At 63.2% G+C, this 55,972-nt stretch carries 56 protein-coding genes (2 of these 56 only partly in view); 30 read left to right on the top strand and 26 right to left on the bottom strand.

The features are described 5' to 3' along the window. Nucleotides 1-422: the 3' end of an APC family permease gene (locus ACIQC5_RS08275; protein ID WP_400280368.1), read on the top strand. 1,087 nt of this gene lie to the left of the window's left edge; 422 of the gene's 1,509 nt are visible here — the last part of the coding sequence; its start codon lies beyond the left edge, outside the window; its stop codon occupies nt 420-422. Between the two features lie 38 nt (nt 423-460). Here the strand turns inward: ACIQC5_RS08275 and ACIQC5_RS08270 are convergent, their stop codons facing one another. Next, on the bottom strand, nt 461-1,810 hold the full coding sequence (locus ACIQC5_RS08270) for an MFS transporter (protein ID WP_400280366.1): 1,350 nt from the start codon (nt 1,808-1,810) through the stop codon (nt 461-463). A gap of 170 nt (nt 1,811-1,980) precedes the next feature. On the opposite strand from ACIQC5_RS08270, the gene ACIQC5_RS08265 reads away from it, so the two are divergent. Continuing rightward, entirely contained in the window at nt 1,981-3,108 is a 1,128-nt protein-coding gene (locus ACIQC5_RS08265; protein ID WP_400280364.1) for an App1 family protein, read from the top strand. 107 nt (nt 3,109-3,215) lie between these two features. Here the strand turns inward: ACIQC5_RS08265 and ACIQC5_RS08260 are convergent, their stop codons facing one another. Beyond that, on the bottom strand, nt 3,216-4,256 hold the full coding sequence (locus tag ACIQC5_RS08260) for a metallophosphoesterase family protein (protein ID WP_400280362.1): 1,041 nt from the start codon (nt 4,254-4,256) through the stop codon (nt 3,216-3,218). Nucleotides 4,257-4,552: 296 nt separating this feature from the next. Continuing rightward, entirely contained in the window at nt 4,553-5,314 is a 762-nt protein-coding gene (locus ACIQC5_RS08255) for a DeoR/GlpR family DNA-binding transcription regulator (protein WP_400280360.1), read from the bottom strand. Between the two features lie 46 nt (nt 5,315-5,360). On the opposite strand from ACIQC5_RS08255, the gene ACIQC5_RS08250 reads away from it, so the two are divergent. Genes ACIQC5_RS08250 through ACIQC5_RS08240 form a run of 3 tightly spaced genes read left to right on the top strand, consistent with a single transcriptional unit; the run spans nt 5,361 to nt 7,800 of the window. Continuing rightward, the gene (locus ACIQC5_RS08250; RefSeq protein WP_400280358.1) at nt 5,361-6,038 is read left to right on the top strand and encodes an NUDIX domain-containing protein; all 678 of its coding nucleotides are present in this window, start codon (nt 5,361-5,363) and stop codon (nt 6,036-6,038) included. A 48-nt stretch (nt 6,039-6,086) separates the two neighbouring features. After that, nucleotides 6,087-7,292 carry a GGDEF domain-containing protein gene (locus ACIQC5_RS08245; protein WP_400280356.1) on the top strand — a complete coding sequence of 402 codons (1,206 nt, stop codon included), beginning with the start codon at nt 6,087-6,089 and terminating at the stop codon, nt 7,290-7,292. 43 nt (nt 7,293-7,335) lie between these two features. Beyond that, nucleotides 7,336-7,800, top strand: coding sequence for an iron chaperone (locus ACIQC5_RS08240; protein WP_400280354.1), 465 nt, complete (start codon nt 7,336-7,338; stop codon nt 7,798-7,800). Nucleotides 7,801-7,892: 92 nt separating this feature from the next. Here ACIQC5_RS08240 and ACIQC5_RS08235 read toward each other — a convergent pair whose 3' ends face one another. Together ACIQC5_RS08235 and ACIQC5_RS08230 are read right to left on the bottom strand one after the other, a co-directional pair. After that, a complete protein-coding gene (locus ACIQC5_RS08235; RefSeq protein ID WP_400280352.1) occupies nt 7,893-8,093 on the bottom strand; it encodes a hypothetical protein in 201 nt (66 codons plus the stop codon). A gap of 35 nt (nt 8,094-8,128) precedes the next feature. Beyond that, complete coding sequence (locus ACIQC5_RS08230; RefSeq protein ID WP_400280350.1) at nt 8,129-8,365, bottom strand: DUF6458 family protein; 237 nt, start codon at nt 8,363-8,365, stop codon at nt 8,129-8,131. A 187-nt stretch (nt 8,366-8,552) separates the two neighbouring features. On the opposite strand from ACIQC5_RS08230, the gene ACIQC5_RS08225 reads away from it, so the two are divergent. From ACIQC5_RS08225 to ACIQC5_RS08175, 11 genes are all read left to right on the top strand, one after another. After that, nucleotides 8,553-9,851 carry an alpha-L-fucosidase gene (locus ACIQC5_RS08225; protein WP_400280348.1) on the top strand — a complete coding sequence of 433 codons (1,299 nt, stop codon included), beginning with the start codon at nt 8,553-8,555 and terminating at the stop codon, nt 9,849-9,851. 62 nt (nt 9,852-9,913) lie between these two features. Continuing rightward, nucleotides 9,914-11,467: a DUF222 domain-containing protein gene (locus tag ACIQC5_RS08220; RefSeq protein WP_400280346.1), complete on the top strand. Its 1,554-nt coding sequence runs from the start codon at nt 9,914-9,916 to the stop codon at nt 11,465-11,467. Nucleotides 11,468-11,818: 351 nt separating this feature from the next. After that, nucleotides 11,819-12,373 (top strand): RNA polymerase sigma factor, encoded by a 555-nt coding sequence (locus ACIQC5_RS08215; RefSeq protein ID WP_400280344.1) that lies wholly within the window; start codon nt 11,819-11,821, stop codon nt 12,371-12,373. Next, complete coding sequence (locus ACIQC5_RS08210; RefSeq protein WP_400280342.1) at nt 12,370-13,161, top strand: hypothetical protein; 792 nt, start codon at nt 12,370-12,372, stop codon at nt 13,159-13,161. Before ACIQC5_RS08215 ends, ACIQC5_RS08210 begins: the two co-directional genes overlap by 4 nt. A gap of 76 nt (nt 13,162-13,237) precedes the next feature. After that, on the top strand, nt 13,238-13,663 hold the full coding sequence (locus tag ACIQC5_RS08205; RefSeq protein WP_400280340.1) for a CoA-binding protein: 426 nt from the start codon (nt 13,238-13,240) through the stop codon (nt 13,661-13,663). Nucleotides 13,664-13,735: 72 nt separating this feature from the next. Then, a complete protein-coding gene (locus ACIQC5_RS08200) occupies nt 13,736-14,611 on the top strand; it encodes a polysaccharide deacetylase family protein (protein ID WP_400280338.1) in 876 nt (291 codons plus the stop codon). 28 nt (nt 14,612-14,639) lie between these two features. After that, on the top strand, nt 14,640-15,050 hold the full coding sequence (locus ACIQC5_RS08195) for an MmcQ/YjbR family DNA-binding protein (protein ID WP_400280336.1): 411 nt from the start codon (nt 14,640-14,642) through the stop codon (nt 15,048-15,050). A 109-nt stretch (nt 15,051-15,159) separates the two neighbouring features. Beyond that, a complete protein-coding gene (locus ACIQC5_RS08190; protein ID WP_400280334.1) occupies nt 15,160-15,786 on the top strand; it encodes a hypothetical protein in 627 nt (208 codons plus the stop codon). A gap of 176 nt (nt 15,787-15,962) precedes the next feature. After that, entirely contained in the window at nt 15,963-17,372 is a 1,410-nt protein-coding gene (ngcE, locus tag ACIQC5_RS08185; RefSeq protein ID WP_400280332.1) for an N-acetylglucosamine/diacetylchitobiose ABC transporter substrate-binding protein, read from the top strand. A gap of 5 nt (nt 17,373-17,377) precedes the next feature. Beyond that, nucleotides 17,378-18,394: a carbohydrate ABC transporter permease gene (locus ACIQC5_RS08180; protein ID WP_400280330.1), complete on the top strand. Its 1,017-nt coding sequence runs from the start codon at nt 17,378-17,380 to the stop codon at nt 18,392-18,394. Further along, entirely contained in the window at nt 18,394-19,287 is an 894-nt protein-coding gene (locus ACIQC5_RS08175) for a carbohydrate ABC transporter permease (protein WP_400280328.1), read from the top strand. Before ACIQC5_RS08180 ends, ACIQC5_RS08175 begins: the two co-directional genes overlap by 1 nt. Before the next feature lie 80 nt (nt 19,288-19,367). On the opposite strand, the gene ACIQC5_RS08170 is transcribed toward ACIQC5_RS08175, so the two are convergent. From ACIQC5_RS08170 to ACIQC5_RS08145, 6 genes are read right to left on the bottom strand one after another with little or no spacing between them, the layout of a single operon-like run. Further along, nucleotides 19,368-19,892 carry a flavin reductase family protein gene (locus ACIQC5_RS08170; RefSeq protein WP_400280326.1) on the bottom strand — a complete coding sequence of 175 codons (525 nt, stop codon included), beginning with the start codon at nt 19,890-19,892 and terminating at the stop codon, nt 19,368-19,370. Between the two features lies 1 nt (nt 19,893). Further along, nucleotides 19,894-20,265: a cupin domain-containing protein gene (locus ACIQC5_RS08165; RefSeq protein ID WP_400280324.1), complete on the bottom strand. Its 372-nt coding sequence runs from the start codon at nt 20,263-20,265 to the stop codon at nt 19,894-19,896. 2 nt (nt 20,266-20,267) lie between these two features. Next, complete coding sequence (locus ACIQC5_RS08160) at nt 20,268-21,740, bottom strand: 4-hydroxyphenylacetate 3-hydroxylase family protein (RefSeq protein WP_400280322.1); 1,473 nt, start codon at nt 21,738-21,740, stop codon at nt 20,268-20,270. Beyond that, nucleotides 21,737-22,423 (bottom strand): DUF2848 family protein, encoded by a 687-nt coding sequence (locus tag ACIQC5_RS08155; RefSeq protein WP_400280320.1) that lies wholly within the window; start codon nt 22,421-22,423, stop codon nt 21,737-21,739. The genes ACIQC5_RS08160 and ACIQC5_RS08155 overlap by 4 nt, the downstream gene beginning before the upstream one ends. Before the next feature lie 54 nt (nt 22,424-22,477). Next, nucleotides 22,478-23,272, bottom strand: coding sequence for a carbon-nitrogen family hydrolase (locus tag ACIQC5_RS08150; RefSeq protein ID WP_400280318.1), 795 nt, complete (start codon nt 23,270-23,272; stop codon nt 22,478-22,480). Between the two features lie 31 nt (nt 23,273-23,303). Next, complete coding sequence (locus ACIQC5_RS08145; RefSeq protein ID WP_400280316.1) at nt 23,304-24,647, bottom strand: MFS transporter; 1,344 nt, start codon at nt 24,645-24,647, stop codon at nt 23,304-23,306. 215 nt (nt 24,648-24,862) lie between these two features. On the opposite strand from ACIQC5_RS08145, the gene ACIQC5_RS08140 reads away from it, so the two are divergent. Beyond that, the gene (locus ACIQC5_RS08140) at nt 24,863-25,501 is read left to right on the top strand and encodes a GntR family transcriptional regulator (RefSeq protein ID WP_400280314.1); all 639 of its coding nucleotides are present in this window, start codon (nt 24,863-24,865) and stop codon (nt 25,499-25,501) included. Nucleotides 25,502-25,510: 9 nt separating this feature from the next. Here the strand turns inward: ACIQC5_RS08140 and ACIQC5_RS08135 are convergent, their stop codons facing one another. After that, complete coding sequence (locus tag ACIQC5_RS08135) at nt 25,511-25,804, bottom strand: DUF503 domain-containing protein (protein WP_400280312.1); 294 nt, start codon at nt 25,802-25,804, stop codon at nt 25,511-25,513. 316 nt (nt 25,805-26,120) lie between these two features. On the opposite strand from ACIQC5_RS08135, the gene ACIQC5_RS08130 reads away from it, so the two are divergent. Genes ACIQC5_RS08130 through ACIQC5_RS08120 form a run of 3 tightly spaced genes read left to right on the top strand, consistent with a single transcriptional unit; the run spans nt 26,121 to nt 29,109 of the window. After that, nucleotides 26,121-27,299 (top strand): diguanylate cyclase, encoded by a 1,179-nt coding sequence (locus ACIQC5_RS08130; protein ID WP_400280310.1) that lies wholly within the window; start codon nt 26,121-26,123, stop codon nt 27,297-27,299. After that, nucleotides 27,296-27,829: a hypothetical protein gene (locus ACIQC5_RS08125; RefSeq protein WP_400280308.1), complete on the top strand. Its 534-nt coding sequence runs from the start codon at nt 27,296-27,298 to the stop codon at nt 27,827-27,829. The genes ACIQC5_RS08130 and ACIQC5_RS08125 overlap by 4 nt, the downstream gene beginning before the upstream one ends. Further along, the gene (locus ACIQC5_RS08120) at nt 27,826-29,109 is read left to right on the top strand and encodes a putative bifunctional diguanylate cyclase/phosphodiesterase (RefSeq protein ID WP_400280306.1); all 1,284 of its coding nucleotides are present in this window, start codon (nt 27,826-27,828) and stop codon (nt 29,107-29,109) included. The genes ACIQC5_RS08125 and ACIQC5_RS08120 overlap by 4 nt, the downstream gene beginning before the upstream one ends. Nucleotides 29,110-29,188: 79 nt before the next feature. Here the strand turns inward: ACIQC5_RS08120 and purL are convergent, their stop codons facing one another. From purL to purS, 3 genes are read right to left on the bottom strand one after another with little or no spacing between them, the layout of a single operon-like run. Then, nucleotides 29,189-31,498 (bottom strand): phosphoribosylformylglycinamidine synthase subunit PurL, encoded by a 2,310-nt coding sequence (gene purL, locus ACIQC5_RS08115; protein WP_400280304.1) that lies wholly within the window; start codon nt 31,496-31,498, stop codon nt 29,189-29,191. Next, complete coding sequence (purQ, locus tag ACIQC5_RS08110) at nt 31,495-32,268, bottom strand: phosphoribosylformylglycinamidine synthase subunit PurQ (protein WP_400280302.1); 774 nt, start codon at nt 32,266-32,268, stop codon at nt 31,495-31,497. Before purQ ends, purL begins: the two co-directional genes overlap by 4 nt. Before the next feature lies 1 nt (nt 32,269). Next, entirely contained in the window at nt 32,270-32,521 is a 252-nt protein-coding gene (gene purS, locus ACIQC5_RS08105; RefSeq protein WP_028265707.1) for a phosphoribosylformylglycinamidine synthase subunit PurS, read from the bottom strand. A gap of 317 nt (nt 32,522-32,838) precedes the next feature. On the opposite strand from purS, the gene ACIQC5_RS08100 reads away from it, so the two are divergent. Both ACIQC5_RS08100 and ACIQC5_RS08095 read left to right on the top strand, forming a co-directional pair. Then, the gene (locus ACIQC5_RS08100) at nt 32,839-33,024 is read left to right on the top strand and encodes a hypothetical protein (protein WP_400280299.1); all 186 of its coding nucleotides are present in this window, start codon (nt 32,839-32,841) and stop codon (nt 33,022-33,024) included. A 161-nt stretch (nt 33,025-33,185) separates the two neighbouring features. Continuing rightward, nucleotides 33,186-33,476, top strand: coding sequence for a DUF1540 domain-containing protein (locus ACIQC5_RS08095; RefSeq protein WP_400280297.1), 291 nt, complete (start codon nt 33,186-33,188; stop codon nt 33,474-33,476). 133 nt (nt 33,477-33,609) lie between these two features. Here ACIQC5_RS08095 and ACIQC5_RS08090 read toward each other — a convergent pair whose 3' ends face one another. Then, nucleotides 33,610-34,557: an NAD(P)-dependent oxidoreductase gene (locus ACIQC5_RS08090; protein WP_400280295.1), complete on the bottom strand. Its 948-nt coding sequence runs from the start codon at nt 34,555-34,557 to the stop codon at nt 33,610-33,612. Between the two features lie 257 nt (nt 34,558-34,814). On the opposite strand from ACIQC5_RS08090, the gene ACIQC5_RS08085 reads away from it, so the two are divergent. Both ACIQC5_RS08085 and ACIQC5_RS08080 read left to right on the top strand, forming a co-directional pair. Further along, nucleotides 34,815-37,778: an exo-alpha-sialidase gene (locus ACIQC5_RS08085; protein WP_400280293.1), complete on the top strand. Its 2,964-nt coding sequence runs from the start codon at nt 34,815-34,817 to the stop codon at nt 37,776-37,778. A 313-nt stretch (nt 37,779-38,091) separates the two neighbouring features. After that, nucleotides 38,092-41,199, top strand: a complete 3,108-nt coding sequence (locus tag ACIQC5_RS08080; RefSeq protein WP_400280883.1) for a S8 family serine peptidase — start codon at nt 38,092-38,094, stop codon at nt 41,197-41,199. 73 nt (nt 41,200-41,272) lie between these two features. On the opposite strand, the gene ACIQC5_RS08075 is transcribed toward ACIQC5_RS08080, so the two are convergent. The 4 genes from ACIQC5_RS08075 to ACIQC5_RS08060 form a co-directional block, all read right to left on the bottom strand. After that, nucleotides 41,273-41,662 (bottom strand): serine protease inhibitor, encoded by a 390-nt coding sequence (locus ACIQC5_RS08075; protein WP_400280291.1) that lies wholly within the window; start codon nt 41,660-41,662, stop codon nt 41,273-41,275. A gap of 2 nt (nt 41,663-41,664) precedes the next feature. Further along, nucleotides 41,665-42,630: a 3-methyladenine DNA glycosylase gene (locus ACIQC5_RS08070; protein ID WP_400280289.1), complete on the bottom strand. Its 966-nt coding sequence runs from the start codon at nt 42,628-42,630 to the stop codon at nt 41,665-41,667. After that, the gene (locus ACIQC5_RS08065; RefSeq protein ID WP_400280287.1) at nt 42,617-43,201 is read right to left on the bottom strand and encodes an SSI family serine proteinase inhibitor; all 585 of its coding nucleotides are present in this window, start codon (nt 43,199-43,201) and stop codon (nt 42,617-42,619) included. The genes ACIQC5_RS08070 and ACIQC5_RS08065 overlap by 14 nt, the downstream gene beginning before the upstream one ends. Nucleotides 43,202-43,283: 82 nt before the next feature. After that, nucleotides 43,284-43,760 carry a MarR family winged helix-turn-helix transcriptional regulator gene (locus tag ACIQC5_RS08060; RefSeq protein WP_400280285.1) on the bottom strand — a complete coding sequence of 159 codons (477 nt, stop codon included), beginning with the start codon at nt 43,758-43,760 and terminating at the stop codon, nt 43,284-43,286. A gap of 81 nt (nt 43,761-43,841) precedes the next feature. Between ACIQC5_RS08060 and ACIQC5_RS08055 the strand changes: the two genes are divergently transcribed. Then, nucleotides 43,842-44,066 carry a hypothetical protein gene (locus tag ACIQC5_RS08055; protein WP_400280283.1) on the top strand — a complete coding sequence of 75 codons (225 nt, stop codon included), beginning with the start codon at nt 43,842-43,844 and terminating at the stop codon, nt 44,064-44,066. A gap of 229 nt (nt 44,067-44,295) precedes the next feature. Next, entirely contained in the window at nt 44,296-44,529 is a 234-nt protein-coding gene (locus ACIQC5_RS08050; RefSeq protein WP_400280281.1) for a hypothetical protein, read from the top strand. A gap of 605 nt (nt 44,530-45,134) precedes the next feature. On the opposite strand, the gene ACIQC5_RS08045 is transcribed toward ACIQC5_RS08050, so the two are convergent. From ACIQC5_RS08045 to ACIQC5_RS08035, 3 genes are all read right to left on the bottom strand, one after another. Next, a complete protein-coding gene (locus ACIQC5_RS08045; RefSeq protein WP_400280279.1) occupies nt 45,135-45,434 on the bottom strand; it encodes a DUF4193 domain-containing protein in 300 nt (99 codons plus the stop codon). A 164-nt stretch (nt 45,435-45,598) separates the two neighbouring features. Further along, nucleotides 45,599-48,097: a beta-glucosidase gene (locus ACIQC5_RS08040; protein WP_400280277.1), complete on the bottom strand. Its 2,499-nt coding sequence runs from the start codon at nt 48,095-48,097 to the stop codon at nt 45,599-45,601. After that, nucleotides 48,098-49,369, bottom strand: a complete 1,272-nt coding sequence (locus ACIQC5_RS08035) for an MFS transporter (protein WP_400280275.1) — start codon at nt 49,367-49,369, stop codon at nt 48,098-48,100. It lies immediately after the preceding gene. Nucleotides 49,370-49,504: 135 nt separating this feature from the next. Here ACIQC5_RS08035 and ACIQC5_RS08030 point away from each other — a divergent pair, with 135 nt between their 5' ends. Beyond that, nucleotides 49,505-50,104 (top strand): TetR/AcrR family transcriptional regulator, encoded by a 600-nt coding sequence (locus ACIQC5_RS08030; protein ID WP_400280273.1) that lies wholly within the window; start codon nt 49,505-49,507, stop codon nt 50,102-50,104. 162 nt (nt 50,105-50,266) lie between these two features. Here ACIQC5_RS08030 and ACIQC5_RS08025 read toward each other — a convergent pair whose 3' ends face one another. Beyond that, nucleotides 50,267-51,613: an aspartate kinase gene (locus ACIQC5_RS08025; protein WP_400280271.1), complete on the bottom strand. Its 1,347-nt coding sequence runs from the start codon at nt 51,611-51,613 to the stop codon at nt 50,267-50,269. Nucleotides 51,614-51,869: 256 nt separating this feature from the next. Here ACIQC5_RS08025 and ACIQC5_RS08020 point away from each other — a divergent pair, with 256 nt between their 5' ends. The 3 genes from ACIQC5_RS08020 to ACIQC5_RS08010 are packed head-to-tail and all read left to right on the top strand — an operon-like array spanning nt 51,870 to nt 55,094. Further along, nucleotides 51,870-52,820 (top strand): ABC transporter ATP-binding protein, encoded by a 951-nt coding sequence (locus ACIQC5_RS08020; RefSeq protein WP_400280269.1) that lies wholly within the window; start codon nt 51,870-51,872, stop codon nt 52,818-52,820. After that, a complete protein-coding gene (locus ACIQC5_RS08015; RefSeq protein WP_400280267.1) occupies nt 52,817-53,989 on the top strand; it encodes an ABC transporter permease in 1,173 nt (390 codons plus the stop codon). The genes ACIQC5_RS08020 and ACIQC5_RS08015 overlap by 4 nt, the downstream gene beginning before the upstream one ends. A 4-nt stretch (nt 53,990-53,993) precedes the next feature. Then, the gene (locus ACIQC5_RS08010) at nt 53,994-55,094 is read left to right on the top strand and encodes a hypothetical protein (RefSeq protein WP_400280265.1); all 1,101 of its coding nucleotides are present in this window, start codon (nt 53,994-53,996) and stop codon (nt 55,092-55,094) included. A gap of 130 nt (nt 55,095-55,224) precedes the next feature. Here ACIQC5_RS08010 and recR read toward each other — a convergent pair whose 3' ends face one another. Together recR and ACIQC5_RS08000 are read right to left on the bottom strand one after the other, a co-directional pair. Further along, complete coding sequence (recR, locus tag ACIQC5_RS08005) at nt 55,225-55,824, bottom strand: recombination mediator RecR (protein ID WP_400280263.1); 600 nt, start codon at nt 55,822-55,824, stop codon at nt 55,225-55,227. A 43-nt stretch (nt 55,825-55,867) separates the two neighbouring features. Then, nucleotides 55,868-55,972: the 3' portion of a DNA polymerase III subunit gamma and tau gene (locus tag ACIQC5_RS08000; protein ID WP_400280261.1), read on the bottom strand. Its footprint extends 3,225 nt past the window's final position; the window shows 105 of its 3,330 coding nt (coding positions 3,226-3,330); its start codon lies beyond the right edge, outside the window; its stop codon occupies nt 55,868-55,870.

The following is a 55,972-nucleotide window of genomic DNA, read 5'->3' as shown; positions in this document are numbered from 1 at the left end:
TCAGCGGCACCAGCAGCGCACTGTTCGGGGTGGTCCTGGCAATCGCGATCTCGACGTTCCTGCTCAGCTACCTGCTCGCCATCCCGGCTGCGGTCAGGCTGCGGAGCAAATACCCGCTGACGGAACGCCCCTTCAAGGTTCCCGTGTCCGACCTCGGGTTCCGTGTCCTTGGCATTATCTGCTTCCTGTGGATACTGGTGGGTTCGTGGGTGGCCATCTTCCCGGGCACCCTGGAGGTCTTGTTCGGCCTCGAGTATGACTTCGAGGCAATCTGGGGCGTTTCCCAGTTCACCTTCGAGGCCTTCGCGCTGGGCACGCTCGGCTGCATCCTGGCCTTGGGCCTGGTGGGCTATGTCCGCGGCAAGAAGGTCCGCGATGCCGTGGCGCCGGTTGGTGCGACCCCTGAGTTGGTCAACGACTGACTCTCAGCTACCGGCGATCTCGCGCCGGCGTGACCGATTCACCGGCCCTCGAGATCCTCCAGCGTTTTGCCCTTGGTGTCGGAGGACAGGAGCGTGGCTATGGCCGAGACGACGCAGATGCCGAGCGTGGTCAGGCCGATGACCATGGGGATGTTCGTTGATCCAGGGGGAGCAATCGCGGTGAACAGGCTCGGGAAGAACGATGCGATCATGAGGCCGATGTTTTGTGAGACCGCGAAACCTGTTACCCGCATGCGCATGGGGAACTGCTCTTGGAAGAACGTGGCAAAGGTGGCGTTCCACATCTGGAAGAGGATGCCTTGCACGATCACAACGCAGATGAAGACGAGGGGGAGGCTTCGCTGTTCGATCGCCCACAGGTACCCCATGGTCAGCAATCCGCCGGCGATCCCGCCAGCGACCATCAGTGCCCGCCGGCCGACCCGGTCGGACAACGCACCGAAGACCGGTATGGTCACAACCGCGGCGACGTTGGCGGCCATGGTTACCCACAGGAACTCGCTGCTGGAGAAGCCGATGCCGTAGCCCTTCTGCGTCGCGAAGGACACGCCGAAGATGAGGGTGGCCATGCCGATAACGTTGGTGAACGTCATGACGATGCATCGGACCAGAACCCATGGGTGGGTGCGCAGGAGGTCCAGGAGAGGGAATCGGCGCTTGGCACTTACGTCCTCGGACTGGGCCAGGTAAGCCGGAGGCTCCTGAACGCGGCGCCGGATGACGTACCCCGCCACAATCACCACTGCGCTGAGCAGGAACGGCAGTCGCCAGCCCCATGAATGGAACTCTTCATCAGGAAGTAGCGCGGCGAGCGGAATCAGGACGGCTGTGGCGAGGATGGAGCCCACCTGCGTGCCTTGAAGGCTGAAGCTCGCGAAGAAGCCGCGCTTGGCATCGGGGGAGTGTTCGACGATCATCGCGCTCGCACCACCGAGTTCACCCGCGACGGCGAACCCTTGGATCAAACGGAGCACAACCAAAAGGACAGGAGCAAGAAGCCCGACCTGTCCGTAGGTGGGCAGTAGCCCGACGGCAAAGGTGGCGAAACCCATGAGCAGCATCGCGAAGACGAGCACCTTCTTGCGCCCGTGCCTGTCACCGTAGGCGCCCAGGACCACAGCGCCGAGCGGGCGGGAGACGTAGCCGACGGCGTAGGTGGCCAGCGAGGCGATGATGGCCACAGTGGGATTTTCGGTTGGGAAGAAGATGGTGGGAAAGAGAAGTGTTGCAGCCAGGGAGTACAGGGCGAAGTCGTAGTACTCCAGCGCACTTCCGATCCAGCCGCTCATCGCGGCCTTCTTCGGGTCCTTGCTGCGGATGGCCTCGTCGTGGGTGGAGGAAGTATGCCTCCGGTGCGTGACGGTCATGTCGCTGAAACTCCTTTGTCGTCGTTGGCAAGGAACAAACTCTTCCAATCCAAGACTGAAAATTCGGTGCTCATTCAGCGTGAGGAAGGTTACATCTTGAATCGATTCATTAAGAATAGAAGGTGTCCTGGAATACGTCAAAGCAGGACATGTCCTGCCAGACTGGACGAATGTTTCCCCGTTCAGAGAAAGCGCGCACCGCGTCCCACTACGAAGGCCCCCAGGCGTCGGGCGGCGCGGGACGACACCTCGCCATGAGGCTCGACGACGGGTGGCTGAGGCTCCAGACGCGAATCGCCATTCGGCGTGGACATGTAGAGACCGTCATCCCCTACACGGGATACGGCTCGACGTCCTGGGTACGGGTGCTGGCACGCGTTGTCCGCAGCGACCCGCGGGACAGTGGCGCCAAGACGGGTTCACGGAAGCCGTTGAAAGAGGGAATGCGCGGGTGGCGCAACTTCACAAGCGCACCTGTGGCACACGCTGCCGTGAAGGTGACCATCGCGGGCACCGTCCACGAGGTCGAAGCCGACCGAGGAGGTGTGGTGGACGCGCGTATTCCTGTTGCCCTCGACGCCGGCTGGCATACCGTAGCCCTTCAATCCGGGGAATCCCGGACGGTCGAGGCCCCCGTGGTGGTCGTCGCGGACGATGCCGGGTTCGGCGTCGTGTCCGACATTGACGACACCGTGATGGTGACGGCGCTGCCACGCCCGTTCCTGGCGGCCTGGAACACGTTCGTCCTGGACGAGCACGCAAGGACTCCCACGCCGGGCATGGCTGTGCTGTATGAACGGATCATCAGGACGGCGCCCGAGGCCCCTGTGCTGTACCTGTCGACTGGAGCATGGAACGTCGCCCCCACACTTTCACGGTTCCTGTCCCGGAATTTGTACCCCGCAGGTCCCAAGCTTCTGACCGACTGGGGCCCTACCCAGGACCGCTGGTTCCGCAGCGGCCGGGAGCACAAGAGCACGTCCCTGGAGCGCCTCGCGGATGAATTCCCCGGTATCAAGTGGCTGCTGGTGGGCGACGACGGACAGCACGACGAAGCCATCTACTCCGAGTTTGCCCAGCGCCATCCGGAAAATGTCAGGGCCATCGCCATTCGCCAACTCTCTGTCGGCGAAGCAGTACTCGCGGGCGGTCGGTCGAAGTCCGGCGTCGAGCCAACGCCGGGCATCCCCTGGATTTATGCCCCGGACGGCGCCGGAATGTCTGCCCAGCTGGAGCAGTTGGGCATCATCCAAGGCAGCGACATCCAAGGCAGCGACCCGGCCGGCGAAACGGACTGAGACGACCGCTGGGCCACGTCGATGAACGCGGGGTTCGCGTGGCGATGTGAGGCCCGTTTTGCGCCCCGGAGAACACTCGTGGAGCGCCAAGCGGGCCACACAAGTGGCTAGAACAGCGGGATCTGCACTTCCTTGATCCACTCGCCCCGGCGGAAGTCGCGAGCCTTTACTACCACGCAGTCGTAGTAGGCCTCCACCTGCAGGCCACTGGCTTCGCGGCCATCGAGAGCGCGCTCGCCGCCGGCACCGTTGTCCTCCCAAAGGGTTTGGACGGCCCCGGTGTTGATGACCTGGAAACCCTGCAGGTTGCCGGTACCGGGAACCGTCCGGCGGACTTCCCAATCGGCCAGTTGCAGGGCCCAGTGGGTGTGGGCCGTGAAGACGAAGACGTTCTTGTACTTGCCCAGGATGCCCAGCAGCCGGTCAACCTGCAGGTAGTCCTTCTTGTAGAGGTTGTTGCGGGTGCCGGAGACCGTGTCCGGGAACGGGTGGTGGGTAAACACCATGACAGGCTGGCCGCGATCAGCCCAGTAGGCCAGGCGCTGCTCGAACCACGTGATCTGCTCTTCGCTGAACCAGACCTCGTCCCACAAGGTGGTGTCGTGGTAGTGCATGTACTTCTCGGTACCAAGGATCAGCCCGGGCACGCCGCCGAGGTCGATTTCGGTGTAGACCTTGTCGCGGCCGGTGAAGGTGAAAAAGCTCTGGAACAGCGAGGCTTCCGTGGTGCCGTTGGGCCACGTGGCCTGGGCGAGCGTGCTGGGGCTGGAGTACTTGGGAACGTAAAACTCGTGATTGCCGATGCCCCAGTGGACGTTGCCGGCGTGGATGTTGGCGTCGAGGACCTTGCGCACAGCCTCATACTCAAAGTCGTAGCCGCGCGGGGTGATGTCGCCGTTGACCACCAGGCCGGCGCTCCGCGTGCTGGGGTTGGTCTCTTCTATGTCCTTGAGCGCCAGATCAAAATCACCGAGGTCGCCCTGGATGTCGCTGATGACAGTGAATACGGTGGCTGTGCCGGAGGGGCGGTTGCTGCCGTGCCCGTTTCCCGTTGCCTGCGCGGGCGTTGCGACGGCGGCTGTGGCGCCGATGGTGGCCAGGCCGGCGATGGAGGCTGCGATCGCAGAGCGGCGGTTGGGGGTAAACATGATGGAACCTTTCACTCAAAAGGGCGTGTTGACCCTCAGAATGTAGAGACATCAGATGAATGGCGTGCGAATGTCCGGTGACCAACTTGTCATGACAAGTTGGTCTTTTGGTGGCCTGACGCTGACAGAAAACGGCGCGCACGCCCGGTTTGGCCGCTGTAACGGCGGGCGATCGGAAGCCGGCGAACTGCCGGCCAACTGGTGGCGGACTGCCCCGCGCGCCAAACCTTCCGGGAAGCTGCTGCCCAGCTCCGCCGCGGTGGGCCGCCCAAGCAAAGTGCCGTCGTCGGACGTCTTTAGCCGTTTGCTGAGATGATGTGCGTGCCGTTCTGACGGAGATCGCTGAGAGTCTGATCGCTTTCGGGGGCATCCGTGATGATTCCCGCGATGTCGTCGATGGGCAAGACCTTATAGCGGGACGCAACACCGATCTTTTCGGTGCTGGCCAGGACGTAGGTGTCGGCTGCCCGGCCAGCCAGGGCGCGCTTCATGGCCGCCTCTTCTACGTCCCCTGTTGTGAGTCCCTCGGACGAGTGAACGCCTGTCACTCCCAAGAGAAAGAGGTCTGCCGAGATTGTCTGCGCCATTTCGACCGCCGCCGCGCCGCACGTAACGGCCGAATGTTTGAACAAGCGGCCTCCGAGAAGGAAAACGTCGATTCCCTCATGCGACACGAGCGCGGCCGCGATGGTGGGGCTGTGCGTGATGACCGTGCACTGCAGGTCAGGCGCAAGGGCGCCGACGACGGACAGCGTGGTGGTGCCGCCGTCGAGGATTACCGTGCTGCCAGGTTCGATCAAACGCGCAGCACGCTTGGCAACTCTATCCTTGCTTTCCGGCTGAAGGCTGCCGCGGGCGGCGTAATCGGCAATCGCCGGGGAGGCCGGCAGCGCTCCGCCATAAACGCGCTGGCAGAGGCCTGCGGCCGCGAGCTCCCTCAGATCGCGTCGAACGCTGTCGTTGGACAACCCCAGTTCGGTGGCTATTTCCTTCGCAACGAGTTTTCCGTCTTCGGCGAGACGAGTGAGGAGCAGTGCGTGGCGCTCTGCGGCAAGCATTCGCATTCCTTCCGGCTTGTGCACGTTTCTGCACTATTCTAGCGCTATGACTAGTTTTCAGAAGGCGTTGCCTGGCCGGCCTGGCATGGAGATCCCTGATAGCCGGGGACGTAGCGGACTGGACGCAGCTGGCAGGGGACTTCGCCGGAATCCGGATGTTGAGATTACCGGGGTTGAAGTCACCTCGGATGGGTGGCATGTCCTGCGCCGAACCACCTACACCTACCGTCGGCGCGATGGCCAACGCGTAGTGGAACAGCGGGAAACCTACGACCGTGGAAATGGTGCCACGGTCCTGGTCTACGATCCTCTTCGCAGGACCGTCCTGCTGACGCGCCAGTTTCGATTCCCGGCATACGTCAATGGGCACGTTGACGGCATGCTCGTGGAAGCAGCTGCCGGCCTCCTCGACGACGATGCGCCCGATGATGCGATCCGCAGGGAAGCCATGGAAGAACTTGGTGTCACGGTGGGGGAACTGCGGCACGTATTCGATCTCTACATGAGTCCCGGATCCGTCACCGAGCGGGTCCATTTCTACGTCGCCGCCTTCGCTGCGACGGACAAGATCGGCCCCGGTGGCGGACTTGTCGATGACGGGGAAGATATCGAAGTTCTCGAGGTCCCCTTTGAAGAAGCGCTTGCCATGATCTCCGACGGCAGGATCGTCGATGGTAAAACGGTCATTCTTCTTCAGTGGGCGGCTATTGCGCAGCTGATGTGAGTACCTCCCCGCATGTCTTAGGCTGGTGTGGCATTTGAAGGGGGAACAATGCTTGATACGTACAGCTTGAAGTTGGCACTGGGTGTGGTCACCTTGACCCTGTGTTGCCTGTTTTTCGGGTCGTTCAGGCGTTCACAGTCCGCCTACACCGGTTGGTGGTGCCTGGCCTTGGCGTTCTGGCTCTTTGGAAACGGCGCGTTCATGCTGGCCGGTACTCCGCACCAGATGTGGGCAAACCCTTTGGGCAACGCACTGCTGGTCGGCGGCGCCTTTTGCGTCTGGGCAGGGACACGCTCCTTGCGGTTGCTGACGACGCCGTGGTGGCAGTTGGCAGCCGCCCCGACGCTGACCGCCTGTGCGGCCATACTGGGAGACCCGGCAGAGAATGCCTGGTCCGGCGGCCTGGTCTATTTGGCCATGATGGGGGCGGGCATGGCGCTGGCGGCACGCGAGCTGGCATTGCTGAAGCGCACCGAATCCACAGCACACCGGCCCCTGCAACTCGCTGCAATCGTGCTGGTGGGATACTTCCTTGCCCGGGGTGCTGTCTACGTGGTGGATGGTCCCCATGGGCAGGGTTTCCGCACCTATTTCAGCCCCTCGGTGACGTGCATTTTGCTGATCGTCTTGTTGATCATTGTGTCCTTCAGCATGACCGAACTCAGCAACAAACAGCTGATCAGCTCGCTCACCGAACGCGCCACCCAAGACGGGTTGACCGGTCTCCTGAACCGTGAGGGTTTCACCGAGCTCGCAAATCGTGAACTTCGCAGGCTGCGGGGTGCCGGCTCGGTGACCGCCTTGATTCTGGCCGATCTGGACCACTTTAAGACCATCAACGATACGTACGGTCACGCGGCCGGTGACGCCGCCATCCGTGCTTTCGCGAAAGCGAGCGTCGCCTCGGTCCGCAGCACGGACTTAGTGGGCCGCTACGGCGGTGAGGAATTCATCATCCTCCTTACCGGCGTCGACCATTTCCGGGCTCAGAGCATCACCACCGAAATCAGCCGCCGGCTGTCGGAAATGACTCCCGTCCATGGAACGGCTTTCCCGACCGTAAGCTACGGCATCGCCTGCGGTGCGGGAATGCATGACGAACTCGCGCCAATGATCGCCGAGGCCGACGCCGCCCTCTATAAGGCGAAGGCCGCTGGACGGAACCGCGCCGTCAGTACCACCCCGGACCTGGAAGTACTCCACGCGCCGCAATCGAGCAGTTATGGAGAAGTCGCCGAGACGCGCACGTCGTAGCGTTGGGACTATCACTTAGATACTCAAGGGGAGAGGCATTGCCATGACGGACACCGAAAACACGGCCACCAAGGAAAAGTCCTACGACGGATTCACGGATGACGAACGCGCCGCAATGAAGGAACGCGCGCAGGAACTCAAGAAGAGTGCGCGCAAGAAGTCCACAGGTTCCAAGGTGGACGGAGAAGCTGACGTGCTCGCCAAGATCGATGAGATGCCGGAAGCTGACAAAGCCTTGGCCACACGCCTCCACGCGATCGTCAAGGAGCACGCGCCCGAACTCACGCCCAAGACCTGGTACGGAATGCCTGCCTACGCCAAGGACGGCAAGAACATCGTCTTCTTCCAGAGCTCGCACAAGTTCAAGGCGCGGTACGCCACCATCGGCTTCGAAGAAAACGCCAAGCTCGACGACGGAGAGATGTGGCCCACCGCTTTCGCCCTGACCGAACTCACCCCGGACGTGGAAGCCAGGATCATCGAACTCATCAAGAGGGCAATCGGCTAGGAACTGGAGCACGACGGCGGCGGGTCACGCGGGGTTCCTCTGAAACCCTGGCGTGGCCCGCCGTCGAACGTCACAATGCTCACCCAAGTGCCTCAGCTGGGCGGCTGGCTCGGATCATGGGTGGGGTCCGGGTGCGGGGGCATGGGCCCTGGATCGGGGACCGGCAACGGACCGGGCATCGGATTCGGATCGGGCGTGGGCGGTGGGAACGGCGTTGTGGGGTCCGGCGGCGGCGGCACGGGCCCCGGGTCCGGCGGGAACGGTTCAGGTTCGGGACGTGGAGGAAGAGTCATGATCTGTCCTTCAATGTTTCGGTCTCTGCCGCAGCTTAGACTTCGGGGCGCCGTTCAACGATGGTGTCGGGAGCGGTCCGACGTTCGATGACGGTGTCGGTGCGCCGCGTCCGCGACGACATGATGATGGAGACCACCAAGCCCAGCAGGCCGACGACCATCAGGATGTAACCGATCAGGACTTGATCGACGAACGGGATGATTCCCGGCGCCAGTGCAAAGGCCAGAATTGCTCCGATTGCTATCAGTGCGATGGATGAACCAATTCTCATTACGTGCTCCTCACGTGGGGTCGGGCGGTTGTGGCGGTAGCCGATCGCCCGGATATTCCTCAGCATACTTATGAGTTTGTCGTGACGTCCAGAGGGTGTGCGGGGAACTGAGCCGGGTATAGCATCGAACGAATAGCCAATACATCCGATGTTTCCGCTTCGGGCGAAGAATCCAAGGAGCTCCCTCGTGACCACCACACCGGACCATTCTGCGCCGAAAATCCTGGCTCCGACCCCTGCCCAACTCCGGTGGCAGCAGCTCGAATTTGGCGTGTTCATACACTTCGGCATCAATACCTTCGCCGGCAAGGAATGGAGCGACGGCACTCTCCCGGCAGCGGACTTCAACCCCACAGCGCTCGACGCCGGCAGCTGGGTCCGCGTGGCAAGGGAGGCCGGTGCGAAGTACTTGATACTCACTGCCAAACACCACGACGGCTTCTGCCTCTGGCCTTCGGCGACCACCGACTATTCAGTAGCGTCTTCGCCGTGGCGCGGCGGACAAGGCGACGTTGTACGTGAAGTCGCCGAGGCATGTAGTGAACAGGGGATCGGCTTGGGCCTCTACCTTTCGCCGTGGGACCGCAACGCCGACTGCTACAGCGACCCGGCCGCTTACGACGACTTCTACATCCAGCAACTCACGGAGTTGTGCACCCAATACGGGCCGCTCATGGAGCTGTGGTTTGACGGCGCGGGTTCGGTAGGGCGCGAGTACAACTGGGACCGAATCATCGCCGTTGTTAACGAACACCAGCCTGATGCCATGATCTTCAACATGGGCCGGCCCACCATCCGCTGGGTGGGCAACGAGAACGGCCTCGCTACGGATCCCGTCAACTACGTCGTGGATCGCACGTCAGATACCCAGTACACCGACTCCAGCTCCGGGCTCGGAACCGCCCATTACTTGCCGCCGGAATGCGATGTCTCCATCCGCCGGGGCTGGTTCTGGCATCCGGACGACGAACCCAAGACCACCGAACACCTGCTTGCCATCTACTACCAATCGGTCGGAATGGGCGCGAACCTCCTCCTGAACCTCCCTCCTGACAACCGCGGGCTCATCCCGGAGGCAGACCAAAAGACACTCCTGGGATGGAAAGCGGAGTTGGATCGTCGCCTTTCCGGGCGGGTTGAGGCGACGCTGGAAAATCACGACGGCGGAGCCACCTTGAGCTTCCCCGCCCAAGTCACGTTCAACCAGATTGAGCTCGTGGAGGACCTGGCGAGCGGGCAACGGATCACGCGACACAGCATCGCCTTGCACGGTATCGCCAGTGCGGGCAACGAACTCGTGGAAGCGTTGACTGTCGGTAACCGTCGGATCCACCAGATTCCTGTTGTCACCTCAAATCGGTTGCACGTGAAACATTCCGGCGCTGGGGCCAGACTGGCATCGGCCTCGGTTTACACGGGTGCTCTGGACGCAGGAATTCCGCAGATTCCAGAGGGCTACGAGGCACCCACGGACGCGCCGGATTAGCTGTTTGGTTCGCGAGGACGGCCCGACGTTATTTTGTCGGTGCCTGCTGGGAGAGTGTGGGAATGGAGCAGAAACAGGAAAGGCAAGCGGGTGGTGCGGCAGCGTCTGTGGCTTCCCGCGCGCAGGTCGCTGCTCCCGACGCTCCCAGGACTCCTGAGACCTCCGGGTTTCCTGAGACTCCCGAGGCTCCTGGGTGTGGTTTCTCCTTGCACGATCCTGCCGGCGCGGGTTCTGCCTTGCTTGGCGCTGACGCCGGCGCCAGTGTCTCCACCGGCACGGTGTGTGCTGATCTGATCGATCAGTTGCGGGTGTTGGAGGACATGAAGTCGGCCATTTCCGGGCTGCAAGCCAAAATCGCTGTCGCGTTCGATCTTGCACGCCGCCAGGAACAGGCCGAACGGGGTGTCCCGGCCGCGGAACGAGGCAACGGGGCCGCCGCCGAGGTGGCGTTGGCCCGGCGGGAATCGCCCACCAAGGGCTCCCGGCTCCTGGGGCTGGCCAAGGCCCTGGTCACCGAGATGCCGCGCACCATGGCCGCCCTGGACACCGGCCAGCTCAACGAATGGCGGGCCACCTTGCTCGTGAAGGAAACAGCCTGCCTCTCCGCTGAGGACCGGGCCGCGGTGGATGAAGAACTGGCCCCGGACACTGGGACCTTCACCGGCTCCGGGGACCGGGCCATCATCGCCGCAGCCAAAGCCGCCGCGTACCGGCGTGATCCACGCTCGGTCACCCAGCGCGCCAGCCACGCCGCGAGCGAGCGGCGGGTGAGCCTCCGTCCGGCACCGGACACCATGACCCTCCTGACCGCCCTGCTCCCGGTCGCCCAAGGCGTCGCCGCGTACGCCGCGCTCACCCGTGCCGCCGATACCGCCCGCTCCACCGGGGACCCCCGCGCCCGGGGACAGGTCATGGCCGATACCCTGGTCCAACGCGTCACCGGCACGGCCGCCGGGATCTCCGGGGTCGAAGTCCAACTCGTGATGACCGACCGGACCCTCTTCCAAGGCGACAGCGAACCAGCCCGCCTCAAGGGCTACGGCACCGTCCCGGCCCAATGGGCCAGAACCCTCATCGGCGCCCAAGACACAGCAACAGCAACAGGGTATGAACCCGCGGCAACCCAGGGGTCCTCGCCAGGCCAGGGGTCCGCGGCAACCCACAAGTCCGCGCCAGACCAGGAGCCCTCGCCAGCCCAGGGGTCCTCGCCAACCCACGAACCGTCGCCGCCCCAGCCTGACTTCGGGGTCTGGGTCAGACGGCTCTACACCGCCCCGGACAGCGGCGAGCTGCTGGCCATGGACTCCAAGGCCCGGATCTTCCCTCCGCGGATGAGGCGCTTCATCGAAGCCCGCGACGACACCTGCCGCACCCCCTACTGCGACGCGCCCATCCGGCACATCGACCACATCGTCCCCTGGCGCTCCGGCGGACCCACCACCCTGGCCAACGGCGCCGGACTCTGCGAAGCGTGCAACCACACCAAAGAAAACCACGGCTGGAGCACCACAACCACGCCCGCGAGCCGGCACACCCTGGAAGTCCGCACCCCCACCGGACACACCTACCACTCCAAAGCCCCACCCCTGCCAGGGCATCGACCCTCCAGAACGTAGTCGCCCGCGGCCCTAAAACCCGCGGTCCTGAAGCCTAAAACCCGCGGTCCTGAAAGTAGTCGCCTGGCGACGCGGATCGGGCCTGCAAAAAAACTTTCAAAAAATTCCGTACCTCGCGTAACCCTTTGGCGTACCCCAACGATTACCTCTTTGAAAGGGCCGAGCTGGAATTTGTCCCCCATCATGTTCCAGCTCGGTTCTTCTTTCTTTTCGGAGACTTTTCGCAGGGTGGTCGCGGTCTCTTGGGGTGGGCTATGAGAGCAGATACCCTAGGTGGGGTTGTCCGTCGAGCAAAGGCGGATGCCCGGCTCACTCGGGCCGCGGACCTGCTGCCGATCGAAAGTCTCTTCTGTGACCGACGCATTGACCGATGAAGCGCTGCATGCGCTCCGGGGCAATAACGCGCAGTTGTTCAGCGCCGTCTACCAGGCCTACGCGGGCGCGGTTCTTGGCTATCTGACGGCGAAGGGTGTCACAGATCCCGAGGCGGTCACGCAGGATGTCTTTCTTGCCGTGTTGCCCCGGCTGGATGGCATCAGCGGAGGTGCAGCCGGACTCCGGACCTTCGTGTTTTCGGTAGCCCATGCGCGCATGGTGGATGAGCACAGGAAACAAAGCCGGACGCCTGAACACCACGAGTTCGAGCCTGAGCGCGACACCCGCGAGTCGAGCTCAGCGGAAGCGGAAGCCATGGGATTGTTGGCGCCGCGCGAGGTCCGGAAGCTTCTGGACTTGGTGGGTGAGGACCAGCGCGAGGTCCTGACACTCCGGATCGTGGCCGGCCTGACGGTTGAGCAAGTTGCCAGCATCATGGGGAAAAGCGCCGGCGCGGTGAAGCAGCTGCAACGGCGGGCATTATTAACGCTCCGTGAGGACTCGGCAGTAAAGGAATATGTGTCGTCATGACATCCAGGGACTGTGAACGCGAGACGATCGTTGACGAGCTGCTGCTCGACGCCGATCTCGCTGACGCGACCGACGTCCGGCACGCGCTCCTCTCGCTGGGTTCGTTCGCCACGCTTCCGGCACCCGCTCCCGGCGCGGAGTTGGCTGCCATGCTGACCGGCCCGCACGATGAGCTCACCAAGCGCCGCTGGCAGCGCAAGCACCGTACCGCCGTCGTGGGTTTTGCTGTTGTTGCTGCCATGGGACTGGGCGTGAGTGGCGTTGCTGCGGCGAGTTCCGGTTTTACCCGGAACCCCGACTTCATAGACCAACTGCTGGGGAACTGGGCTCCGCAGTGGAAAACGGCACCATCGGTACTGCCGTCCCCGGACGCACCGAAAGTCAGCACCGAGCCGGCACCCGCCGTTGACCCTGCGGCGGTTCCGCAGGACGCCCAGCTGTCGGTCAGCGCCGAGGCTGCAGTGCCGGCCCAGCCAGATATGCCGGCTGAGCCAGCGACGCCCGCCCAGCCAGGGATGCCGGCCCAGCCAGGGGCACCTGCCCAGGAAGCAGCAGCCAAGCCGTCGCCGAATACGGCTGACCAAGTCACTCCATCCAAGCCCGTTGACGTCAAACCGGAACACGCAACAAAGGTCAAGCCCACGCCTTCGCCGACCGTACCTGCTGCTGCCAAGCCGGGCACGGAGCATAAGAAGCCTCCCCGCACGCTGCCGTCACTGACTGACAAGAAGACTGACAAGGAATCGCAGGCTCTCCTGGACAAGCTCAAGCAGTGGCTAAAGCACTGACGCACGCGTGCCTGCGCCGATTGGTGCAGAAAATTCGGCTAGTAGGCTGCGAAGGCAGTGGGAGTAGGCTTGGGGCATGAAGCATGCCAACGATCCGGCCCTTGTTGAGCGATTGATGCGAACAAAAGGTGCTTGGGCCATTGTGGGTCTCAGCACCAACGAATGGCGTTCCGCCTACGAGGTCGCGCTGTATGTCCGGGACAAGATGGGCATGGAAATCATCCCCATCAACCTCAAGGGCGAGGACGTTCACGGAGAGAAGGGCTACAAGTCCTTGGCCGATATTCCCGCGGAAAAGCACCCGATCGACGTCGTGGAATGCTTCGTCAACTCGCATCGCGTGGGCGCGGTGATCGACCAAGCAATCGCCGTCGGAGCCAAGGCCGTGTGGCTGCAACTGGGCGTGTTTGACGACGCCGCCGTGAAGCGCGCCAAGGACGCAGGACTCGATGTCATAGAAAACGCGTGCCCGGCGCGCGAAGGGTGGCACTACGGACTGTGATTCCTCTGCTAGCCTGCAGCTGAATCATTGTTTGAGTCTTGGGGGACAGCCATGTGCGGCGACCATCCTGCGGTGCCCGTTTCCACACCCAGCAGGCGCACTGCTTTTGGCGTCCTGGGGGCCTCGGTTTTGGCCGGTCTCAGCGCCTGCGCGGCTCCTTCCAGCGTCCGTCCGGACGGTACGACGTCGGAGCTGCCGCCCGCTTCGGCGTCTGCGTCGCCCGGGGTGCCCGGAGCGAACGGTGCGCTGTCGGTCGGGGGAGAGGTACCGCCGTCGTCCGCTGCTCCGGCTCCAACGCCCACAGCCACCAAGCGGATCCGCCGCACTTTCATCCCTGACTACCAACTGCCGCCCATCGTCGGCGGCCTGGCTCCGGTGATCACCAAGATCGAAACGAAGCATCCGGTGGTGTTCCTGACCATCGACGATGGGAATATCAAAACGCCGGAGTCGGTCAAGCTCATGGCCGAGTACGATTACCCGGCGAGCCTCTTCCTGACCAGGGACACGATCGCCGACAACCCCGCGTTCTTCGACGCATTCAAAGCCCAGGGCAGCTTGGTGGAAAACCACACGGTCACGCACAACATCAACATGGTGCGGCAGTGGGGATACCAGCAGCAGCTCAACGACATGGTGGGCATGCAAGAGTACGCGTTCCAGCACTACGGGCGGCGGCCCACGCTGTTCCGTCCGCCGGGAGGCGCCTATTCCAACGCCATGCGCCAGGCTGTCGCGGCCGCCGGCATGAAGGCGATCGTCACGTGGGAGGCCAAGGCGAACGCCGGGAAGATGGACTACCAGGTGGGCAACTCCCTGCGCCCGGGCGACATCGTGCTGATGCATTTCCGGGCCGAGTTCGCCGCGGACCTCGCAGCATTCCGAGCAGCCCAACTTGCTGCCGGACTTGAAGTGGTGCTGCTGGAGGATTTCTTGGGCGTGGCCTAGGCGCTTGGCCCCCCAGTAGGCTCGCTGCATGGACGTTTCCCAACTCCGCGAGATCTGCCTGGGCTTTCCCGGTGCCTTCGAGGACTTCCCGTTCGGCCCGGAAACCTCCGTGTTCAAGGTTCGCGCGGCCGTCGCCGGTGGGACCAAACACGAGGCCAAGCTGTTTGCGCTCTCCGCGATGGATCCTGACAACTGGTCGGTGAGCCTGAAGTGTGAGCCCGCCCTGGCAGAGCAGCTCAGGGCGGCCCACCCGGAGATCACGGGCGCTTGGCACATGAACAAGACCCACTGGAACGGCGTCCGCCTTGATGGTGCCCTGCCCGACGACATGGTCCGGGACATGGTGGAGGATTCCTATGACCTGGTGGTGGCCACGCTCAGCCGCAAGCAACAGGAACAGCTTGGCTGGGCCCGCCTCACGCAAGAACCCAAGGCCTGAAACGCCGTTCTGACACGCCCTCGCACCCTCTCCCGTGGCCGCTTCCATGGGACTAGATTGAGAGTGCATGCCAACGGGCCACAGCTGCGAGCTGATCAGGAGCGGGTAGATGCTGGAGCAGGACACACTGGATCACTTGTGGAACTTCGGCGACCCGGCGGGGTCCGAGGCCGTGTTCCGCGCAGCCATGACCGAGGAAACCTACGACGCCGATGAGCGGGCCGAGCTTGCAACGCAGCTTGGGCGGGCCATCGGTTTGCAGGGTCGCTTCGAAGAAGCCGACGCCCTCCTGGACAACATCGACGACGACGAGCCAACCGTTGGCGTCCGCATCCTCCTGGAGCGCGGCAGGGTTTTGAACGCGGACGGACGAGCGGCAATGGCAGTTCCGCTGCTCGAGCAGGCGGCCGAGCTCGCGGACCATCTTGGTGAGGAATTCCTGGCCGTGGACGCGCTCCAGATGCTCGCGCTCGCGGATGCTGAACATGCGGAGACGTGGACTCGAAGTGCCCTCGAATACGCCTCCACGGCGCATCATGAGCGAACCAAGCAGTGGATGATTGCTTTGCACGCAAATCTTGGCTGGTTACTGCACGGTAAAAACCGCTTCACCGAGGCCCTCGTGGAGTTCCAATTGGCCGAACAATGGGCGGAACGACTGGGAACTGAGCGGGATAGGGTCCTTGCCCGGGAAGCGATTACCGAGTGTGGGAAGGCCCTTGCCGAGGGTCCTTAGAAAGATCACGCTTTGACAAATGTTGATCGAAAGTACCGAGAAATATTGATTTTCGATCATTCGTGGTGAAGTATGTCACACGAAGGTTGGTGCTGCCAGAGCGCCGGCCCAGACTGTCTGACTGAACGGCCACCTGCCGCAACAGTCGACACTACGAGTCACTGGAGGGTTTAGAAATGAACGTTCAGCACCAGTCCCTTGGCCGCCGCGGATTCCTGCGCGGAGCACTCGCAGCAGCGGTGCTTGTCCCCATGGGCGGAACCATCGCTTCCTGTGCTGCGGGCGGTGGCACCACTACCACCGGTCCCACGGGAACCGTCTCCGATACCAACCCGTTCGGCATGGCTGACAAGTCAACCGTTGACGCGGTGATCTTCAAGGGCGGCTACGGCATCGACTACGTCGATTTCGCGGGCAAGGCTTTCGAAAAGGCCCACTCGGGTTCCACCGCCAAGATTGCTCCGTCCACGGATATCGCGCAGGAGCTCCAGCCGCGCTTCGTCGGTGGCAACCCGCCGGACCTGATCGACAACTCCGGTGCCAAGTCCATTGGCTTCAGTACCATCCTGGCCCAGCTTGAGGACCTCACCAGTGTTGTCGAGGCCAAGAACCTCGAGGGCAAGGTCATCAAGGACACCCTCTACACGGGCGTGCTCGCTCCCGGGACCTTCGAGGGCAAGCTGGCCGCGCTGAACTATGTCCTCACGGTCTACGCCATGTGGTACTCAGACTCCCTGCTCAAGGAAAACGGCTGGACCGTTCCCAAGACCTGGGACGAACTGTACGCGCTGGGTGAGCAGGCCAAGGCCAAGGGCAAGTACCTGTTCCTCTGGGGCAAGGAAGCCGCCACGTACTACCAGGAGATGGCGATCGCCTCTGCCATCAAGGAGGGCGGCGACGAAGTCCGTCTGTCCTTGGAGAACCTCAAGGCAGATTGCTGGTCGCACCCGGCCATCCAGTCGGTCTTCACCGCCCTGGACAAGATCGTCAAGGCCGGCTTCTTCAAGCCAGGCGGTTCCGGCACCCAGTTCACGGCCGCACAGGCGCAGTGGAGCAACGCCCAGGAGGCAGTGTTCTACCCGTCCGGATCGTGGATCGAAAACGAGATGAAGGACCAGACCAAGGCCGGCTTCAACATGACCGGCGCTCCGGTCCCTTCGGTCAGCGCCAGCCCCAAGATGCCGTATGCGTCGCTGCACAGTGCGGCCGGCGAGCCGTTCATCGTCCCGTCCCAAGGCAAGAACGTTGCCGGCGGCAAGGAACTGCTCCGCGTGATGCTCTCCAAGGAAGCCGCAACGAACTTCGCCAAGACCAAGTTGGCTCCCACCATCGTCAAGGACACTGTTCCGGCCGATGGCTTCGGCTCCACCGCGCTGGTGTCCCAGACCAAGCTGCTGGGCGATGCCGGCGAGAACATCTACACCTGGAACTTCATTGACCTTTACGGCACCAACAAGGACCAGCTGGTCGTCTGGAACACCTTCCTGGACGGCAAGTCGGACGTCGCAACCCTGACGTCCGCCCTTCAGAACATCACCGACAAGGTCCGCAACGACAGCTCGGTCAAGAAGATTGAAGTGAAGTGACCGTAGTGAAAACAAAGCAGAGCCGGAACGACGACGGCCTGGCCGCCGTCGTTCCGGCCATGGCTCCACCGCTGGTGGTCAGGCGACGGCGCAAGCCGCTGACATGGGACAAGGTCAGCTTCTTCGCCGTGTTCCTTGGACTTCCCCTGGCGATCTACCTCTTGTTCGTGATCTGGCCGTTCATCCAAGCGTTCCAGTACTCCCTGACCGACTGGTCCGGGTTCTCGCCCAATCCGAATTTCATTGGCTTTGAGAACTACACACGGATCTTTACGGACGACATCTTCATGAAGGCCATGGGGAACAACATCCTCCTGGTGATCTTCCTGCCCATCATCACCATCATCCTGAGCCTGGTGCTCGCCACCTTGGTGACTGTTGGCGGAAGCAGCAAAGGCCAGATCAAGGGCCTGCGGAACTCCAGCTTCTACCGCGTGGTCTCGTTCTTCCCGTACACCATTCCCGCAATCGCCATCGGCATCATGTGGGGCCAGATCTACGATCCCTCCGGCGGCCTGCTGAACGGCATCCTGACTGGCCTGGGCTTTGACCAATTCAAGGACTTTGCCTGGCTGGGTGACAAGAACACGGCCATGATCGCCACCATGTTCGTGATCGTTTGGGGCTTCGTTGGCTTCTACATGGTGCTCTTCGTCGCCGGCATCAAGGGCATTCCCGCCGAGTTGTTCGAAGCCGCAAGGATCGACGGCGCCGGACGCTTCCGTACCGCGGTGTCCATCACCATCCCGCTGATCCGGGACAACATCCAGACCGCCTACATTTACATGGGCATCCTGGCCCTGGACGCCTTCGTCTACATGGCGGCACTGAACTCCGGTGGCGGCCCGGACAACTCCACGCTGGTTATGGCACAACAGTTGTTCTTCACGGCCTTCAGCAAGGGCCAGTTCGGACTGGCAAGCGCCATGGGCGTTGTGCTGGCCATTACTACCCTGATCTTCTCCGGCCTGGTGTTCGTGGTTAACCGGCTCACTGGCGGCGACAAGGATGTGAGCAACTGATGACTGCAAGAGTCGTAACCCCGGAACGGAAGTCCTTGCACTTCCAACCGCGCACCCCGGCCACCACACCCGGTGACAAAGTGGTGGGCGCAATCTCGCACACAGCGCTGACCATATGGTCACTGATCGTGATCCTGCCGCTGCTGTGGACGTTCATGTCGTCCTTCAAGACGTCCAGCGAGATTTTTGCCTCGCCGTTCGCCCTGCCATCGGTGTGGCGCTTCGACAACTATGTCAAGGCGTGGACCGAGGCCGGCATTGGAAGCTACTTCCTGAACTCGGTGATCGTTGTCGGTTCGGCGCTGGTGATCGTCATGGTCCTTGGTGCCATGTGTGCCTACGTCCTGGCGCGCTACACCTTCCCGGGCAGCAAAGCCATCTACTACCTGATGCTCGCAGGGCTGACCTTCCCGATCTTCCTCGCCATGGTGCCGTTGTTCTTCGTCCTGAAGAACATCGGACTGCTGAACACCCTGCCGGGTTTGATCCTGGTGTACGTGGGCTTTGCGCTCCCGTTCACGGTGTTCTTCCTGTTCTCCTTCTTCAAGACGTTGCCGCACGAAATCACTGAAGCAGCGGCTCTCGATGGAGCCGGGGAGTGGCGGACCTTCTTCCAGGTCATGTTGCCGATGGCCAAGCCGGGCCTCGCTTCGGTTGCCATCTTCAACTTCCTGGGCCTGTGGAACCAGTTCCTCATTCCGGTGTCCATCAACGCCGCCGGCCCACGCGTCTTGTCCCAAGGCCTGGCAGCCTTCGCCGGCCAGATGGGTTACGCCGTGGACTTCGGTGCGCTGTTCGCAGCAGTGACCGTCACCGTCATCCCGGTGCTGATCGTCTACGTGATCTTCCAGCGCCAGCTGCAGGGTTCGGTGTCACAGGGAACCTCCAAGTAGCAAGCAACGCGGGGTCACTTACAGCCCATCCCAAGAGGATTTATGGGCCGTAAGTGACCCCGCGTTGCTTTAAGAGGGGGTTAGAACCGCCAAGGAATCTCCGCGTGGCCGAAATCGGAGAACGAGCCGAAGCGGCCAGCCTTGAACGCGAGCACTTCGCCGTCCCGGTCCCGGCACGTGGTGACCTGGCCGAAGAAGACCTGGTGATCTCCGACGTCGTACTGCTGCACCACTGTGCAGTCCGCCTGGGCGAGCGCGCCTTTAATGACCGGGAGGCCGTTCTCCGTCATGTCGAATTCGGCGTCGCCGAAGCGGTCCCCGCCGCGCACCGCGAACCGCCGCGCCAACGACTCCTGCTTGGCGCCGAGGATGGACACCGCGAACTTGCCGCTCTCGATCAGTGCCTCGCCTGTACGGGTACCGAAGTTCAGCGAGATCATGAGGATGGGCGGCTCCAGGCTGATGGAGGTCAGCGAGCTGATGGTCATCCCGTAGAGCTCATCCTCGTGCTTGGTGGTGACCACGGCGACGCCTGTGAGGAAGCGGCCCATGGCGCGGCGCATTCCCATGGCGTCGGGGACGGTGAAGAGCGGTGCGAGGCTCATGTCAGTTGCTCCGCTCGGCTGGTACGGAATCGGTGTAGTACCGGACCTCAAACATCTTGGCTCCATTCTCGGAAACCCATGGGCCGTGCTCCATTCCCGGGGGACGGGTTGCCCAGTCGCCGGCCTTGAAGGTCCTGCCGAGGCGCTGGTCCACAAACGAGCCCTCGAAAATGAAGACCTCTTCCCAGAAATCGTGCGTCAGGACGCCATTGGGGGAGGTGTCCGTCCCGGGCTCGAACTTGAGGATTCGGGTGACACTGTCGTTGTCCGAATCCCGGGCGAGGATGGCCTCGGACAGGCCCTCGATGTGCGGGTTGCAGGGTGCGAAGTCCACCGAAGATACGGGGGTGAACTCGAATTCCGGCTTTGCCATGGTCAGATCCCCTCCGATTCGGTGCTGCCGTCGATGCTGTAGGAACCCAGGAACGTGTCCAGCTCAGCCACCAAGGCGTCGTAGCCGTAGTTCCGGTAGGTATAGGCGCCGCGGACCACAAACGGAGCGCCGGCGTAGAACATCTCGTACTGCTGGTGGCGTCCCGCGAACTCGGAACCGATGATGTCCCAAGCAAGTTTGAAGAGCTTCACGCGCTCCTCGCTGGCGACACCGGGAGACTGGACGTAGCGTTCCATGTCCGGACGGGTCACGCTGCTGGTCATATCGGCGATGCTGGACGGCAACTGCAGGACGCCGCCACCCACGAGGTCGCGAAGGATCGAAATCACGCGCGGGTACGTCTCCGACTGCAGACCCATGGCCCCGTAAAGTGCGCTCTTCCCCGGAACCACCATGCCGGCGTCGTCGGTGGTTGCCGTGTACTCCGCAGCGAGGACTGCGGACTCAACGGACTGCACGATTGCGGCGAGTTCGCCGAGCTTTTCCTGCACACCGGGGATCTTGTCGGTGCCGTTCACCTGAGTGACCTTGCGGGCCACGGACGCGATGAACTTCAGCTTGGTGGAGAACCGGATCTGGGCCTGCCAGTTGCCCAGGGCGTGGGCGCCGGTGTCGAAGAACTGGCGGCGGAGGGTGTCGATGTTCCGGTTGATGAAGACTCGATCCCACGGGATGAGCACGTCGTCAAAGACCACCAGCGCGTCGGGCTCGTCGTAGTGGCTGGTGAGCGGGTAATCGAAATCGCTGGTCGCGGCCGGTGCAAACGGGCGGCGGCAGTAGAGCTTCAGGCCGTCGGTAGCCACCGGGATGGCGAAGCTGACGGCAAAGTCGACGTCGTCCGGGCCCAGTGGCTTGATGCAGGTGACGAAGACTTCGTCGGCGATCGCGGCACCTGTGGCGAGCATCTGCGAACCGCGGACAATGATGCCCTCCTCGGTTTCACGCACGACGCCGACCTGCAGGTATTCGCCCTCCCACCCGGACGCTGTGGTTGCGCGGGAAACCTGCGGGGGAATGATCGCGTAGGACAGGTACAGGTTTTCCGACAGGATTTTCTTGTAGTACCGCTCCACGTTGCCGGCGAAGTCCCTCTCGTCGTTCTTGAAGACATCCGCGTGGGATCCGAAGGCTGCAAAGAAGGTACCGACGTGGTCAGGGCTGCGGCCCACCCAGCCGTGCGTGTGCTTGGCCCACTTCTCGATTGCGTGGCGACGCAGGACGAGTTCTTCCTGGGTGCGGGGAGCGGCGAACGTGCGGTTGGCTGGTCCGTCGATCTCCTCCGAGTGGAACTGCATGCCGTTCGCGGGATCGGCTGCGATGTCGAACAGCTCGGACATGGTCTGGGCAACCTTGGCGAAAGCCGGGTGTTCCAGGACGTTGCCGACTACCTCGCCGTCGAGGATCACCGTCCGGCCGTCGTTCAGGGACTTCAAATACTGCTTACCGGTTCTCATCGAAGTGAGCCTTTCTTGATTTTGTAGTTATGTTCGATTGTCGTCCCATCCGGGAATGAGAGCTCCATCTTCCAGGTACTTCCGTCCACGAACTTTCCCTTCAGCAGCGGAAGCGTGCCCCCGAGGCACATGAAGTCAGCGTCACCGATGCCGGTCCGAGCCAAAAGACGCTCGACGACGTCTGCCGGCTTGCGCAGGCCGCTCAGCGAGCCTTCCTGGTACAGCTCGCCGTCCACCCACGAGCGTGCGGTGCACTCATCGAGGTCGAGGTTCTCCAAGGATTCGACGGCGATCACCTCACTGGAGACGGGTTTGGGGCAAGCCCGCTTGGAATCGCCAATGTCCTGCGCTTCAATGTCGCGGTCCGTGTGGTCCGAGCCGATGCCGAGGTAGTACTTGCCGTCGTGGCGGATGTACAAAGGCTCGATTTCGCCTGAGGTCAGGTTGTAACCCGTGTCGTGTTCGCCGGAGGTCTCGAACAGGTCCGAGTCCATCCGGTAGAACATGGGAACCTCCGGTGGCGGAGCTACGCCAATGGCGGCGAGCTCATCGATGTGGTGCTGCACTGCCTTCGGATCCCGGCCCGTGTAGCCGGCCACGACGCCGTGGAAATCCGAGACCACGATGGTCTTGTGGGTGCCCACCACCGTGAAGGTCAGTGGGACTTGTCTTGTTGTTTCCATTCCGTCTCCTGGTCTGGGTTTCAGTTGGCCTGGGTGTTCAAACAGTCAGCGTTTTCAAACGGTGAGGGTGTCGTAGGCCGCGAGGCGGTCACCGATCACCGGGAACTCTTCGCGGACGGCCTCCACCTGCTGCGGATCGATATCCACCATCAGTACGGCTTCTCCGGAGTCCGCTTCGGCCAGGACCTTGCCGGTGGGGTCCACTACCCGGCTGTGGCCACCGAGTTCCACGCCTTCCTGACTGCCGGCGGCGTTGCAGGCGATCACGAAAATCTGGTGCTCCAGGGCGCGGGCGGTGGTGAGCAGGCGCCAGTGTTCCCTGCGGGCTGCGGGCCACGCTGCTGGAACGATCACGATCCCGGCGCCGCGGGTACTCAGTTCCATCCACAGCCCGGGGAAGCGGAGGTCGTAGCAGGTGATGCCGGCAACGGCCCCGAACGGCAGGCGGACCACGGGCAATGACGAACCTGCCGTGAGCAGGCTGGCCTCCTTGGATTTGTAGCCGAACACGTGGATCTTGCGGTATGTGTGGACCACGTTGCCGTCCGGTCCCAACAGGATGGAGGTGTTGCTGAGCTGGCCGTCCTGGCCGGCCTCAATGATGCTGCCCACGTGCAGGTAGACACCCAGGTCTGCTGCCACCCGGGAGCACATGGACACCGTGGGACCACTGAGAGTCTCCGCCAGTGCTTCGTACTCATCGAAGTGGAAGTAGCCGGCGCTCCACAGTTCGGGGAGGACGATCAATTCGGCGCCGTTGATTCCGCGGAGGATGGCTTCGACCCGATTAATCCGGTCTTCGCGGGATTCGGAGTCCGGGCTGGCCACCTGGACGAGTGCGATTTTCATGCGTGTTCCTTACTTTCAGTGATGCGGCAATTTACGGTGTGGGTTCGTCCAGGTCGCTGAGCCGCAGGCCCTTGGTTTCCTTGGCGAACATCACCGAGACCATGGAGATCAGGCCCATGCCCGCCAGGTAGATGCCGATCGCATAGCCGGTGCCAAAAGCGCTGTAGAGGGCCAAAGCGATGATCGGGGACAGCGAGCCTGCAATGAGGGAGGCCAGGTTGTAGGCAACGGAGGTTCCCGTGTAGCGGACATCCGTGGGGAACAACTCTGAGAAGAAAGCGCCGATCACTGAGCTGTACGCTGCGAAGATCAGCAGGCCTCCCACAGCGGCGGCGATGATGCCCCAGGTCTGGCCGGTGTTCAGGAGTGCGAAGAACGCGAAGGCCCAGATGACGGTGGCTATGGAGGCGCCGATCATGATCGGCTTCCGGCCAACGCGGTCCGCGTAGAGGGCCAGGATGGGAATGGCGACAACGGCGACGCCTTGGCCGATCATGACGGCGGTAAGCCCGGTCTGCCGTTGCAGGCCCATGATCTGGGTGACGTAGGTGATGATGAACAGCGAGTAGATGTAGAAGCCTGCGTTTTCACCCATGCGGCTGCCCGTGGCAATGAGGATTTCGCGCCAGTTGCGACGGAACAAGATGGTGAGGGGCATCTTCCGTTCGTGGGAGGAGTCAGCCTCGCGCTTACGCTGTGCTTCCTTGAACAGCGGGGTTTCCTGCACGTAGAGGCGCAGGACCAGACCAATGATCACCAGCAATGCGGACAGGCCAAACGCAATGCGCCAGCCCCAGGCGAGGAACTCGCTTTCGGGCATGGTGGCGGCCAGGATTGCCAGAACGCCGGCGGCCATCAGGTTGCCCAGTGGTGGGCCCATGTTGGGCCACGACGCCCAGAAAGCCCGCCGTGCACTGTCGTTGCTGTGTTCGGATACGAGAAGGACGGCTCCGCCCCATTCGCCGCCCAAGGCAAATCCCTGGACCAACCGCAGGAACAGGAGCAGCAACGGTGCTGCGACGCCGATCGCTGCGTAAGCGGGAATGAAGGCGATCAGGGCCGTAGCTACGCCCATGAGCATGAGGCTTGCCACCAGCGTGGCGCGTCGGCCGTGCTTGTCGCCGAGGTGCCCCAGCACGATCGCGCCGAGAGGGCGGGCCAGGAACCCTGCGGCGAACGTGCCCAGGGCCAGCATGGTGCCAACCAGGGGATCGTCGGTGGGGAAGTAGAGCTTGTTGAAAACCAATGCTGCGGCAGTGCCGTAGAGAAAGAAGTCGTACCATTCGACGGCCGTGCCGGCCAGGCTCGAAGCAGCCACCACGGGCAGGCTGGAGTGCTTCTGCTGCCTCAGTTCTGCTTTCTTCAAATCGGTCATTGTGGGGATCCTTTGCGGTTGGGAGATGCTTTCCGGCGAATCGGGCGGCGGGGTCTCCCAAGAAATTGAGGGGTTCCAATGCGTGAGCGGAGTCACTGAACAACACTGTAGACGGGTTGTATACAACCTGTCTATATTTAACGAAAGATTCTTGAAATGGTCCGCGACATCCTGAATGCAACTCGTATACTGGGCTAGCGCGAGAAAGGCTCTCCATGATCCAGATGAATCCCACTGCCCAGTCGCAGCCTGAAGTGGCCTACCAGTGGATGAAAAGCTACATCGCCGCTTTGCCGCGGGAAGAGGAAACCTTTCTCAACGAGGCCGTTCTCGCCAAGACCACGGGCACATCCCGTACTCCCGTCCGTGAAGCCCTCCTCCGGCTGGAAGCGGAAGGATTCGTCAAGCGGATTCCCCACAAAGGGGCCTACGTTCCGCCCATTTCAGACCCCGATGTCCGGGCCATCCTCCAGGCCCGCGCTGTGGTGGAGAAGTGGGCAGTATCGTCAACGGAACCGCTGGACAGCCGGATCGACGCGTTCCAGGCGATCATTGACCAGCAGCACCAAGCCAAGGACGATCCCGCACGGTTCATCGAGTTGGACACCGAATTCCATACCCTGATGGTGCGCGCCGGCGGCAACCCCGTCCTTGCCGATTTCTACGCCTCACTCCGGCAAAAGCAACTCCGAATCGGTGTCAAAGCCGTCAGCCAGGGAACCGACCGCGCAGGCGACGTGCTCCGCGAACACCAACTGATTGTTGACGCCCTCCGCAGCCGCAGTGTCGAGGCTGCCCACCAGGCCATCGACGCCCATCTGGAATCGACCCGCCAAGCAGTCATCGGTTATTAGCCGACTCCGCTAGTCCTCGCTGTGCAGCTCCCGCTGCCGGGCACTCAGCAGCTCAAGCTCCGGCCTGGCAGCCACGAACCGTTCAACGGCGTCGAGCACGTCAATCAGGTGCGCGCGGTCAGGCGCCACGAGCGCAGCACCCAGCAAGGCGCGTCGGTGCTGGTCCTGAAGGCCAGTCTCGGCGGCCGAGACATCGAATCGCCGTTTGAGCTCAGCCACGAGGGGCCGCACGATGGAGCGCTTCTCCTTGAGGCTATGGACATCGCCCAGGAGGACGTCGAATTCGATCCAGCCGATCCACATGACCCCATTCTGTGTCTTGAGCCAATCTTGAGCCAATGCCGCACGCAGGTTGAGCACCGCTGGGCAAACTGGGAGAACAACCCGGATGTGCAGCAGCCAGGGAGGAGCAGCGGCATGATACGAATCCGTTCCAGTCGCTTCCTTGAGCGCGATGGCTCACCGCAGCGCGATGGCTCACCACAAGGTGTCGCGCGCCGCCCGTCTCCACTGCGCGCTCTACAATCTCTCCGGGATGTCCTGCAAAAGAACCGGAAAACCTCCGATCAGGACCCTGACATGCTGACATTCAGCTTGGGCCTTTGGTGAGGAGCGAACAATGGTGCTCGATTCGTTTTCGGTGAGAGTGGCCCTCGGCGTGGTCACCCTGACACTCCTCTTCCTCTTTTGGGCATCGTTCCAGCGGACGCGCTCACCCTACGCAGGGTGGTGGAGCGTCGCGTTGATGCTGTTCTTCACGGGCAACTGCGCTTTTCTTCTCAATGGCACCGAAGCACAGGTCTGGGCAAACCCGCTGGGCAACGTGCTGGTAGTTTCCGGGGCATTCAGTGTGTGGGCGGGCGCCAGAACCCTGCGCGACCTGAAGGCAACCCCCTTGCAGTTGGCAGCAGCACCCCTGGTTACCGCCGTGGCGTCCGCGGTTGAGGCGCCGGCAGTCAACGTCTGGTCCGGCGGCTTCGTCTACTTGGGCATGATGACCTTGGGCATCGCCTTGGCCGCATGGGAACTCTGGTTCATCAAGTCAGCCCACTCGCAAATGCACAAGGCGCTGGCCGCTGCAGCCGGCCTTCTGGCGGCCTATTACCTTTGCCGTTGGGGTGTCTACTTCATGGAGGGACCCTCCAGCCCGGCATTCAGGACGTACTTCGGTCCAGCCCCGGCGGGCCTGGTGTCCTTGGTGCTGCTGGTGACCGTGTCCTTCAGTATGACTGCACTGACCAGCGACCAACTGATCAAGGGGCTCAAGGAACGGGCCACCAGCGACCATCTGACTGGACTGCTGAACCGTGGCACTTTCCTGGAGCTCGCAGGCAGCGAAGTGAAGCGGCTCCGCAGCTCGGAGACCGTTGTGGCGCTGATGCTGGCGGACCTGGACCACTTCAAAGCGATCAATGACAAGTACGGCCACCCGGCAGGCGACGCCGCATTGAAGGCCTTCGCGGACTCCTGCACAGCCTCCGTCCGGTCAACGGACCTCATCGGAAGGTATGGCGGGGAAGAGTTCATCCTTTTCCTCCCCGGGGCCACACAGGAAAGGGCCGAGAGTATCGCGGCCGAAATCAGTCGTCGCATGGCCTCGCTTGAGGGCCCAGGGGGCTTCCCTTTCCCCACCATCAGCTACGGCGTTACGTCCAGCAACCCGGACGTCACGGACCTGGCAGCCATGATCGAAGTGGCGGACGCAGCTCTTTACAGCGCCAAAGCCCAAGGCAGAAACCGAATTGTTGGAGCAAACCGCCTCGCGGCGGAACCTATCCCGGATGAGGCAGGAAAATGAATGTCAACGAGCTCACGTCGAGGATCCAGGTCCAGCACAACGTGGAACTTACAGAGTTCCGCCGGAATCTGACCGGTCCCCAGCGCCACGCCAGTCCCTTCCGGGAAACCGGGCACCATTCCGCAAGTGCCCATGTGCCCAATGCCGACCGTCGCTCGGTTCGGCTGGGTCCGGTCCAGTCCCTCGAAGACGGTAATGCCAACCTGACGATCGTCGCAGACGTCGAAGGACTTGCGTGGTTCACAGCGGACAGCGGGCTGCTTGGCAGTTGCATCACGGTCTCCATAGCCGGTCACCGCCGGAACACCGGCACCCGTGCTCCGCTGCCGCTGGATGAGTGCGATGCCTGGGTCCGGGCCATTCTCGGCGGTTCGTGGATACCCCACGTGTACCGGGCGGGGAACACCGGCGCCGGGGAGGGAAAGACGGACATCGCCTCCTACAGGCTCTTCCTCGACGAACGGCGCAACCCAACGGCCAAGCCCAGCGCAGTGAACGATCAGGGCCTGCGCCGCCTAGGGGAGTCTTGACCGGTTTGGGCGACCTCGCAGCCTTGCTGGATGCTGTCACCGAAGCCCAGGCCGCCACTACTGAAGGCTCCATGCCCGCCACGCTGCTGCTGTTGAGCCTTGAGGGATTCAAAGACATCAAGAATTCGGTCGGCCATGCAGCCGCGGACCGCGTCCTGGTCACCGTCGGTGACCGCATCAAGTCAGCCGTCCGGACCCACGACGTCGTAGCTCGCCTCGGCGGCGACGAATTCGCTGTCCTGTTGCCCGCCACGCCTCTCTCCCGGGCCACCGCCGTCGGGCACCAGATCCTGGCGGCACTCGAACCGACCGTCGACGTCGGGACGGGGGGCGTTCGGTGTGGGGTCAGCATGGGGTTGCGGGCTGCCGAACCGCACCACAGCGCGGAGGACCTTCTGCTGGAGGCCGATATGGCCATGGAAGCGTCCAGGAATGAAGGCCGGAACAAGCTCAAGACGTTCGATCCGGCCACGCTCCACGAGCGTCAGCTGCATCGCCAGATGGTGGCTGAGCTTCGTGAGGCCATCGCGGGCGATCAGCTGGTTCTGTATTACCAGCCGATCATCGAGTTGGCCACGGGACGGCTCGAAGGAACCGAAGCTTTGGTTCGGTGGAAGCACCCCGAGCACGGCCTGATCATGCCGGACCGGTTCATTCCCATCGCCGAAGAAAGCGGTCTGATTGCGGAGCTTGGCCGATGGGTTCTGCGTGAGTCAGTGGAACAACTGCGTCGATGGCGGCAGGATCCCGCTACCGTGCATCACGATTTCACCATGCAAATCAATGTCTCCGCCGCGGACCTGCAAAGTCTGGCGTTCGTTGACGATGTCCGGGAGGCACTTGCCGCGTCCGGATTGGCCCCCGAGTCCCTGATCCTCGAGCTCACTGAGAGTGCCATCATTCAGAACGATGAGCTGGACCGCTACACGCTGATGAGCCTGAGACGGTTGGGCGTGGGCCTGGAGATCGACGACTTCGGCACCGGATATTCGTCCATGGGGTACCTCAGGAAACTGCCCGTGGACCGGGTGAAGGTGGATCGGCAGTTCGTCCGCGAGCTTGGCGAGGACCCGTCCCAGCTTGCAGTGGTCGCAGCCATTCTTCAGCTCATCCGGGCATGCGGCCTGGACGGAATTTGGGAGGGCGTCGAAACCGCGGAGCAGGCCGCGGCGCTCAGGAGCATCGGGTGTACCACCGGGCAGGGCTACTACTTTGGCAGGCCTGTTCCCGCGCAGGAATTCACGGCGACTTTGGCACGGCAGCGGTTCTGGCTGGTTTAACAGGCAACGCGGGGTCACCTACGGCCCATCCCGAGGGGATTTATGGGCCGCAAGTGACCCCGCGTTGCTTGAGGAACGACTAGCCGAAGTACTTCGGCAGGGTACCTTCGTGTGCTTCGCGGAGCGCGTCCAAGGACAACTCGTCCACGCCGTTGATCTCCAGCTTTCCACCGGCAGCGTCAACCACGCCGATCCGGAGGTGGGCGAAGCCGCGGGCGGTGCACATGTCCTTGAAGCGGACTTCCTCGGACCGGGGAACGGACACAATGGCACGTGCCTGGGTCTCGGAGAACAGTGCGGTGAACAGGTCAACGCCGTCGCGCTCCAGCAGCTCTTCCAGCGCGATGCGGGCACCGACGCCGTAACGCAGCGAGGACTCAACCAGTGCAGCTGCGAGGCCACCTTCGGAGAGGTCGTGTGCGGCGTCGATCATGCCGTCGCGCGAAGCGTTGATGAGGATCTCGCCCAGTGCACGCTCGGCTGCGAGGTCAACGTTCGGCGGCAAGCCACCCAGGTGTCCGCGCAGGTTGGACCACTCCGAGCCGTCCAGCTCTGCTGCGGTGGTGCCCAGCAGGTAGATGGCCTGGCCGTCTTCGCGCCAACCCGACGGCGTGCGGCGTGCGACGTCGTCGAGCTTGCCCAGGACTGCCACCACGGGGGAGGGGTGGATCGGCGTGGTGCCGGTCTGGTTGTACAGGGAGACGTTGCCGCCTGTCACCGGGATGCCGAGCTCCATGCAGGCGTCTGACAAACCACGGATGGCTTCGGCGAGCTGCCACATGACGTCCGGGTCCTCGGGGGAGCCGAAGTTCAGGCAGTCACTGACGGCCATCGGAACAGCGCCGGAGGTGGCGACGTTGCGGTAGGCCTCAGCCAGAGCCAGTTGTGCACCCTGGTACGGCTCAAGGTAGGTGTAGCGGCCGTTGGCATCGGTGGCCAGGGCAACGCCCAAACCGGATTCCTCGTCAACGCGGACCACGCCGGCGTCGTCGGGGAAAGCCATGGCGGTGTTGCCGCCCACGTAGCGGTCGTACTGGTTGGTGATCCAGGACTTGCTGCACATGTTCGGCGACGCGACCAGTTCGGTGACAGCTGCAGCCAGCTCCGAGGGAGCGGACGGGCGGCCGGCATCTTCAACAGATCCGGTGAACGTGTTGGCCTGGACCGAGTCCTGCCATTCCGGGCGGGCGAACGGACGGTCGTAGACCGGGCCGTCGTGCGCTACGGTGCGGGGATCGACGTCGACAATTACGTCGCCTTCCCAGGTGATGATGAGGCGACCGGTGTCGGTGACTTCACCCAACCAGGAGTACTCCACAGCCCACTTGTCCATCACAGCTTCGAAAGCTTCGATGTTCTCCGGGGTGACCACGGCCATCATGCGTTCCTGCGACTCGGACATGAGGATCTCGCCCGGAGTCAGCGTGGGGTCGCGCAGCAGGACGGAGGTCAGTTCGACCTCCATGCCGCCGTCGCCGTTGGAAGCGAGCTCGGACGTGGCACAGGAAATACCTGCGGCGCCGAGGTCCTGGATGCCTTCAACCAGCGAACCCTTGAAGAGTTCGAGGCAGCACTCGATGAGCACCTTCTCAGCGAACGGGTCGCCCACCTGGACGGCCGGGCGCTTGGACGGCTTGGTGTCATCGAAGGACTCAGAGGCCAGAACCGAGGCGCCGCCGATGCCATCGCCACCGGTGCGGGCACCGAAGAGGACAACCTTGTTGCCCTTGCCGGATGCGTTGGCCAGGCGGATGTCCTCGTGGCGCATGACGCCCACGGCCAGGGCGTTCACCAGCGGGTTGCCCTGGTAGACGGAGTCGAAGACCATTTCGCCGCCGATGTTCGGCAGGCCGAGGCAGTTGCCGTAGCCGCCGATGCCGGCAACAGCACCGTGCATGACGCGGGCTGTGTCCGGGTGGTCGATCGCGCCGAAGCGCAACGGGTCCATCACGGCAACCGGGCGGGCGCCCATGGAGATGATGTCGCGGACAATACCGCCGATGCCGGTAGCGGCACCCTGGTACGGCTCAACGAACGACGGCGAGTTATGGGACTCGATCTTGAACGTCACGGCCCAGCCGTCGCCAAGGTTGGTGACGCCGGCGTTCTCGCCGATGCCCACCAGCATGTCCTTCTTCATTTCCTCGGTGACCTTCTCGCCGAACTGGCGGAGGTGGTTCTTGGAGGACTTGTAGGAGCAGTGCTCGCTCCACATGACGGAGTACATGGCCAGCTCGGCGCCGGTGGGGCGGCGGCCCAGGACCTTGACGATCTCGTCGAACTCGTTCTGCTTCAGGCCCAGCTCGGCCCACGGGAGTTCCGTGTCCGGGGTCTTGGCAGCGTGCTCAACGGTGTCGATGTTGAACTTCTTGGTAGTTTCCGTGGTCACTTGTCGCCTCCCACAATCTTGTTCAATACGGAGGTGAAGAAGCCCAGGCCGTCGGTGTCCGTGCCGCCGATGCCGTCCAGCGACTCGGGGCCGAAACCGACCTCAACCGCGTGCTCGGGGTGCGGCATGAGGCCAACCACGTTACCGGCGGCGTTGGAGATGCCGGCGATGTCGCGGCGGGAGCCGTTCGGGTTGAAGCCCACGTAGCGGAACACCACGCGGCCTTCAGCCTCAAGGGCATCCAGCGTTTTCTCGTCCGCGATGTACTGGCCGTCCTGGTTCTTCAGCGGCACAGTGATTTCCTGGCCGTTCTGGTAGTCCAAGGTCCACGCAGTGTTGGCGTTCTCCACGCGCAGGACCTGGTCCCGGCAGATGAACTTCAGGTGATCGTTCTTGATCATGGAACCGGGCAGCAAGTGCGACTCGGTCAGGATCTGGAAGCCGTTGCAAATACCCAGGACCGGGAGCTTTGCCTCGGAGTTGGCGGCGTCGATGATCTTGGACATCAACGGAGCGAAACGCGAAATGGCGCCGGCGCGGAGGTAGTCACCGTAGGAGAATCCGCCGGGGATGATGACTGCGTCAACATCTCCCAGTTCGGAGTCTGCGTGCCAGAGCGGCACCGCCGTGGCGCCTGCAAGCCGCACTGCACGGGCGGCGTCGCGGTCGTCAAGGGTACCGGGGAAGGTCACGACGCCGATCTTGGCGCCGGCTAAGCGGGGCTCGGTGGCGACGGCGACGGCCTCGCCAATCAGGGGGAGTGAAGTCATGTCAGGCCTCGACGACCTCGACGTTGACGACGTCCTCGATCACGGGGTTGGACAGCAGGGTTTCGGCGGCTTCGCGGGCCTGGGCCAGGATGGCGTCGGTCACCTCGCCGTCAACGGTCAGTTCGAAGCGCTTGCCCTGGCGGACTGCGCTGAAGCTGGTGAAGCCGAGGCGGGGCAGTGCACCCACGATTGCTTTCCCCTGGGGGTCCAGAATCTCGGGCTTGGGCATGACGTCGACGACGATCCGGGGCATCCGGTAACTCCTGTGCGTGAGTTGGGTGAACCTTAAATAAGGCTGCCGCGGAGGATGCCGTCTCACGCCGTTCGACCGCGCTCAAACAGTGTTCAGTACAGAGTTTTCTAACACGGTTTCAATCGGCATGGGGGCGCTCCGCGAGCTTGCAACCCCATTCTACCGATTGCGGCGCGCATACCCTATTCAGCGCCGTTCCGCGAGGAGCCCCCGCCGATTCGCGCCAAAATGGCGCGTTTTGAACGCACGACGGCGGCATTGGGCATTGCTCGACGCCGACACTGGCCGGGCGTGGCGGGCGTCACTAGGATGGCCGCATGGCTGAGAAACCGAAATCGATGGTGCTGGGCGTTGTGGTCGCAGCCGTCTTTGCGGGATTGGGACAGATGGTCATCCGGAAAATCAAAGCTGACAGGGCTGCGAGGGACAATCGTGTGACCGTTCCGCTTGATGCCGAAACGCGCGCCAAGATCAGTGATGCGCTGCGCACCCCAAGCAAGTAAGGCCTAACTTCCAAAGTGCCGTTTTTCCGCGAATCGGCGCGGATTAGGGCATATACAAATGCGCTATTCAATCGGGTTAAACGGCCCGGTTACGGCGTAGCTTGGAAGGACAAGCGGGGCTCAGCCCAGCGGCCCATTCAGGATCCAAACCAGGAGGAACAATGACCGAACACGTTGCCGAAGTATCCGCCTGTAGCGTTGGCACTTGCGGATTCAACCACAACGGTTGCACCGCCTTCGGGATCACCATTGGCGGAACCACGGATCACGCATCCTGCGCTACCTTCATCGATACCACTGCAATGGGCGGCCTTCCCAAGGTCTTGGCACACGTTGGTGCTTGCCAGCGCTCCGAGTGCGTCCACAACAACAACCTCATGTGCGAGGCCCATGACGTCAAGGTTGGTCCCGGCGCAGAAGCAGCCGACTGCCTGACCTACGAGCACGCCTGACCTACGAGCACGCCGACTTAGACCAAGCGGGCACTCCCTCACACCAGGGGGTGCCCGCTTTTTCGTGCCCACCCCTCCCAACTGAGTCGCAGTTAAGCGCGTTTTGAGCGCTCAAAACGCGCACTGCTGCTACTTAGTTGGGTCGGCGCGCCACGAGATTCGTCAGGGGGCGTCCCTCGTTCAGCGCGGCCAGGTTGGCGAGCACCAATGCCGCAGATCCCTTGGGCCTGTTGCCTGCAACGTGCGGTGTGATGATCAGGTTCGGCGCGTTCCAGAGCCGGGAGTCGGAGGGGAGGGGCTCCTCCTTGGTGACGTCAAGCGCGGCCACACGCAGCCGGCCTTCCTCGAGGGCTGAGAACAGGGCGTCCTCGTCCACAGTCGCTCCGCGTCCCACGTTCACGAAAATGGCCGTGGCGGGAAGGGCCCGCAGAAGTTCATCGCTGAGGGCATTCGTGGTCTCGTCCGTGGCCGGGAGGATCGAAATCAGCACATCGGTACCGGCCAGCACGGAGGGCAACTCATCGGCTGAAACAACCGGGAATCCGTAGCGCTCGCCGGCGGAGTTGGCTACGCCCGTGACCTTCGCCCCCAATGCAGTCAGCAGGGGAGCCAATCGGGCGGCAATGGAGCCAAAACCCCAAATGGTGACGTTGGCGGCGTCGAGGGTGTAAAGACCCTCGGTGGCAGGTGCCGACTGCGCTGAATTGTAGGCGCTGTCCCACGTGGAGGTTTTCTGGGCTTCCAGCAGGACATCAAGGCGACGCACGGCTGCCAGTACCAGGGCCAGCGCATGCTCGGCTACCGGACCATCGTGAAGGGAACGGCCGGACGTGATGGCGACGTCGCCGGCGAATCCGGCGGCGAGCACGGAGTCGGGACCGGCCGCCAGCGTTTGAACGAGCTTGAGCTGCTGCATCCGGCTGGCAGCGTCGGCCAGGTTTTCTGCGGTGTTCCGCCAGACCACCAGGACCTCAGCGTCCACGTGCTCGTCCGGGATCGGCTGGTCCACCTGGTAGACGAGCACCTCTTCACCCGAGTTCGAAAGGTCAAGCTCCACGGTGTGGGGGACGAGGATTTTCACTGCAGCTCCGTCACTGAAAAGGGGTTTGCCGTACGTGCATGAGACTAGCGGTTCGCTAAGGGCCCGTGCGCCTTGGACGTCACCCCTAGCAATGTGACGGCGAACACCCTATGGTGGTAGGACGTTCGACGTGGCACGTAACACAAGCTGCTTCGCTGCGTTAATTCCTGCCCTCAACACCCCGCGAGATGGCATTTCGCACGCATTCCTGAGCTTGGGGGTGCGAACTGCCATCTCGGAGTCGATTCGAAAGGACAATGGATTTGAGATCCATACCCCCTGCACCATCGCTCGCCCGCATCGCGGCCACCGGCGCACTCAGCCTGGGACTCCTGGCCGGCATGGGACTGCCAGCCATGGCCGCGCCGATCCCACCCAGCAACCCGGCCGCCGCGCCGGGCACCTTTACCGAAGCCAATATCGGGGCCGACCGCACAGCTGCCAACTTCTTCTACCGGATCCCGGCCCTGACGTACTTGGGCAACAACGTGGTGCTGGCTGCATGGGACGGCCGTCCTGGGTCAGCCGCTGACGCCCCCAACCCGAACTCGATCGTCCAGCGCCGAAGCACTGACGGAGGCCAGACCTGGGGCCCGGTTCAGGTCATCGCCGCGGGACACGTAGCCGATGCCAGCGGCCCAAAGTATGGCTACAGCGACCCCTCCTACATCTACGACGCTGAGGCGGGCAAGGTCTTTGCGCTCTTCGTCTACTCCAAGGACCAGGGCTTCGGCGGCAGCCAGTTCGGCAACGACGACGCCGACAGGACCGTCATCTCGTCGGCAGTCATCGAATCCTCGGATGGCGGCATCACGTGGAGCCAACCGCGGCTCATCACCAACGTCACCAAGCCAGGCACGAGCAAAACCAGCCCGGTTGCCGGCGACGTCCGCTCCAACTTTGCCTCCTCCGGCGAGGGCATCCAGCTCAAGTACGGCCAGTACAAAGGCAGGCTGATCCAGCAGTACGCCGGTGACGTCCGCCAGGCCGATGGCACCAATAAGATCCAGGCCTACAGCGTCTACTCCGACGACCACGGCGCCACGTGGCACAAGGGGGCCAACGTGGGTGACCGCATGGACGAGAACAAGACCGTTGAACTCTCCGACGGCCGCGTTCTGCTCAACTCCCGTGACAACGCGAATCAGGGCTACCGAAAGGTGGCCGTTTCCGCCGACGGCGGCGACACCTACGGGCCGGTCACGCAGGACACGGAACTCCCGGACCCCGCCAACAACGGAGCCATTGCCCGAATGTTCCCCAACGCTGCGCAGGGCTCGGCCGACGCCAAGAAGCTCATTTTCACCAATGCCAACTCCAAGACCGGCCGCGAAAACGTCTCGGCCCGCGTTTCCTGCGACGACGGCGCCACCTGGCCCGGTGTCCGCACCATCCGTTCGGGCTTCTCTGCCTACTCCACGGTGACCCGCATGGAAGAGGGCAAGTTCGGCGTCCTCTACGAGGGCAACTACACGGACAACATGCCTTTCGCGACGTTCGACGACGCCTGGCTGAACTACGTCTGTGCACCCTTGTCCGTCCCTGCCGTCACCACGGCTCCCGGCGCCACGCAGCAGGTCGCCGTTACTGTCACCAACCAGGAAGCCACCACGATTTCGGGCGCCAACGCCACCGTCTACACCCCGAGCGGCTGGTCCGCCACCACGGTGCCGGTTCCCGACGTCGCCCCCGGCGCCTCGGTGACCGTCAATGTGGCCTTGACAGCACCCGCGAACGCCAGCGGTCCGCAGAACCTTAACGCTGCGTTGACGACGGCGGATGGCCGGGTCGCGCAGTTCACCTTCACCGCCACCGTGCCCGTGGCCCCGCAGGTGGGACTCACCATTGCCGGGACCGCCCCGGCGCGCGACGTCGTCGCCAGCCCGTATCAAGTGGGAGAAGTGCTGAACTACTCGTTCAACGTCAAGAGCACGGCAAACGTGACAGCCAACGCGGTCCCCGTTTCCGGAACGTTCGACTCCGGCTTCCTGCCGCCGTCGGCCCCCAACTGCCGGTTCAACAACCTGGCTGCCGGCGCCAGCTACAACTGCACCACCGCCAAGCATGTGATCACCGCGGCAGATATCGAACGCGGGTACTTCGTGCCGGAGGCGACCTTCAGCATCACCGCCAGTTCGACGCCGTCACTCACCAAAACCGTCGCGTTCGCCGGCGCTGCGGTGGCCTTGCGTGACGGCCTCGTGGCCGCTGAGATCAGCGGGGCGCGTGCCGACGTCGGCCGTGACCTCGCAACCCAGCCCTACGCGGCGGGTGAGCTGGTCCCTTATACCTTCACGGTGAAGAACCCCAGCCCGTTGGTGGAAAAGGTGGTCCCGACGGCCGGCAACTTCAGCCCGTTCGTGCCGGAGGGGCCAGGCAACTGCCGGTACCTCTCCTTGCCGGCCGGGCAGAGCTACCAGTGCGCCACTCCGCGCCACACGGTCACAGCAGAAGAGGCGGAGCAGGGATTCTTCGTTCCCAAGACCACCTGGGACGTCAGCTCGGCAGGCCAGAGCACCAGGAGCTACGGGATCGACGGTGGTGAGGTGGACCTGAAGGTACGGGAGCCGAAGCTTGAAGGGACGGTGTCGGCGGAATGGGCAGACGCTGACGGCGACCGGTTCGCCAGTGCCGGTGATCCCGTCGCGTACACCTACACCGTGGGCAACGCGGGAAATGTGGCACTGACCGGGCTGGACGCACCCACCACCGGTATTACGGAAACGGCCCTGCCCGTGGGTGGCACTGCAACGGCCACACGCGTTCACGTGCTGACGGCTGCCGATGTCGCTTCGGGCACCGTCGGTGCGGTGTCTTTCGAGGCAACCGCCAGCAATGGCTCCAAGCACGTCAGTGCGTCCGTAGACGGTGATCCGTTGGCGCTCACAGTCCAGCCGGCGCAACCGGGCGCCGAGCCTGTTCTGACAGTCCAGGACCTTGACGGCCAAACGGCCCCCTTCGATCTGGGCGCCGCGGACAAGTACCGCAACGGCCAGAAGGTCACCCTGAAGGGCTTGGAATACGGCGATTGGTACTACGTGTATTTGAACAAGACCAGCTTCCGCGTCGGCTGGATCTTCCCCTCCACAGAGAACACCCTGGAGTTCATCCTGCCCTCGGACGTGAAGAACGGCCGGGACGATGTTGTTGTCCTGGACAAGGACGGTCTGCAGGTCTCCTTTGACCGCCTGCAGGTGACCCCGAAGGGCGACAACAGTTAGTTGTAAGAGCAACATTTGGCAGCGGGCCGCAGGACATTCCTGCGGCCCGCTGCTTTTTATTGTGTGACGCGTCCGGACTCCCGTGACAAGACAAATTTCCCAAAATGTGCTGTATGTCGTAATTTGCTATCGCTCTGTACTCTGTGAATCGGCTGGTCATCGCTTAGTGACAAGAACTGTCAAAAAGCAGCCGATTTCAGTTGCCAGGCCCCGGCGACGATGCCAGGGCCGCCCTCAGTGAAAGGTGCAATCACCCGTGAAATCAGAAGGAAAGAGCTTCGTCAGAAGCGGGGGGCTTCGAAAAGCGGCAGCAATTGCTGTCGGCTTGCCGTTGCTGCTCTCCTCCTTGGCGTTGCCCGCACAAGCGGCCCCAGCGCCGGAGACCGTGGCGGGGGTGGCCAAGAAGAACCTTGACCCCAGCGCCTACAAGGACGGCCGCTACATGGTTGTTCTGGCCGAAAAGCCTGCGGCGACCTACGACGGCGGTACCGCGGGACTTGCACCGACCAAACCGGAAGAAGGCAAGAAGCTCGACGCCGAAAGTGCCGAGGTCAAGGAATACCAGCAGCACCTGCAGGAAACACAGCAGGAAGTTGCGCAGCAGGAAAACGTCACCATCCAGCGGGAATTCACCACCGCCGTCAATGGTTTCAGTGCGAATCTGACCGCGGATCAGGCCATCAACCTGGCCAAAGATCCCAAAGTGCTCATGGTTGCACCGGACACCCAGTACGCTCCGGACTACTCCACCACCGATTTCCTGAAACTCAGTGGCCCCAACGGCACGTGGAACACCCAATACGGTGGCCAGGAAAATGCCGGCAAGGGAACCGTTGTAGGCGTGATCGACACTGGTTACACGCCGTCCAACCCGTTCTTCGCCGGGGAGCCCGTTGGCCCACTGGCAGGTAATCCGGAGGTCGGAGTTCCTTACCGCACCAACGACGGCAAGATCGCCATGCTGAAGGCCGACGGCGACACCTTCATCGGGGAATGCCAGCCGGGCCAAGGCACCGGCGCCGACTATGACGGCAGTGCTTGCAACTCCAAGGTCCTCAGCACCCACTACTTCGCTGACGCCTTCCTGGAAACTGTCCCGGAGGAGAACAGGGCTCCCGAAGAACTGATTTCGGCCGTGGACGTCGACAGCCACGGCACCCACACCGCCAGCACCGCCGCGGGCAACGCCAACGTGGACGCCGTGGTTGATGGACGCAGCTTTGGCATCACCAGCGGCATCGCCCCGGCCGCCAAGCTCTCCATCTACAAGGTCTGCTGGGAAGACACCGATCCCGCCACGGGTGGTTGCTACGGCTCGGCCTCCGTGGATGCGATCGAGCAGGCCATCCTGGACGGCGTGGATGTCCTGAACTACTCCATCTCCGGTTCCACCACGTCCACCACGGACCCCGTCTCGCTGGCGTTCCTTTCCGCCGCTTCGGCCGGCATCTTCGTGGCAACCTCGGCCGGCAACTCCGGACCCACAGCCAGCACCGTCAACCACGGAGCACCATGGCTGACCACGGTTGCTGCTACCTCGTTCTCCCAGGAACTCCAGGGAACGGTGGAATTCTCCGATGGCAGCAAGTTCCGCGGAGCGAGCATCATGAACCGTGAGGTGAGCGGGGCCGGCGTCGTGCTGTCCGCCAACGCTGCCAGCGGTGAGGGCAACGCGGCACTCTGCACTCCCGGGTCCCTGGACCCGGCCAAGGTGGCGGGCAAGGTTGTGGTCTGTGACCGCGGCGTTGTGGACCGCACCGCCAAGAGCGCCGAGGTGCTCCGCGGCGGTGGCGTGGGCATGATCCTGGTGAACCTGACCGAATCGTCGCTGGACACCGATAAGCATGCTGTGCCCACCGTTCACGTGAACCCGCCTGCGACCCAGACCATCAAGGACAAGGTCACGGCCAACCCGGCCATCACCGTTTCCCTGGTCAACCACGACACCACCGGCCTGCCCGCGGAAGCTCAGCCGCAGATCGCTGGATTCTCCTCCCGCGGACCGCTGCTCGCTACGGATTCCGACCTGTTGAAGCCCGATGTGTCCGCACCCGGCGTCGCAATCCTTGCCGGTGTTTCGCCTATCGGGACCGGTGGCGACAACTTCGGCTTCCTGTCCGGTACGTCCATGGCATCCCCGCACGTTGCGGGCTTCGGTGCACTGATCCTGTCCAAGAACCCGCAGTGGTCTCCGGCCACGGTGAAGTCCGCCATGATGACCACTGCCGGTCCGGTCAAGCTGGCCAACGGCGCAGTGAACAAGGATGTTTTTGCTACGGGTGCAGGTCAGGTTGATCCCGCCAAGGTTCTGTCCCCGGGCCTGGTGTACGACGCCACTACTGAGGATTACTTGAAGTTCGTCCAGGGCACGGGCATGGACCTGGGCATGGAAGGACTCGGCACCACCTTGCCGCGGGACATGAACGTTGCGTCGTTCGCGCTGGGCAACCTGGCCGGCAAGATCGAGGTCACCCGTACGGTCACCGCGCTGACGCCGGGCCTCTACCGCGCATCGGCCAACGTGCCGGGCGTCAACGTCAAGGTCACCCCGTCCGTCCTGAACTTCGGGGCTGTCGGTGAAAAGAAGACGTTCAAGGTCCAGTTCGAAAACAACAGCGCCGCCCTGGGCAAGTTCGCCATGGGTTCGCTGACCTGGCAGGGTGCCAACAAGACCGTCACCTCGCCGATTGCCGTCCGCCCGCAGTCGGTGATCGCGGACAAGGCGCTGGCTTTCACGGGGACCGGCCCCAACGGCTCCGCCACCATCAACATCACCTCCGGCACAAACGCACCGGTGGGAGTCACTGTTGATGGGCTGTCCAAGGCTGATTCCTCCGCCGTGGAACTGGTTCCGGGTCCGTTTGCCGGGGAAACCAATGCCTCCAACTTCGTGAAGAAGGTGACTGTTGGTGAGGGCAAGGCGATGGCCAAGTTCTCGGTCATTTCCTCCGACGAGGCCGCGGACTTCGACATGCTGGTCCTCACCCCTGCCGGGCAGCAGCTGCCGTCGGCCACGGCGTCGGCCAGTGAATCCGTGACCGTGCCCAACCCGGCACCGGGCGACTACTACGTGTTCGCCAACCTCTACGCGAGCCCCAACAACCAGCCCACCAAGGCCACTGTTGATGCTGCGGTCCTGGGGGCAAACGAAGGCAACGCCACCGTGACGCCAAATCCGATCCGCCTGGCCAACGGCAAGACGGGGCAGATTTCGCTCAACTGGCAGAACCTCGAGCCGGGTTCCTACATTGGTCGCCTGACCTTTGCCGGAACCAGCGAGCCGAGCTTCGTCACTGTTGTGGTCAGCGCGGGCTCCGTTGTGGTTCCGGATGCGGAGAACCCGAGCAAGGACAAGAAGGACAATGGACCCCGTGGCAAGATCCGTGCCGATGAGCCGGTACAGGAGAACAACGCGGGCTAAGTCTTTTACAGCACCTGGGTAACGGCAGCGGCCGGCGGAAATTCCCGCCGGCCGCTGCTGTATCTCTGGAGTCTCAGGTGGCGCCGGTGGATCCTCCGGTGTTGCCCAGCAAAGACGCCATGGTGCGCCAGCGCGCGATCTCGCACCCGTCTGTCCGGCTGAACTGGCTGTAGACCTTCCGGCCGCGGAACCATCCGGTCACCAATGCCACCTGGGGGCCACCGTACTGTTGCGTGCAGAGGCGGTCGGGGCGGGGAACCGGGAAGAACACTTCCTCGCCGAACTGCTCGACGGCGGCAAGCGCCGCGGGCGCGTCCGGAAGGTTCGAGTCAATGGAGTCCGGGTCAGGAGAAAGCACGCCGTCGAGCGACCGGAGGCGAAACTCCCTGGGCGCGGCGCCAGGTGCTTCCGTGAGCGTGACTGTGAGGTCGACGTCGTACTCGGTCTTTTCGGTGAAACCCATGGTTACCTTTCGCTGGTGGCAATGGGTGCCTGGGCAGCGGTTTCCTGGAGGTCGTCCAAGAGGGGCTTGACTGCCTGCAGCACACGGGCCCTCAATTCCTGCGATTCGGATGCGAAGGCCCGCTGGTACTCAACGTACTCGGCCTTGCCCTGCGGTGTCTCGATCCTGATGGGCGGGTAGCCCCATTCTTCGAGATCGTACGGGGACGCCTGCATGTCCATGGCGCGGATCCGCCACGACAACTCGAAGCAGTCCATCACCAGCTCACCTGGCAGGGCCGGCGTCAGCTTGTAAGCCCATTTGTAGAGGTCCATGTTGGCATGCAAACATCCCGGCTGCTCCATGGTCCGCTGGTTCTCGCGCGTGGGGGTGAGCTCATTGAGGGGGATCGCGTCCGGGGTGTAGAAACGGAAGGCGTCGAAATGGGAGCATCGGATGCGGTTCTCTTCCACCACCGCGTCCGTTCCCTCACCGCCGAGCCTCAGCTTCAGGTACTCGTGCCGGAGCTCGAACTTCTCCTGGCGATACACCATGGCCCACTCGTGCAGTCCGAAACAGCCGAACTGGGCAGGCCGCTTGGCCGTGCCACTGAGGATGATGCCCGCGAAACTTATGGCCTCGGCCCGTTGCGCAAGGAATCCGTCCCGGTCAAAGGTGACCGCAAGGGTCCCTGGCGGCAGTCCGACGGCGGCGAGCTGGGCGTCGTCGAGCGTTCTGTAGAACTTCCAGGCGGCGCGCTCGCGGGCGCGTTCGCCACTCAACACCACGCCGTCGCCCGGATGCCAGCGCAGCAGTTGCCCCGGTTTTTGGGTGTAGTACGTGAAGAGGAAATCCTCCACGGGATGCTTCTGGCCGGCCGATCGGCGCGCCAAATAAGGGTCCGCGTACCGTGCGACGCGTGCATGATGGGCAGCCTCCAACCTGAGCCATTGCTCCTGGGGGAGGTGCTGCGGCCTAGGCTGCTCCACCGCTGGAACCAATGACGGCACTGGCCGCGTCCCACAGGGCGATCTGGCAACCGTCGGTTCGGCTGAACGAAGCAGTGACTTCCACGCCGTCAACCGACCCGGTGATCTTGGCCGTTTGCGGGCCGCCGTACTGCATGGTGCAGGCTTGATCGGTCTTGACCGGGGCGGGGCTGAGCAGTTGCGGGTTGTCCTTGATCGCAGTGCAGGCCGCCTGCGCGTTGGGGTGGCTACTTTCCTCCGCCGGCGCGCCGCCAGTGCACACGAGTGTGTAATTCTTCGGCGCCGCCTCCGCCGATTCGAGGTAGACGATGGAGAGTTCGGCATTGCCCTGGCCGGGTGTGGGGGTGGTTCCCGGGACGCTGGGATCGGGTGTGGTGTCCTCCGGGCCGAGCGTGGTGGGCTGCTCGCTTGGCGTTCCTGTTTGGCTGGCGGCAGGTGAGGACGACGACGGTGCTTGGGTTGCGCTGCTGGTTGCGCTTCCTGTTGTCCCGGGCGTCGGGCCGCCTGAGCAGGCGGCAAGTCCGGCGACGGCGATGACCGCCAGTGTTAGCCGTGCTGTACGCAAGCGCATGGAATCACTCCTAGGTTGATGCCATTTTACGCTGATGGGTTGGGGCGCGGGTTCGCTGTTGGCCGGTTCGCTGTTGGCCGGTTCACGCCCAGCCGTGGGCGCCTTCGCGCTGCGTCGCCGCGATCAATCCGGTCATTGCCCGGTGCAGCTCCGCTACTTCCTCGCGGCTGAGCTGCAAGCGTTCGCGGATCTCGCCCGGCACGGCCGTGGCTTGTTCACGGAGGGCGGCACCCTTGTCCGTGAGTTTGATGGCCAGTGCGCGCTCGTTGCCGGGAACGCGTTCGCGGGTGACCAACTCGGCTTCTTCGAGGCGTTTGAGCAGGGGAGACAGGGTTGCGGGTTCGTGGAGGAGGGCGTCACTGATGTCCTTTAGCGTGCGGGGGCTGCGTTCCCAGAGCGCGAGCATCACCAGGTATTGGGGGTGCGTGAGCCCGAGCCGTTCCAGGACGGGCTTGTAGACACCCACTACGCTGCGTGAGGCCACCGTCAGCGCGAAGCAGAGTTGGCGCTCCAACAAGAGGTCGTCGGTTTCCTCAGTGACGTCGTTGACGGTTGTCATTGCTTCTCCCTGCATTAGTTAGTGCACTAATTGTTAGTGTACTCTGGAGGTATTGAATCGTCGAAAAAGGAGTCGATCCCCGTGGCCAATGAGTCTTTCACCCAGAAGTTCATGCGAGCTACAGGCAAGCTGCGGGTCATCTTCGGCCCCGCGCACAGCAGCTCACTGGATCACGAAATGACTGAGGCCAACCGTAGGCTACTCGCACAGCGCCAGGCTGAAACGCAGCAGTGGGAAACCCTTCGGCGCCCGGACGGCAGCACGTACGTTGTGCCCCGCAATCCGGACGACAAGTCGCTGCGCTAAGCCCTTTTCTCCGGCCGAACCCCTGTTTGGGTGCGTCGACGTTTCAGAGGTGATGGTGCGGGCCACCGGCCAGGCGTTCTAGTACCTCTCGCTGCCCTCGATCTCGGCGGGCGTAGGCAGGGGCCATGACCCGAGCCTTTTGCGCTTCCCGGGCGTAAAATTGGCTCACTGGCACGACATGCGCCGTTGTGCCGCTTTTCTCTCTCCCGTCGAAAGGAGGTGGAAGAACATGGGACGCAAGTTGGAAAGCTTCCAGCATGTGACCGAAAGGCTGACGTTCGTCTTTGGGCCCGCAACCCACGGCGACACGGACACCCCTGTGGTGCACAAGCATGACGACTTCGAGTCGGCCTCTGAGGAAGACTTGAAGAATTTCGACGTCGAGACTGATTCCGAAGGGCATCACTACGCAGTCCGGAACAACGACCCAGGACCGACCAGCACTGATTACTCCATGAAATAGGCGTGACCCCAAGGACCGGAGCGTAAGCCCCGGTCCTTTCGCGTGTGCCCCCAACGCTCTTTCACGTCCTGTTGGGTTTGGCCTGACGCTCTTTCACGTCCCGTCGGGTTTGGCCTGACGCTCTTTCACGTCCCGTCGGGTTTTCCCTGACGCTCTTTCACGTCCCGTCGGGTTTGGCCTGACGCTCTTTCACGTCCCGTCGGGTTTGGCCTGACGCTCTTTCACGTCCCGTTGGCCGCCCGAACGTGGGGGAGTCCGTTTATCGGTGGACTCCAACGCTGTCACCGTGACAGATCGTTCCGGAAAATCGGAGTTCATCTGAGAGAGGGATGCTCAAAAGGGGGTGGGATGTGGGAGAGGGATGCTCAAAAGGGGGTGGGATGTGAGGGAGGGATGCTCAAAAGGGGGTGGGATGTGGGAGAGGGATGCTCAAAAGGGGGTGGGATGTGGGAGAGGGTGCTCAAAAGGGGGTGGGATGTGAAAGAGGGGTGCGGGGAGTAGGATCCGTTAAAGCGGAAGGACCGGAGCGTTGGCTCCGGTCCTTCCGCGATTCCCGACGGCGGCACTCCCTTGTGGGGGTGACGTCACCCGGGCATGTTGTTGTCTTAGCCTTCGCAATCCGTGCAGTAAGCGAGGCCGTCCTTTTCGCGCGCGATCTGCGAGCGGTGGCGGACCAGGAAGCAGGAGCTGCAGGTAAATTCATCGCTTGCCTGGGGGATAACTGTGACGATGAGTTCCTCTGCGACGATTTCGCCGCCGGGGCCGCTGGCGTCAAGGCCATCGGTTTCGTCAAGTTCCAGGACCACGCTCTTAGCTGTGGGCGCGCTGGCGGATTGGAGCGCCTGGAGCGACTGCTCCTGCGTCTCTTTCACGTCTGTCCGGAGTTCGTCGTAGTCAGCTGCCACTTGTTGATGCCTCTTCGTGTACTTGGGTGGTTATTCGCATATGCAACGTACAGCATGCCACGAAAATTCCATATCTTACATCAGTCGCAGAGTTTGTGGCGTTAACCACGTGAGCGGCAGCTCCCGTGGAAGCTGCCGCCCGTCGTCGTGAGGGGCCTCGAATGCTAGCGGAGGTCGATCTCCAACGACTGGAAATCGTCGGCCGCGTGGCGACCAACCAGCAGCCTGAAAGCGCCCTGCTCAAACTTCCATCCGCCGTCGAAATGCGCGAAAGCTTTGGCCGGAATACGGATCTCGACGCTGTCCGTGCCGGCAGGTGCGAGGTGTGTCCCGGCAAAGCCGGCGAGCCAGCGGACGGGGCGTTCCACGGCAGAGTCGGCGCGGTCGAGGTAGACCTGGACTACTTCGCGTCCGGTGCGAGTGCCGGTGTTCTTGACGGGGACGTGAACAATGACATCCTTGCCGGCCTGAACGGACCGCGGCGCGTGGGCCTTGCCGAGTTCGAACGTGGTGTAGCCGAGACCGAACCCGAAAGGCAGCGCAGGTGCCGCGCCGCCGGAGGCTTCCTGCTTGAGCCACGCGCGGTAGCCCACGTGGATGCCCTCGGAGTACACGAGCTTGCCGTCAATGGGTGTGGTGCTTAGGACGGGGACGTCTTCCAGCGCGGCAGGCCACGTGGTGGGCAGACGGCCGCCCGGCTCTTCGGTACCCAGCAGGATGTCGGCGATTGCACTGCCGAATTCCTGGCCACCGAACCACCCGAGTAGGACTGCGCCGACCTTGTCCAGCCACGGCATGAGAACCGGTGAACCGGAGTTCACCACAACCACAGTGCGCGGGTTGACCGCGGCCACGGCCTCCACCAGCTGGTTCTGGAAGCCAGGGAGGTCCAGGTTCTTCCGGTCGAAGCCTTCCGACTCGATGGCTGCGTTGGTGCCCACAACAACCACTGCGACGTCGGAATTCCGGGCAGCCTCCACGGCCGCGTCAATGTCCGCCTGCGGATCCGCTACTACCGTCTCCTCACCCAGGAGGATTGCGGTGAACGGAATCGCCTGCTCCTTGGGCAGCTGATACGCGGCTTCGATGCGTACTTTCTGCCCGGTCGTGGCTTCAATGGCGTGGACAGTCTTGGGGGGATCGAACAGGGCGGCACCCAGGACTTCGGTGTCGTCTTCGAGTTCGCTGTTGAACACTTCCGTTCCATCCAACACAAAGCGGATCTGTCCCACCGTGCCAATGCCGAGGTGGTGGATGCCCGCTGTTTCGGCTGTCCAGTCCGCCTCCATGCGGATGGTGGCGGCGCCGTCGGGAATTCCAACCCCAAACCAGATCAAGTGCGAGGCCAAGCGGTCCTCGCCGGAGATCACCGAGCCGTCTTCAGCGAGGAAGGTGACGCGGATTCCGGGCACGTCGGAGACCGGGTTGTGCAGTGAGGTGCGGGGGAATGCCTGGAGGCCCTCGGCCACCTTGGCGCCGCGCGCATAGGTGACGCTGACGTCGTCGGGCAGTGCTTTCCGCAATCCCTCAAGCGGCGAGACGGTGTACTTGGGCATCACCGTGGCGCTGCCGCCACCCTGCGTGCGGGCCTCTTCGGCGTTGTGGCCGATCACGGCGACGTTGCTGAGCGCAGTGGCGTCCAGCGGCAGCAGGCCACCCTGGTTGCGGACAAGCACCGCGCCGCGGACGGCAACTTCACGCGCGACGGCGGCTCCGTCCAGTTCCGCGGGAAGTTCGGTGACTGCGGGCGCGAAGCCCTCAAGCGAGCCGACGCGGGCGGCGAGTCGCAGGATGCGGGTGACTTTCTCCTGGATGGCCTCGCGGCTGACGCGGCCATCGTTGACTGCGGCCAACAGCTTGGGTCCCCAGTGGCCTACCGGGCCCGGCATTTCCAGGTCCTGGTGGGCGTTGGCGGCGTCAATGGAGCGAACGCCGGTCCAGTCCGATACGACGACGCCGTCGAAGCCCCATTCCGTGGACAGCGGTGTTTCGAGCAGTTTGTTCTCGCTGGCCGTGGTGCCGTTGATGGAGTTGTACGAGCTCATCACCAGCCACGCGCGGGCCTCGGTGATGGCGTCCTCGAAAGCTGCGAGGTAGAGCTCGCGCAGCGGGCGTTCGTCCACCACGGAGTTGGCGGTAAAGCGCTCGGTTTCGGCTTCGTTGGCCAGGTAGTGCTTGGGGGTCGCGCCGACGCCCATGGACTGGACACCGGAAACGTAGCCGGCGGCCATGGTTGCGGTGAGCCGCGGGTCCTCGCTCATGCATTCGAAGTGGCGCCCGCCCAGCGGCGAGCGGTGCAGGTTGATGGTGGGGCCGAGGACGGCGTGGACGCCCTTGCGGCGGGCTTCCTGACCCAGGACCTGGCCGTAGCGGTTCGCCATTTCGACGCTCCAGGTTGCGGACAAAGCGGACGACGAGGGCAAGGAGACAGAGTCGTGACGCTCATCGAAGTCTTCGCCACGGACGCCTGCAGGACCGTCGGACATCACAACGCGGGTCAGCCCGATTTCCTGGATGGCATGGGTTGACCAGACGTCTGCGCCGGTGAGGAGCTGGACCTGCTGTTCGAGCGAGAGGCTCGAGGCCAGTTCGCGGATGCGCGCCTCGGCGTCCGGCGCCCCGGTCTGCGGGGCCGTGACAGCGGCCGACAATGTGGGGTTCATTTACTTGACTCCTTTGATACGGGTAACGAGGACGGCACCGACGATGCCGATCACAGCGCCACCGAGGAACAATGCGGGGTAGCCCCCAATGGCAATGACAGGGAAGGCGACGGCGGGTACGAGCGACTGCGGGAGGGCCTGGGCGATGTTGAAGACACCGAAGGTTTTGGCGTTCTCGGACTGGCTGCCGGGGAGCAGGTCGGCGATGAGGGCGACGTCCACTGCGCTGAAGACTCCGAGCCCGAGGCCCAGGATGGCTTGGCCTGCCAGGACCTGACCGGTGTCGGTGCTGGTAGCGATGACGATCAGCCCCACCATCATGACCAGGGCGGAGATGATCACCATGCCCTTGCGCTTGCCGACGCGGTCGCTGATCCAACCGCCTGCGAGGCTGGTGATGACAGTGCCGGCAGAGCTCACCAGTGTGGCCTGGAACACCAGGCTGGTGACCTGGGATTCTGCAACGTGGAGGTGGTCCGCGAAGAAGTACGGCAAGTACAGGAGCCCTGCGCAGTAGCCCATGTAGACCATGAACTTGGTGAGCCAGGCCCAGCCAAGGCCCGGGTAGGTGCGCGGGTTGAAGTAGAACGAACCCAGGATCTCTTTGAGGTTCAGTGGCGCCGGCTTCTCGGTGAGGACTCGGTCCTTGAACGTGAAGGCGAAAGCGATTGCGACGGCGGTTCCCACAACGCCGGGGACCACGGCCATCTGCAGGGCGTTGTCGAACATTTGCGCGAAGAACGCAGCGGCCACGAGCCCGATTGGCAAGGTCATGCCGATCAGCCCGGAGAGGCGCCCGCGCTCGGAGGGGGCTGCTTGGTCGGGGAGCGTGGCTACGAGGGCGGCCAGTGCCGCGTTGAAGCCCAGCTGTGCTACAACCCAGGCGATGAGGACCGTGCCGACATCTGCGGCCGACCCCAGCAGGAACAGTGATGCCAGTCCGAGCAGCGAGCCACCGACGATCCAGGGCTTGCGCATTCCGAAGCGGGAGGTTGTGCGGTCGCTCAGGCGTCCGAAGAGCGGGTTGGCCAGCAGGGCTATGGTGGCGCCGACGCCTGCCACCAAGCTCAGTGCTCCGGCGCGGGTGTCCGGGGTGGTGATTTCCGAGACCTTGATGGCCAACACCACCAGCGCGGGGGCCAGGACGGCCATCCAAAGACCTGCGCTGGCGATTGGCATGCCGATGACGTAGGCGCGGGGAGCGCGGGCCGCTTCGACGGCTGCAGCTTCGGTGCCGGCCGCCGGCGCCTGTTGTTTGAGGTTGAGGGCCACATTGCCTCCTGATGAACGGGTGACCCACCGTTGGGTCTCGAGAAAGACTTTAGCGCCTAAAATCTAGTGTGACTAGATTTTTGAGCAAGAAATCTAGTCGGACTCAATTTTGGGAGGGTGAAATAGACTGAACGGATGTCAACGTCGAGGGCGCGCGGCCAATACGCGAAGGGTGCGGAGCGCCGCGAACAGATTATCCAGACGGCCACCGACGTCTTTGCCACGGAGGGATTTGAAGGCACAGCGCTCAAGCACGTCGCGGAACGGGTCGGGGTCAAGGAAGCCACCCTGTTCCACTACTTCAAAGGCAAGCAGGAGCTTCTCACGGCAGTCCTCGCTGAACGCGACCGCCGGTCCCTGACCGCAAGCGGCGAGCAAGGCGTGGGCATCCACCTGATGCCCGCAATCGCCGAGCGGAACCGCACGGAACCGGGCCTGACCACCCTCTACGCGGTGGCCTCGGCCACGGCCAATGACCCCGGCCATGACTCCCACGCCTACTTCAAAGACCGCTACGAGGGAGTGGTCAGGGAGGTTGCCGAAGACATTGCCCGTCGGCAGCAAACCAACGAGGTCCGGACCGACGTCGACGCAGTGATGCTCGCCCGGCTGACGGTCGCAGCCTTCGATGGCCTGCAGCTTCAGTGGCTCTATGACAAAGACGTGGATATGGCAGAGGGATTGAAGCAACTGGTGGACGTTCTGCTGGCGCCGAGGGATCGGGCGGAGCCTTAATTCGTCGATACCACCGGCATGGAAATCGTCGGGTGGGCGGCGACAACACCAGGGACGAAACGAAAGGACCGGAGCGCCCGCTCCGGTCCTTTCGTCGTTAATGCCTGCAGCTAATTCGCGACGGCGTTACCCGCCGTCGCGGTGTCGCTTGCCATGGTGACCCTAGCGGCCGGTGCCGCCGTAGACGGTAGCTTCGCTGTCGCCGTCGAGCTCGAAAGCGGCGTGGATGGCGCGGACGGCGTCGTCCAGCTTGTCAGCGCTGGTGACCACCGAGATGCGGATTTCCGAGGTGGAGATCATGTCGATGTTGATGCCGGCGTCGGAGAGGGCCTTGAAGAACGTGGCCGAGACGCCCGGGTGCGAACGCATACCCGCACCGATCAGGGAGAGCTTGCCAACGTGCTCGTTGTATTCGATGCTCTCGAAGCCGATCTGCTCCTCTGCTGCACGCAAGGCAGCCAGGGCGTCAGCGCCCTCGACGATCGGCAGGGTGAACGAGATATCCGTGCGGCCCGTGCCGTGGGTGGACACGTTCTGGACGATCATGTCGATGTTCGAGTGGGCATCGGCGATCACCTGGAAGATCGCGGCAGCCTTGCCGGGGATATCCGGAACGCCAACAACGGTGACCTTGGCTTCGGACCGGTCGTGCGCAACGCCGGAAATGATTGGCTGCTCCAAGGCAACTCCCTCTTGAATCGTGAACTTTTCATCGGCGCCCGGCATGACCCAGGTGCCTTCGTGCTGGCTGAATGAAGAGCGGACGTGCAGGGGCACACCGAAACGGCGGGCATACTCCACGCAACGCAAGTGCAGGATCTTGGCGCCGGACGCGGCCAGTTCCAGCATTTCCTCGCTGGAGATGCGATCGATCTTCTGCGCGGAGCCCACAACACGGGGGTCCGCGGTGTAAATGCCGTCAACGTCCGTGTAGATCTCGCAGACGTCGGCTTCAAGGGCTGCGGCCAAGGCCACCGCGGTGGTGTCCGAACCGCCGCGGCCCAGCGTGGTGATCTCGTTGGTGCTGCGGCTCATGCCCTGGAAGCCGGCCACGATCGCGATGTGGCCCTTATCCAGGGCAGTGCGGATGCGGTGGGGATCGACGTCGATAATCCGGGCTTTGCCGTGGATGCCGTCGGTAATCATGCCAGCCTGGGAACCGGTGAAGGACTGCGCGGAAGCGCCGAACTTGTTAATGGCCATAGCCAGCAAAGCCATGGAAATGCGCTCGCCGGCGGACAACAACATGTCCATTTCGCGGGCGGGAGCGGAGTCCGTGACCTGCGATGCGAGGTCCAGGAGTTCATCGGTGGTGTCGCCCATTGCTGAAACAACGACGACAACCTCATTGCCGGCCTTCTGCGCATCCACAACTCGCTGTGCGACCCGCTTGATGCCATCAGCATCGGCAACCGAGGAACCGCCGAACTTCTGCACGATCAGCTGCTTGGTAATGGCAGCCTCGTTGGCGAGCTCTTCGATTTTCACTTCGGTAGTGGGCATAGTCATGCGCGCACCCTCACTGCATCAATAGGGTTCGAATCCGACGCGTTAATTTCCAAAGTTGGAGCACGCCAGCGTAACTTATTTGGCCAGTTTATCGCCGCGAACTGCCCTCGCAGGAATTGTGACCAAATGGCGGCCACTTCCGCCGTTCCGGCGCAACAATGCCCGGCGTACCATCGAGATACCAAGGGGCTCGACGACGGCCGGTGGCTGTCCGTCGACCGCACGCCGGACAGTTCGGGAAACGGATGGGCCGAGAATGTCAGCAGTCCCAGCGCAGGGCTCCGTGAGTCGTCGTGGCGTAGTGGCGGAGGGCGTTGCGCGCCACTTCGGCTCGGTTCACGCGGTGGAATACATGGACTTCCAAGCCCCCGCAGGCAAAGTCACTGCCCTCATCGGCCCCAACGGCGCAGGCAAAACGACGCTTCTGCTGATGCTCGCCTCGCTGCTCCGCCCCGATGCCGGCACCATCCGGATCGACGGGCTCGACCCGGTGCATGACCATGCCGCCGTTCGGTTGCGGATCGGTTGGATGCCAGACACGCTGGGTGTGTGGGAGTCGCTGACAGCACGCGAAATCCTCGCCCAAATGGCCCGTTTCTACCGCTTGCCCGCTGGCAGCCGGGACAGCAGGGTGTCTCACCTGCTGCACACCGTCCGCCTCGACACGCTCGCCGACCAGCCTGCCCGTGTCCTGTCCCGCGGACAGCAGCAACGGCTCAGCCTGGCCCGGGCAATGATCCACGATCCCTCCGTGCTTCTCCTGGACGAGCCGGCGTCCGGGCTCGATCCCGGATCGCGCGTGGAGCTGCGGAATATGCTGCGGCAGCTCGCGGCGGCCGGCAAAGCCGTGGTGGTGTCCTCCCACGTGCTCAGCGAGCTGGACGAAATCGCCGACGGTGCCGTCTTCGTCAACCAAGGCCGTACCGTGAAGCAGCAATCCCTCGAAGAAGCCGCCAAGGAAGGGCGGCGCTACGCGATCACGGCGCTTGATACTGCCGCGCTGACTGCCCGTCTGCGGGAGTACGGGCTCGTGTTCAGGGTGGAGGACGGCCGGCGGCCGGCCGTCAGCTTGCTCTTGATGGACGACGCCGATGCTTCCTCGTTGCTCAAACGGCTCGTGAATGACGACGTCGGTGTGGTCAGTTTCGCGCCGGCGGCAGGGGCGCTCGAAGAGACCTATATGACCCTGGATGCGGAGCGGCGATGAGCGTCGTGCACGAGTCCGCAGAAACTCCAGTACCTCAGCCCGCGACGCCGCAGCCCCCGGCGGCGGGCAACGCCGTCGTCGGCTATCTGGCCGGGATTGGCAACGTCGTAGTGCTCGAAATGAAACAGCGCCTGCGCTCCCGGGGCTGGTACATCATGCTGGCTATTTGGTTCGCGCTGATCGCGCTGGTGAGCTGGCTGACGTGGGCGGGCTGGAACGCATCGCAGCAGGTCAGCGGGCCGGTGATGGACACCATGATGCGGCCTTCCGGGCCTGGATCCCTCATCTTCGAGGTGGTGCTGGCATTCGTTCTGCTGTTCGGCTTGCTGGTTGCGCCTGCGTTGTCCGCCAACGCGGTCAACGGTGACCGGCAAGGCGGGACTTTGGCCATCCTGCAAGTCACGCTCCTGACGCCGGGGCAGATCCTGTGGGGCAAGTTCTTCGCTGCGTGGCTGGCAGGTTTGGCGTTTCTCGTGACCAGTACGCCCTTCCTGGTGTTCGGGGTCATCCAAGGCGGCATGACCCCCGGGCACGTCCTGGTTTCGTTGTTGATGCTCGCGGTGGAACTAGGCGTGGTGTGCGGGATCGGCGTGGGGATATCGGCGCTTGCCGGCCGGCCGCTTTTCTCCATTGTTGTCACGTACCTGACGGTGGCTGGGCTGGTGATCGGGACGCTCATTGCCTTTGGCCTCGGTGTGCAGCTCACTCAGGGGACCATCCTGGCGAACACTCCTCGCTTCCCCTACCTGGAATCTTCGCCGGAGACACCCTCCCCAATCCGGGAGCCTGACTACACGTGCGAGGGGCCACTGGAAGAACGTCAAGTCCTGAGGACCGAACGCGTGGCCTGGATGCTGGCCATGAATCCGTACGTTGTGGTGGCCGACGCCATTCCCTACCCGGACCGGAATGTTCCTTCAGTGAACTACTCTTACCAAGGCATGATCGAATCCATCAGCCAAGGTTCGCGCTATGCACTCGCCGGCCCGGAGCAAACGTACACCTGCGCAAACGGCGTCCCGCATCCGCAGTACCTGACCCAGACCACGCCCTTGTGGCCGTTGGGGCTGGGTCTGCAACTTGCGCTGACAGGGCTGCTCATGTGGCTTGGCTGGCGATCACTCCGCACCCCTGCGCACCGGCTGGCGCGCGGCACCAGAATCGCCTGAACCCGTGGCCGGGGCATCTGAGGATCCAAGCGGTTCGAGGCCGGAATTCGAGGTGATCGGCGGCGGCGTCATTGACGACCGGCCGTCGGAACGACGCTCGCGACAGGGGGCCGACCTGCCCGGTTTCGATCTGGATGGCAGTTCGAAGCCACGCACCCGCGAGGTCCTCCGCCACGCTGGCCGGGCAGCCTGGCAAGAAGCCCGGGAGTCCTTTGCGTCCGTTTGGTTTTGGCTGGCGTGTGCCGTCGGACTCGGATTGTCGTTCGGTGCTGCTGCCGGGATGGTGGCCTACGGGGAGGCAAACGGCTGGTTCGAATCGGCTATTCCCGAGGCCAGTTACCTGCTGACCACGTTCTGGCTATCACTCGCGTCCGCGATCCTCGGGGCGGTCTGGGGTTTCCGTTTGAAACCACCCTCATTGGCCGTTTTCCCGGCCTTCCTGGCGGGCCTGCTCCGGGGCTGTGCTTTCGGTATCCCGGCAGGAATCGTTCTGCTCATTCTGGGCTCAAACGTCGGTGGGCCGGTGGAGCTGGTGGCACCCGCTGTGGTGGTCATGGTGGGCGAAGCAGCGCTGTTTGGGTTGATCGGTGCAGGTTCGCGGGCTTGTTTTGCCAAGGCTGCGCCGGGTGCCGTCCTGACAACAGTCCTCCTGGCCATCCTGTGCATGGGCAATGTGGTGACCACTGTCTTCCTGATACCAAGGATGGAAGTGATCGACCAAGTGTCCGTTCCGATCAACGTCCAACGGGACAAATCCGGGCGGGTCACTTCCTTTGAGTGCGTCGGAGCCTTCCGCTCGGAGTCGGTGGTCCACACCGAACGCGTGGCATGGCTGACCGCATCGAATCCGGCGGTGCTTCTGGGAAGTTTCGCAGCGAACGTTGTGCCGCCAGAGAACGACGTTGCCTGGGTGCTGATCGGTTTTCAGGCAGCAGCAGACGGACCTTATTGGGACACTCCGTGCATCGGTGGCGTGGAAAGTGATGCAATTTCTCCCGCGCCGCCCCTCTGGATCACGGGGCTGGCGGGGCAACTGGTGGTGGTGGCCCTGGTGGTGGTGCCTGGGCGTTGGTTGGCGGCGCGTCGGATCTCCCCGGCCTCGTGACGTTCCTTCCCAGTTGCTTCCTTGCTTGCCCGTGACCGCGAGTTGGGGTACCCCGGAATCCCGGGCTTTTCGCTCCCGCTCGGCGATTGCGGAAGGGGACTAACTGGGAAGGAACGCATCCGTCCGCGGCTTACAGCAGTGCGTTCCGCCGGCCCTCGAAAGCGCGGCCCAGCGTGACCTCGTCGGCGTACTCCAAATCGCCGCCCACCGGCAGCCCGGATGCAAGCCTCGTTACCGCGATCCCAATCGATTTGAGCATGCGGGCCAGGTACGTGGCGGTGGCTTCGCCTTCAAGGTTGGGGTCTGTGGCGATGATGATTTCCTGGATTGCGCCGTCGTTCAGGCGAGTCAGGAGTTCGCGGATCCGCAGCTGCTCGGGGCCAATGCCGGCGATCGGATTGATTGCGCCACCCAGTACGTGATACCTGCCGCGGAATGACCGGGTGCGCTCCACAGCCAACACATCCTTTGATTCTTCAACCACACAGATGACCGACGGATCACGGCGCGGGTCGCGGCAGATGTTGCACAATTCTGCCTCGGTGACATTGAAGCAAACGGTGCAGAATTTCACGCGTTCCTTCACCGTGGTGATGGCTGTGACAAGGCGCTTCATATCCTCGGGATCGGCCTCAAGGATGTGGAACGCCAGGCGCTGTGCCGACTTGGGCCCCACACCGGGAAGCCGGCCGAGCTCGTCAATCAGCTCTTGTACTGCACCTTCGTACACAATGTCCTCGTTTGTTCGATATCAAAGCTTCGTGCCCTGGCAATCAGCGCATCTGCAGGGGCGAACCATCCAAGGCCCGTTCTTCGATCAGCTTTCCGCCCAGAATACGCTCCACCGCTGCCCGTCCAAAGACCCTCGATTCCTCGAT

The sequence above is a fragment of the Paenarthrobacter sp. NPDC092416 genome (assembly GCF_044755025.1).
In the GTDB taxonomy this organism is placed as follows: domain Bacteria; phylum Actinomycetota; class Actinomycetes; order Actinomycetales; family Micrococcaceae; genus Arthrobacter.
The sequence above is the reverse complement of the archived record's forward strand: the minus strand, read 5'-3'. Positions and strand labels throughout refer to the sequence as shown.

Excerpts from the sequence above, each read along its gene's own strand:
- ACIQC5_RS08270 (WP_400280366.1), bottom strand. The coding sequence starts at position 1,810 with ATGACCGTCACGCACCGGAGGCATACTTCCTCCACCCACGACGAGGCC.
- ACIQC5_RS08265 (WP_400280364.1), top strand. The coding sequence starts at position 1,981 with ATGTTTCCCCGTTCAGAGAAAGCGCGCACCGCGTCCCACTACGAAGGC.
- ACIQC5_RS08260 (WP_400280362.1), bottom strand. The coding sequence starts at position 4,256 with ATGTTTACCCCCAACCGCCGCTCTGCGATCGCAGCCTCCATCGCCGGC.
- ACIQC5_RS08255 (WP_400280360.1), bottom strand. The coding sequence starts at position 5,314 with ATGCTTGCCGCAGAGCGCCACGCACTGCTCCTCACTCGTCTCGCCGAA.
- ACIQC5_RS08250 (WP_400280358.1), top strand. The coding sequence starts at position 5,361 with ATGACTAGTTTTCAGAAGGCGTTGCCTGGCCGGCCTGGCATGGAGATC.
- ACIQC5_RS08245 (WP_400280356.1), top strand. The coding sequence starts at position 6,087 with ATGCTTGATACGTACAGCTTGAAGTTGGCACTGGGTGTGGTCACCTTG.
- ACIQC5_RS08240 (WP_400280354.1), top strand. The coding sequence starts at position 7,336 with ATGACGGACACCGAAAACACGGCCACCAAGGAAAAGTCCTACGACGGA.
- ACIQC5_RS08235 (WP_400280352.1), bottom strand. The coding sequence starts at position 8,093 with ATGACTCTTCCTCCACGTCCCGAACCTGAACCGTTCCCGCCGGACCCG.
- ACIQC5_RS08230 (WP_400280350.1), bottom strand. The coding sequence starts at position 8,365 with ATGAGAATTGGTTCATCCATCGCACTGATAGCAATCGGAGCAATTCTG.
- ACIQC5_RS08220 (WP_400280346.1), top strand. The coding sequence starts at position 9,914 with ATGGAGCAGAAACAGGAAAGGCAAGCGGGTGGTGCGGCAGCGTCTGTG.
- ACIQC5_RS08210 (WP_400280342.1), top strand. The coding sequence starts at position 12,370 with ATGACATCCAGGGACTGTGAACGCGAGACGATCGTTGACGAGCTGCTG.
- ACIQC5_RS08205 (WP_400280340.1), top strand. The coding sequence starts at position 13,238 with ATGAAGCATGCCAACGATCCGGCCCTTGTTGAGCGATTGATGCGAACA.
- ACIQC5_RS08195 (WP_400280336.1), top strand. The coding sequence starts at position 14,640 with ATGGACGTTTCCCAACTCCGCGAGATCTGCCTGGGCTTTCCCGGTGCC.
- ACIQC5_RS08190 (WP_400280334.1), top strand. The coding sequence starts at position 15,160 with ATGCTGGAGCAGGACACACTGGATCACTTGTGGAACTTCGGCGACCCG.
- ngcE (WP_400280332.1), top strand. The coding sequence starts at position 15,963 with ATGAACGTTCAGCACCAGTCCCTTGGCCGCCGCGGATTCCTGCGCGGA.
- ACIQC5_RS08175 (WP_400280328.1), top strand. The coding sequence starts at position 18,394 with ATGACTGCAAGAGTCGTAACCCCGGAACGGAAGTCCTTGCACTTCCAA.
- ACIQC5_RS08170 (WP_400280326.1), bottom strand. The coding sequence starts at position 19,892 with ATGAGCCTCGCACCGCTCTTCACCGTCCCCGACGCCATGGGAATGCGC.
- ACIQC5_RS08165 (WP_400280324.1), bottom strand. The coding sequence starts at position 20,265 with ATGGCAAAGCCGGAATTCGAGTTCACCCCCGTATCTTCGGTGGACTTC.
- ACIQC5_RS08160 (WP_400280322.1), bottom strand. The coding sequence starts at position 21,740 with ATGAGAACCGGTAAGCAGTATTTGAAGTCCCTGAACGACGGCCGGACG.
- ACIQC5_RS08155 (WP_400280320.1), bottom strand. The coding sequence starts at position 22,423 with ATGGAAACAACAAGACAAGTCCCACTGACCTTCACGGTGGTGGGCACC.
- ACIQC5_RS08150 (WP_400280318.1), bottom strand. The coding sequence starts at position 23,272 with ATGAAAATCGCACTCGTCCAGGTGGCCAGCCCGGACTCCGAATCCCGC.
- ACIQC5_RS08145 (WP_400280316.1), bottom strand. The coding sequence starts at position 24,647 with ATGACCGATTTGAAGAAAGCAGAACTGAGGCAGCAGAAGCACTCCAGC.
- ACIQC5_RS08140 (WP_400280314.1), top strand. The coding sequence starts at position 24,863 with ATGATCCAGATGAATCCCACTGCCCAGTCGCAGCCTGAAGTGGCCTAC.
- ACIQC5_RS08135 (WP_400280312.1), bottom strand. The coding sequence starts at position 25,804 with ATGTGGATCGGCTGGATCGAATTCGACGTCCTCCTGGGCGATGTCCAT.
- ACIQC5_RS08130 (WP_400280310.1), top strand. The coding sequence starts at position 26,121 with ATGGTGCTCGATTCGTTTTCGGTGAGAGTGGCCCTCGGCGTGGTCACC.
- ACIQC5_RS08125 (WP_400280308.1), top strand. The coding sequence starts at position 27,296 with ATGAATGTCAACGAGCTCACGTCGAGGATCCAGGTCCAGCACAACGTG.
- purQ (WP_400280302.1), bottom strand. The coding sequence starts at position 32,268 with ATGACTTCACTCCCCCTGATTGGCGAGGCCGTCGCCGTCGCCACCGAG.
- purS (WP_028265707.1), bottom strand. The coding sequence starts at position 32,521 with ATGCCCCGGATCGTCGTCGACGTCATGCCCAAGCCCGAGATTCTGGAC.
- ACIQC5_RS08100 (WP_400280299.1), top strand. The coding sequence starts at position 32,839 with ATGGCTGAGAAACCGAAATCGATGGTGCTGGGCGTTGTGGTCGCAGCC.
- ACIQC5_RS08095 (WP_400280297.1), top strand. The coding sequence starts at position 33,186 with ATGACCGAACACGTTGCCGAAGTATCCGCCTGTAGCGTTGGCACTTGC.
- ACIQC5_RS08085 (WP_400280293.1), top strand. The coding sequence starts at position 34,815 with ATGGATTTGAGATCCATACCCCCTGCACCATCGCTCGCCCGCATCGCG.
- ACIQC5_RS08075 (WP_400280291.1), bottom strand. The coding sequence starts at position 41,662 with ATGGGTTTCACCGAAAAGACCGAGTACGACGTCGACCTCACAGTCACG.
- ACIQC5_RS08065 (WP_400280287.1), bottom strand. The coding sequence starts at position 43,201 with ATGCGCTTGCGTACAGCACGGCTAACACTGGCGGTCATCGCCGTCGCC.
- ACIQC5_RS08060 (WP_400280285.1), bottom strand. The coding sequence starts at position 43,760 with ATGACAACCGTCAACGACGTCACTGAGGAAACCGACGACCTCTTGTTG.
- ACIQC5_RS08050 (WP_400280281.1), top strand. The coding sequence starts at position 44,296 with ATGGGACGCAAGTTGGAAAGCTTCCAGCATGTGACCGAAAGGCTGACG.
- ACIQC5_RS08040 (WP_400280277.1), bottom strand. The coding sequence starts at position 48,097 with ATGAACCCCACATTGTCGGCCGCTGTCACGGCCCCGCAGACCGGGGCG.
- ACIQC5_RS08030 (WP_400280273.1), top strand. The coding sequence starts at position 49,505 with ATGTCAACGTCGAGGGCGCGCGGCCAATACGCGAAGGGTGCGGAGCGC.
- ACIQC5_RS08025 (WP_400280271.1), bottom strand. The coding sequence starts at position 51,613 with ATGACTATGCCCACTACCGAAGTGAAAATCGAAGAGCTCGCCAACGAG.
- ACIQC5_RS08020 (WP_400280269.1), top strand. The coding sequence starts at position 51,870 with ATGTCAGCAGTCCCAGCGCAGGGCTCCGTGAGTCGTCGTGGCGTAGTG.
- ACIQC5_RS08015 (WP_400280267.1), top strand. The coding sequence starts at position 52,817 with ATGAGCGTCGTGCACGAGTCCGCAGAAACTCCAGTACCTCAGCCCGCG.